The organism is Microbacterium terrisoli, assembly GCF_030866805.1.
Taxonomy (GTDB): Bacteria; Actinomycetota; Actinomycetes; order Actinomycetales; family Microbacteriaceae; genus Microbacterium; species Microbacterium terrisoli.
In genome coordinates this window covers 3194346-3251341 of record NZ_CP133019.1, presented here as the reverse complement: position 1 = coordinate 3251341, position 56996 = coordinate 3194346, and the positions used below count along the sequence as shown (strand labels likewise).

Genomic DNA, 56996 nt, shown 5'->3' with positions numbered 1-56996 from the left:
CAACGTTGCACGACGTGCGTTGGGGCGAGGAGTTCGACGGGCAGTTCGTCTGGACCTACGAGATCTCGGGGTCCGTGCCAGCGTCGCACCTGGGCGGCTGGGATCACGCGGTCGGCTGGCGACAGGGACACGTGTTCTTCCCCGCCGGCGGCGCCACGATCAACGGCGTCTCCACGCCCGGCGAGGTCGTTCTGTCGCGCGTGTACATCGCCGACGGTGCGCTGCACGCGGACGTGTTCCGCGGCACGGTCGTCGAGTTGCCCGCGGAGGAGTCGCAGCGTCGCAAGGACGCCACGAACCCGGAGTGGCCGGTCGCGCACGTCGTGCTGCACGGTCAGACCCGCGACCAGTTCATGGCACGGCACAAGGCCAACCACGCGCAGTTGGTCTACGCGCCCGATGCCGCCACCGCCGACAAGGCCCTCATCGCGAAGGCCGCCATGTTCGACCGCCTCGGCATCACCGTGCACCTGGTCGGCGACGTCGCGCTGTGATGACCCCTGCCGCCGTGGATGCGACCGGTTGGCTGCGGCCGGTCGTCGGCAGTGGTGCGCGTGAGCCGCGCTGGGGGCACCCTGCCGGCTTGCAGATCGGGCTGCATCCGCTCGGTGGACCGCGCGGCCTGATCCGCGTCTTCGCGCCGTATCTCGATCACCCACGCGACAGGCTCGTGAATTTCATCGCGATCGAGCCGATTCCGGCGGGGTCGCGCGAACGCGGGTACTCAGAGCTGGAGCGGTCGCGATTCGACGACGTTCCGGGGCTGCGGTTCTGGTCGGCGGACGATCCCACCGACATCGCACCGCGCCGCGGGGATGACCCCGCACGCGGTGTGGCCGACGGTGACAGTCTGAGCGTGAGCATCCTCTGCGAGCCCTTCGCCAACGGAGCGGACGTCTGGGTCACCGCTGCTTTCACACGTGATCGTCCGCACGAGGTGCGGTTGGCCGCCTTCGCGCGCGCAGGCTCAGTGGAGCCGGATGCCGTGGTCCTTACGGCCACGATGGGGAACTGGGCGCGGCTGCGCGATCTCGGGCTCCGCACCCGCACGGCGCGTGCGCGGGATCTGTGGCCGTCGTACCGCGGGAGCGGGTTCGCGCCGCACGCGGTCTTCGGGCTTGAGGAGCTGGCGCGCGAGGGCGATGAGGTCGTGGTGCGCGCGCGCCCCGATGAGGTGGACCCTGCACATGCCCGGTATGCCGATGGCACGGCGGACCACTGGCGTTATGTCGGGCGACGGGCGACCCAGGAATGGCGCGTGACGGAGCCGGACCCGGCGTTGCGCGCACAGGTCAACGGGCGCCACACGTACTGGATGAGCGAGAACCCGCTCCCCGGCGGCATCGCCTTCGAGAATTTCGAGCTCGTGGAGCCGTTCCGCCAGGGGCGGACGTTGACCTTCCGCGTCGAACCGCTCTGAACGTGCGGATGGTCAGCGCAGGCTGAGGCCGCCGTCGCTGGTGAGCACCTGGCCGACGATCCAGGTGCCGCCGGTGGCGAGCCAGCCGATCAGTGCGGCGGGATCGTCGGGCCGCCCGTAGCGCCCGAACGGCGTTTCGGCGCGCAGCTGGGCGAGCTCTTCGAGGGAGCGATCGGTGGTCTCAGGGTCGAGATAGCCGGTGTTGACCGGGCCGGGGTTGATCGTGTTCAGCACGATCCCGAGTTCGAGCAGCTCGGCGGCCACGGTCGTGGTGACGCCGGCGAGGGCCGCTTTGCTCGTCGCGTAGGCGACCTCGCCGCGCATCGGACCCTGCAGCTGCCCTGACGTCATCCAGAACACGTGGCCGGTCGGGCCCGGGAAGGGGCGTCCGCCGCCGATGCGCTCACCCGGGCGGGCAGCGGCCCCCACCTGCGGTGCGCGCGCACGCGCGAACAGCGACGTGAGCATGAGCGTCGAACGGGTGTCGGTCTGCCAGAACGCGTCGAGCATCTCAGGCGTCAGGTCGAGGATGCTGCCGTCGCCTCCGCTGCGTGCGTGATTGCAGACGAGGATGTCGACCTGGCCGGTCAGAGCCTGTGCCGTCTGCCACGTGCGGTCGACCCCCTCGCCTGTGGTCAGGTCGGCGCTCACATCGGCGAACCGTGCTCCGGCGGTCACGGCATCGCGAACGCCGGAACGCACCTCGTCGAGGTCGTCGCCGCCCCACGGGACGGTGAGGTCATGCGGGCGGAAGTGGTGGATGACGATGCTTGCGCCGAGTCCGGCGAGGGTGCGCGCCACGGCGTAGCCGATGCCGCGGCGACGGGAGACGCCGGTGACCAGCGCGGTCTTGCCGGCAAGGGGAAGGGATGCAGAAGACATGGTGAACCTCTCTCTAGGGTGCGGGGGGAGAAGGTCACCGGCATTGCATGGCTTCAGCCTAGCGGGGCGGGATGCCCGCCGCACGGCCGGGGGTCTCGGGCTGTGGGGCAGTAGACCGTCTGCGGTGGGCACGCCGTCGCGTGCGGTTCGCAGCAGAGGTATACCGCGCTTTTCGGCATTGAACTTCTCGTTCACACAGGTCCCCAGGGCTGTGTGAACGAGAGATTCAATGCGTGTGTGAGGCATATGAATGTTTCGCCAGGCCGGGCCCCCGCCGGCGGGCCGTGGGCGGCGCTCCGGCGGGCCGTGGGCGCAGTGCGTCAGGGGCGCGCGGCGGCGGCCGCCCGTGCCGCGGCCGGCAGCGCGTCCAGCACGCGCGACACGGCGGCGTCGTCGTGCGCAGCGCTGACGAACCACGCTTCGTACGCGCTCGGCGGCAGCGAGACTCCCGCGTCGAGCATCGCGTGGAAGAACGGGCCGTAGCGGAACGCCTCCTGGCGCTGCACGCCGGCGTAGTCACGGGCGAGCGCGGGCCGGAACTGGATGCTGAAGAGGTTTCCCGCGCGCGAGACGACGTGTTCGACCCCGGCGGCCGACAGCGCATCGTCGACGGCGGTCGAGATGGTCGCGGCCACCGCGTCCACGCGCGCATAGACCGCGGCATCCGCCGCCTGCAGCGTCGCAAGGCCCGCCGCGACCGCGACCGGGTTGCCCGACAGCGTGCCGGCCTGATAGACCGGCCCCAACGGTGCCAGGTGCTCCATGATCTCGCGCCGTGCGCCCAGAGCCGCCAGCGGCATCCCTCCGCCGATGACCTTGCCGAAGGTGACGATGTCGGCCGCAACCGGCTCGAGTCCCAACCACCCGGCGGGCGACACGCGGAATCCGGTGAGCACCTCGTCGACGATCAGCAGAGCGCCGTGCGCGTGCGTCGTCTGCGCGAGGAACGCATTGAAGCCCGGCTGCGGTGCCACCACTCCCATGTTCGCCGACGCGGCCTCGACGATGATCGCCGCGATCCGCGGGCCGAACTCGGCGAACGCCGCCTCCACGGCGGCACGGTCGTTGTAGGGCAGCACGAGAGTCTGCGCCGCGATCTCGGCGGGCACCCCCGCCGAAGAGGGCAGAGCCAGGGTGGCCAATCCGCTGCCGGCGTCGGCGAGCAGGCCGTCGGAGTGCCCGTGGTAATGACCGGCGAACTTGATGACCAGCGACCGGCCGGTCACCCCGCGCGCCAGTCGGATCGCCGTCATCGTCGCCTCGGTGCCGGTGGAGACCAAGCGCACCTGCTCGACGACGGCGGCATCCCGAGATGCTCGCTCAGGGGCCTGGGGGGCGGCCCCTGAGCGAGGGTCAGTGGAACGGGGCTGTGAAGAGGAACGGTCGGGCACCTCGATCCGCGCGAGGCGCGCGATCACGGCCTCGGCGAGTTCGGTCTCCGCCGGCGTCGACGCGCCGAACGAGAGGCCGCGCGAGACCGCCTGGTGCACGGCATCCAGCACCTGCGGGTGGGCGTGCCCGAGCAGCAGCGGTCCCCACGAGCACACCAGATCGACGTACTCGCGGCCCTCGACGTCGACGACGTACGAACCGTGCCCCGACACGAGGAAACGCGGCGCACCGCCTACCGAACGGAACGCGCGCACCGGCGAGTTGACCCCACCCGGGATGACGGTGGATGCCTCGTCGAAAGCCGTCTGGTTGCTCATGCGTTCTTCTCCCAGGCCGACAGCTCCAGCGCCCAATACGTCAGCACGGCACCGGCTCCGGCACGCAGGGTGCCGGTCACGCTCTCGCGGATCGCCCGTTCGCGGTCGATCCACCCGTTCGCGGCGGCAGCCTCGATCATCGCGTACTCCCCCGACACCTGGTACGCCCACACCGGAACCTGCGCGGTGGCGGCGACATCGGACAGCACGTCCAGATAGCTCATCGCGGGCTTGACCATCAGCACATCGGCGCCCTCGGCCTCGTCCAGTGCGGCTTCGCGGCCGCCCTCGATGCGGTTGGCGGGGTCCTGCTGGTAGGTGCGCCGGTCGCCCCGCAGCTGCGAATCGACGGCCTCGCGGAAGGGACCGTAGAAGGCTGAGGAGTACTTCGCCGCATAGGCGAGGATCGCGGTGTCGATGAGCCCGTGGCCGTCGAGGGCCTCGCGCACGGCGGCGACCTGGCCGTCCATCATCCCCGACAGGCCCAGCAGCTGCGACCCGGCGTCGGCCTGGGCCAGGGCCATGTCACGGTAGCGGAGCAGCGTGGCGTCGTTGTCGACGCGGCCGCGCGCGTCCAGCACACCGCAGTGGCCGTGGTCGGTGAACTCGTCCAGGCACAGGTCGGTCTGCACCACCAGCGCGTCGCCGGCCTCGGCAGCAGCGACCCGTGTCGCACGGTTCAGGATGCCGTCGGCATCGGTCGCGCCCGATCCGATCGCGTCGCGGGTGGCCGGGATGCCGAACAGCATGACACCGCCGATGCCGGAGGCTGCGGCATCCTGCACCGCGCCCTTCAGCGAATCGAGGGTGTGCTGCACCACTCCGGGCATGGCGCCGATCGGCGCCGGCTCGGAGATGTCTTCGCGCACGAACAGCGGCAGGATCAGCTGCGCTGGGTGGATGCGGGTCTCGGCGACCAGCCGCCGCATCGCGGGGGACGTGCGCAGGCGGCGGGGGCGGATGACGGGGGTGCTCATGCGGTGCCTTCCGGCGTTGATGCCGCCGTGCCGGGAACGAGCTCGGCCGCGCCGTCTGCGAGCATGCGCGTGACGACCTCGTGGGCGGCCGATGCGGCGGCGGCTGCGGCGGCGCTCGGGTCCGCCGCCGCAGCGTCGATGGTGACGGATGCCGCAACCCGGCGCGTTCCGTCAAGACTGTAGGCGGCGGCTGCCAGCGTGAGAGTGCCGTCGCCGTCGAAACCGGCGGTGGCTCCCAGCGGTGCGGAGCAGCCGGCCTCGAGCCCGGCCAGCACTCCGCGTTCGGCGGCGGCTGCGGCTGCGGTGGCGGGGTCGTTCACATGCGCCAGCGCTGCGGCCAGCGCGGTGCCGGCGGCATCCTCCTCGCGCACCTCGATCGCCAGGGCGCCCTGCGCGGGCGCCGACGGCCACGCCGTCAGCGGCATCGGCTGTGCAGCCACGTCGGCGCGGCCGAGCCGGGCAAGTCCTGCGGCGGCCAGCACGAGCGCGTCGAGGCGGTCGGCTCCCTCTGCCGTCAGGCGGGCAAGGCGCGAGTCGACGTTGCCGCGGATGTCGACGACCTCGAGGTCGGGGCGCAGTGCGTGCACCTGTGCGATGCGCCGCGGCGATCCGGTGCCGACGCGCGAGCCGGCCGGCAGGTCTTCGAGCCGGGTGCCGTCGTGGGTGACGACCATGTCGCGTGCGTCTTCACGGACGGGCACCGCGCCGATGACCAGCCCCGGCGAGGGGGCGGTGGGAAGGTCCTTGAACGAGTGCACGATGACGTCGCACTCGCCCGCGCGCAGCGCATCGCGCAGGGCCGTTGCGAACACACCCGTGCCGCCCAGGCTCGACAGCGAGGCGCGCGACGTGTCGCCGTGGGTGGTCACCCGCACGATCTCGATCTCGACGTCGTCGCCGGCGCCGGCCAGCGCATCGCGCAGTGCGTGCGCGACCTGGGTCGTCTGGGCGACGGCAAGCGCGCTGCCGCGGGTGCCGACCCGCAGGGTGACGCTCATCGGGTGGAAGCCATCACGGTCGCGCCGACCGTGGCATGGTCGGGCCACGGCCCGAGCGCGGTCAGGTGCGCGCGCTTGTCGGCGGGGGCGGCATCCACCCGCTCCTGGATCAGGTCGACGAGGCCCGCCACGAACGCGGGGTGGATGCCGGGGGTCGCGACCCGGGCGAAGTCCACGCCGACCTCGGCCGCGGTCTGAGCGGCTTCGGTGTCGAGGTCCCAGAGAACCTCCATGTGGTCGCTGACGAACCCGATCGGCACGACGATCACGCGCTGCACACCGACAGCGGCAAGCCTGCGGATCTCATCGTTCACGTCGGGCTCGAGCCAGGGGGTGCGCGGGTCGCCGCTGCGGGACTGATAGCACAGCGAATACGGCACGCCGGGCGCCGCCTGCGCGGCGATGACGTCGGCGATCGCGCAGTGCTGCGCGACATATGCGCCGCCGGGCCCGTACTGCGGGCCGGAGGCGGCGGCTGCGGCATCCGGAATCGAATGCGTCGTGAACAGCACGTGGGTGTTGGCGGTACCTGCGCCCACGGCCGCGCGCAGTCCCTCGATGAAGGGCGTGACGAACCCGGGGTGGTCGAAGAACTCCCGCAGCCGGTCGATCGTGACGGTGCCGTTCGAGCCCGTGCCGTCCGAGCCCGTGCCGTCCAGGCCCGTGTCGGCCAGCGCCTTCTCGAAGTTCTCGCGATACTGTCCCACGCCGGAGTACGACGTGTAGGCGCTGGTGACCACGGCCAGCAGCCGGTCGTGTCCCTGAGCGTGGGCGTCGCGCACGGCGTCGGCGAAGAACGGGGCCCAATTGCGGTTGCCCCAGTGCACGGGCAGGTCGATGCCGCGAGCGGCGAGCTCTGTCTCCAGCGCTGCCTTCAGCGCGCGATTCTGAGCGTTGATCGGGCTCACGCCGCCGAAGTGGCGGTAGTGGACGGCGACCTCTTCGAGCCGTTCGTCCGGGATGCCGCGCCCCCGCGTCACGTTGCGCAGGAACGGGATGACGTCATCCTGCCCCTCGGGGCCGCCGAAGCTCGCCAGCAGCACCGCGTCGAAGGCGCCCGCACTCACGCAAGCACCTCGCCGACCTCGGCGGTCTCGATGCGGCGGCCGGTGAAGAACGGGGTCTCCTCGATCACGTGGCGGCGGGCGTCCACGTAGCGCAGCGCCCGCATCATGTCGACCAGCTCACCCAGATCGTCGCTCTCGACGGGGACGACCCACTCGTAGTCGCCCAGGGCGAACGCGGCGACCGTGTTGGTCAGCACGCCCGAGTAGTCGTGACCGGCACGGCCGTGCTCGGCCAGCATCCGGCTGCGCTCGCCGTCGCGCATCAGGTACCAGTCCTTGCTGCGCACGAACGGGTAGACCGCGAGCCAGCCTTTGGCGTCGACGCCGCGCACGAACGCGGGGACGTGCGAGCGGTTGAACTCGGCTTCGCGGTGCGTGCCGAACAGGTTCGTATGCGGGACAAGCGCGGCGATCGCCGGGATGCGGCGCAGGGTGCGCAGGGCCGCCTGCAGCACCTCGGGGCTGTCGCCGTGCAGCCAGAACAGCAGGTCGGTGTCGGCCTTGAAGCCCGACACGTCGTAGATGCCGCGGGTGTGCACGCCGGACTGTGCGATCTCGGCGAGGGCCCGGTCCAAGTCCGCCGCGACGGTCGCGGTCAGATCGGCGGAGACGCCGGCGGCGGGGCGGGTGAACACCGCCCACAGGGTGAAGACGGGTGCCGGAGGCTGCTCGTTCGATTGGGGGGAGGGGGAGACGGCAGGGGTCGCAACGGTTTCTGGCACGATTGCCATCTTCGACCCGCTTTGTGTGAGTTCCCAGTAAACCTTCAGTTTGCCTGACTGAAGGCGGCGGCGGGTCGCGGCTCGGACGGGTCAGCGCAGTGCGCGGGTCGCGGCATCCTGCGCATCGGGGATCACCGACGCAAGACCCGTGCCGGCCACCCACGCGCCGGTGACCTCCAGGCCCGGCGTGGCGGTGACGGCCTGCCGCACGGCGCGCACGCGCGCGGCCTGGCCGGCGGCAGCGAGCGAACGCGGGTACAGCCAGGTGCGCCGCGCGAATCCCGCCACCTGGTCGGCGCTCAGGGGGACTCCCAGCAGCGCCGATGCGTCGCGCAGTGCCCGTTCGCGAAGCTGCGCGTCGTCGAGGGCGGCTGCCGGGTTCGGCGCACCCGGACGTCCGTACGACAGCCGCACGACGTGCCGACCGTCGCCGGCGGTCTCGGCAAGCCACGACCATTTCGCGGTGCTGTGCGTGAGTGCCTTGGCCGCAACGGCGTCGTCGGCGCTGTCGGCGTCGTCGGCGACCAGCAGGCCGGTGCCGCGCGGAGCCGCGTCGAGGGCGGAGGCGTCGAGCACCAGAGTCGCCAAGTCGACGCGCACGGGTTCGGGCCATGCGATGCCCCGCAGCACGGCGAGGGATGCCGCATCCCCGCCGCTCGCGAGCAGGCGCATCGCCGTCGGCCCATCCGTGGCGACGATGACGGCATCGGCGCGCAGTGTGCCTTCCCGGGCATCGGATCGCTGAGACAGGGGATTCTCGGTGAGACCGGTGGTGTCGTCCTGGGTTTCGCCGAGAATCCCCTGTCTGGGTGCGGGGCGGGCGGCGACGGCGACGTCCCATGAGCCGTCCGCACGTACGGTGAGCGCTGTGGCGGCGGTGGATGCCTCGAGGAGCACGCCGCGTGCTCGCAGGTCTGCGAGCAGAGCGTCGACGAGGGTCCACATGCCGCCGCGCAGGCCGCCCGCGGCCGACCCCGGCCTGACAGCGGCGGCAGCGGGCACCGATGCGCGGTCGGTCGTCGCGGTCTTGGGGGTGGGGGAGCCCGGACCGCCCGACTGTCGCAACCGCCGCACGGCGCGGGCGAGCGACCCGGTGCCGGCGAAGGCCTCGCGCAGGCCCGGCGCTATCGCGTCGAGGTCGAGCTCGTCGGGATCGGTCGCGTAGATGCCCGTGACCACCGGGGCGACCAGTCGGTCGAGCACGGCATCGCCCATCCGCTCGCGCACCAGCGCGCCGAGTGTTCGCGAATCATCGACGGTCACGCCGACGGCCGGTTCGTCGAGGTCGCGCTGCGCGCGCCGGGCCGCATCGGGCCCGATGGCGGCGACGACGTCGTCGGCGAGCGGATCGATCGGGATCCCGAGCAGTCCGCCCTTCGGCATCGGAACGGTCCGGTCGGCCAGGCGCAGCCAGGCACCGGCGGCGTTCGGCCATTCGATCCGCGACGTCAGGTCGAGCTCCGCGAGCAGCCGCTCAACCGTGCCGCCGCGCGTCGCGAAGCTCTCGGCGGCCGCGTCGAGCGCGAGTCCCGCCACGTCGGCGCGGGCCACCGAGCCGCCGCAGTCGCTTCCGGACTCGAGGATGACGACGTCGGCGCCGCCGATCGCGCACGCACGTGCCGCGACGAGCCCCGCCACCCCGCCGCCGATGACGATCACGCGCATCGGCTCATCCGATCGCATCGGCAGGTCCAGTCGCACGCTGGTCGTGGCATCCCTCGCCCCGCGGGCGGAGGACGATCCGCCCAGACGAGTATCGATCGCGGCCACAAGCCCTCCTGTCGGCGGGAAGCCCTCGCGCCGCCACGCGCCGAGCCGTGGAGCTCACTCCGCACCGGCTTCGTGCACGAGCGCGACCAGGCGCGTGAGCACGTCGGGGTCGGTGTCGGGCGGCACGCCGTGCCCGAGGTTCACGACGTGGGCCGGAGCCGAGCGTCCGCGGCGCAGCACGTCGCGGGTATGCGCCTCGAGCACGGGCCAGGGGGCGGCCAGCAGTGCGGGGTCGATGTTGCCCTGCAACGGGACGGTGCCACCCAGAATCCGGGATGCCTCGTCCAGCGGCAACCGGTAGTCCACGCCGATGACGTCGGCTGCGGCATCCTTCATCGCGTCCAGGAACGAGGCCGTGCCCAGCCCGAAGTGCACCAGCGGGACGGTGGTGCCGTCGCCGGCGGCCAGCCCCCGCGCCCACGACAGCGCCCGCGCCGAGGCCGGCGCCACGTGCTGCACATAGTCGGCGCGTGAGAGCGATCCCGCCCACGAGTCGAACAGCTGTCCGGCGCTGGCCCCGGCCAGCAGCTGCGCGCGCAGGAAAGCCCCCGTCACGTCGGCGCACCACGCCATCAGCCGCGCCCACGCGTCGGGGTCGGTGTGCATGAGACGCCGAGCGGCGAGGTGGTCGCGCGAAGGGCGTCCCTCCACGAGGTAGGCGGCCAGCGTGAACGGCGCGCCCGCGAAGCCGATGAGCGGCGTCGCGCCGAGCTGGGCGACGGTGCGGCGCACGGCTTCTCGCACCGGCTCGAGCGCGTCGTCGTCGTCCCGCAGCGAGCCGCCGCCCACCAGCGCGTCCACGTCGGCCGCCGTGCGCACGGCGCGGTCGAACACCGGACCGGTGCCGGCCGCGATCTCGACGTCCACGCCGGCCAACCGCAGCGGGATCACGATGTCGCTGAAGAAGATTCCCGCGTCCACGCTGTGCCGGCGCACGGGCTGCAGGGTGATCTCGCTGGCAAGGGCGGGGTCCAGGCACGTGTCGAGCATGCTCTTGTGGTCGGCGCGCAGGGCGCGGTACTCGGGCAGCGAACGACCGGCCTGCCGCATGAACCACACCGGCGTCGTCGCGGATCGTACGCCTCGGTATGCCTGCACGAGCGACGAGGATGCCGTTGCGCCCGTGGTCAGCGGATGCTCGGCGGGCAGGGGGCGGGGGTGGGAGGGCTCAGCGATCACGCGGAGATTCTCGCAGACCCAGGTGGGAGCGCCGTTCGCGTCGACTCTGGGCCGAGCACCGATCTGGGCGGCGTATCCTCAGTGATCGTGCTGTTCTGCTTCACCTCGAGTCACCGGACCGCGGCCTTCGACACGCTCGGTCGTTTCGAGCGCGGTGTCGACCGGGTGATCGAGCGGTTGGCCGCCGGCGACACGCTCGCCGGGCACGTCGTGCTCTCGACCTGCAACCGCTTCGAAGCCTATGTCGACGTGCCCGTCGATGAATATTCCGCAGATGGAATGGATGCCGCAGCCCGCACGCCTGACGTCGTCGTCGAGGCGATCGCGCAGGCCGCCGACATGACCGCCGACGAGGTGCGCACGGCCGGCGACATCCTGCGCGGCGAAGCCGTCGCCGCCCACGCGTTCGCGGTGGCCAGTGGTCTGGAATCGGTCGTCGTCGGTGAGGGCGAGATCGCCGGCCAGGTGCGCCGCGCGCTGGAATCGGCGCGTGCCCGCGGCACCGCGACCCGCGATCTCGAGCGCGTCTTCCAACTCGCCGCGCGCACCTCGCGCGGGGTGAAGAACCGCACGGCGCTCTCGCGTGCCGGCCGCTCGGTCGTGCGCCTGGCGCTCGACATGGCCGAGTCCCGCATCACCGATTGGGCACAGACGCATGTGCTGCTGGTGGGCACGGGCAGATACGCCGGCGCGAGTCTTGCCGCTCTGCGCGAACGCGGAGTGCGCGACGTGCAGGTGTATTCGCGCAGCGGCCGCGCCGCCGGGTTCGCGGCGAGCCACGGCATCGTCGCCGCAGACGATCTTGTCTCAGCCCTCGCCGAAAGCGACCTGGTCGTCGCCTGCAGCACCGTGCAGTCAGTGCTTGTCGAGGCATCCACCGTCACCGCCGCCCGAGCGCTTCACGGAGCCCTCGCCCGGCGCCTGGTGGTCGACCTCGGCCTGCCCCGCAACGTCGACCCCGACGTGGCGGCAGTTCCCGAGACCGAGCTGATCGACCTCGAACTGCTGCGCACTCATGCGCCGCTGCCCGAGTTCCAGGCGGCCGCCGATGCGCGGGCGCTCGTCGACGAGGCGCTGGCCGACTACCGTCGGGCCGCGGCGGAGGATGCCGTCACCCCGGCGCTGGTCGCGCTGCGCTCGCACGTGTTCGAGGTGCTCGACGCCGAGATCGCCCGGGCGCGTCCCCGAGACGCGTCGGGTCAGACCGAGGCCGCTCTGCGGCACCTGGCGGGCGTCCTGCTGCACATGCCGTCCGTGCGTGCGCGGGAACTGGCCGCCGACGGCCGCGCCGACGAGTTCACCGCCGCAGTGGAGGCCATGTTCGGTGTGGACGCGGCACGGCCATGCCCGGCGGTGGGTCTCTCATCGGACGACGCCGACGAGCCACGCGAAGACACGGCATCCTGACCCGGCCCGCGCCGCCGCGCGCTCACTCTGTCGCTCGCCCCGCGTGCGCGTCGACGAACGCCTGATGGTCGGCTCGCGACACGTCGGCATAGGCATATGCCCATTCGAGCATGGGCTCGACCGCGGCGCGGCCGTTCCCCAGATAGCCCGACACGATCGCCGTCGCCGGCGACTGCGAATGCGCGCGGGCCAGCACGATCGCGCACGCTTGCGCGTACCGCTGGAACGGCACGTCCTCGAGCGTCTCGATGTCGATGCCGCCCTTCATGTCGTGGAACTGACGCACGTAGAGGTCGACGCCGCCGCCGAGCGAGTCGGCAGACGATCGAAGATGGCCGAGAAAGGGGTCGGATGCGCCCTGCAGGATTCTCTGCATGGCCACGACACGGCCCCCCTCTCCGTGCTGCGCGGTGTGCTCGGCGACCTCATCGGGCTGGTCGACACCGCCGTGTTCGACAAGCACGCTGCGCCCGGCCTCCTTGGCCTGCAGCAGCAGCGTCCTGCCGTCGCCGTCTGCCAGCAGCACCAAGAAGCATCGGGTGCCGACGCTGCCCACGCCGACGACGCGTCGCGCGACGTCGCTGACCGTGTAACTGCGCAGCAGCACGCGGATGTCGACGTTGGCCGACTGCGCGTACTGCTCGACGAGCGAGTGGACGCCGTCCACCAGCGCCGGTTCGACGTGGGTCATCGTCGGCGGGTTCTCGACGAACGTGTGCCGTCCCTGTGCGTCGGCTTCGGTCGCGCGGCGAGCCGCGCGCTCTCCGGTGCGCTTGCGCGCGTCGCGAATGGCCGAGCGCAGCGCCCTGCGCGACACCGTGTCGAGCCCTGCGGCTGCGGCGTCGGCGGCGAAGTGCGTGAAGTATCGCTGAGCGGGTGACAGCTGCAGCCCGGCCCGCAGCGCACGAGCGTACCGGCGGACGGCCTGCCGCGCGGCCCGCTGCACCACCGCATCGTCGCGGGACGTGGCCTGCCCGGCGATCACGACGCTGGTGACCAGACGCTTCAGGTCCCATTCCCACGGGGCCCACGCCGCCTCGTCGAAGTCGTTGAGGTCGAACACGAGCTCGCGCGCCGGCGACGCGTAGAAGCCGAAATTGGCCACATGCGCGTCACCGCATGAGGCGACTCGGATGCCGCTGGACGGGCCCCGGGCCAGGTCCGCGGCCATGAGCGCGGCGGTACCGCGATAGAACGTGAACGCGCTCGAACTCATCCGCTCGGTGCGCACCGGCACGAGATCGGCGACGCGCGTCTGGTTCTGCCGGGCGATGATGCCGATCGGGTCGCGCGGACCGTCACCCAGCCGCGCCAGCTCGCGACGGCGCATCTGCGCGCGTCGGGCTCGTCCGGCGGCGATGCCCTCTGCCGTGGACGGCGCCCGGGGCACGTCGATGTGCGTCATGGGCTCATCATCGCACCGCGCCGGCCGCGGGACGCGCGGTTCACCGCGAACCCGTCAAGCGCCTCACGCGTCGCGCGCGCAGCGGAATCCGATGTGCGACATCCCGGTGTCCTCCGCCTGCGGCGAGCGGGCGGCGGGGCGGAACCGCAGGCAGTAGTCCGGCGAGCACAGGTGCGACCCGCCCTTGAGAACGCGCCGGGGAATGTCCGGAAAAGCCTCCTGCGCGCTGGCCCGCGCAAGCAGATTGGTGCGCTTTCCGGCGTCGACGGGCTTCTCGGTCAGTCGCACGTGACGCGGTGTGTAGAAGTCGGTGGTCCACTCCCAGACGTTGCCGATCATGTCGTACAGGCCGTAGCCGTTGGGCGGGTATGCGCCGACGGGAGCCGTGCCGCCCACACCCTGGTTGTCGTAGGGGAATCGCCCCAGCCATGAGTTGGCCAGCGCGACGCCGTCGGGGTAGGTCTCATCGCCCCAGGCGAACCGCGCCCCGACCAGTCCGCCGCGTGCCGCGTACTCGTGCTCGGCCTCGGTCGGCAGCCGGAGGCCCGCCCACGTCGCGTACGCGGTGGCGTCCTCGTAGGCGATGTGGACGACGGGATGCCGCATCCTGTCGTCGATGCCCGAGTCGGGACCGAACGGACAGCGCCAGCATGCCCCGGGCTGCCAGCGCCACCAATTGCGCCAGTCGCTCAGATCAGTGGGCCCGCTCGTCGGCGTGAAGACCATGGAGCCGGGCACCAGGTCGGCCTGGTCGGCGCCGGGGAACGTCGCAGGATCGAGTTCACGCTCTGCGACCGTGACGTAAGCGGTCTCGTCGACGAACGCCGCGTAGTCCTCGTTGGTGACCTCGAACCGATCGATCCAGAACCCGGCGACCTCACGATCGTGGACCGGTCGCTCGTCGGGATAGAACTCGTCGGAGCCCATGCGGAACTCGCCGCCCGGCAGCTGGACCATGTCGCGTTCGCTCACACAGCCACCGTAACCACTACCGCCGATACGCTGGCCGGGTGACACCACGCGACCAGCCTGCAGTGCCCTCCCCGCCTGCGCTCGGTCCGGCCTTGCGGGTCCTTCTCATTCTTGCGACAGCCGTCATCGCGCTCGCCGGTCTGTGGTTCGCACGCGACATCGTCGGGCCGGTCGCGCTCGGTGCGGTCATCGTCATCATCTGCCACCCGTTGCGCCATCCGCTCGAGCGCGCCGGATGGCCGCGGTGGCTGGCCACGACGGCTGTGATCGCCGTGGCATACATCGTGCTCATCTTCCTCGTGCTCCTCCTCGTGTTCGCCGGCATCCAGTTCGCACGACTGGTCTCCGACTACGCGCACGACCTCGCCACGACTGCGGAGAACCTCGTCGCGTGGCTCAGCTCTCTGGGACTGGACACGCAGGTGTCGAATGCCACGGCGACCTTCCTCGACGCGTCGACGATCCTCTCCTCCGTGACCTCACTGGGCGGCACGGTGATCGGGGTGATCACGGCGCTGTTCTTCGTGCTCGCCTACGTGATCTTCATGGCTGTCGACGGAGCACGGTACGCGCGCGCCGAGCAGGAGTTCGGCCGCGGCATCCACTCCACCGTCCAGCGCTTCCAGCGCTTCAACACCGGAGTGCGCCGGTATTACATCGTCAACGCGAGCTTCGGGGCGGTGGTGGCGATCCTGGACGGACTCGCCCTGTGGTGGCTGGGCATTCCCGCACCGGTCGTCTGGGCGATCCTCGCGTTCGTGACGAACTTCATCCCGAACATCGGCTTCGTGATCGGTCTGATCCCACCGGCGCTGTTGGCGCTGGTGGTGGGAGGCTGGCCGATGCTGCTCGCGGTGATCGCGATCTACTGCGTCGTCAACGTCGTCCTGCAGGTGCTCGTGCAGCCGAAGTTCGTTGCGGATGCCGTGAACCTGAGCCTCACGCTGAGCTTCTTCTCCGTCATCTTCTGGGCGTTCATCATCGGCCCGCTGGGTGCGATCCTGTCGATCCCGCTGACGCTGCTGGTGCGCGCGCTCGTGCTCGAGGGCGACCCCGGAGCGCGGTGGCTGCGCTGGCTGTCGGGTGACGCGTCCATCGACGACTGATCAGCTGGGGTCCAAGCGCAGCACGTTGGATTCGCCGACGCTGAAGTCATCGACCACCCGCAGGGTGCGGGCCAGGTCATCGACCGCCCCGGTGATCGTGCCGAACCTGGTGCGATCAGGGCACACGGCCGTGAGTGAGACGAAGTGCGTGCCGGTGTCCCACGTGTAGGTGGCGAACGGGGGTGTGGCCGGGTTCTCGGGCAGCGGCATGAGCAGGCGCTCGCCGACGCCCAGGTGCGGGTTGCGGAACTGCTCGGTGTCGTCGTACTCCATCGGCATCATCGCCCGTGCGGTGCGCAGTTGGGGCGTCGCCTCCTGCAGCTGCGCCATCGCCACCAGCAGCTGCGGATCGTCTTTCCACACCCAGATCAGTATCCGCCCGTCGGCCTTCCGCATCAGAAAAGGAGCGGCTTGGCTCAGCATCCATGCGATCGCGCCGCCGCCCGAACGCTGCTGTGCACCCAGCGTGCCGCCTGCCTGGGTCAACAGCATCCGGATCGCCGCCTTGCGATGGCGTCGGCCTCTGAACCCGAGCGAGCCGGTCACCGGTACCCAGCGATCGACGGGGGCGTCGGCCTGCAGTCGCGACATGGCTCCAGGCTAGGGGCGGCTCCTGAAAACAACCCCCGGTTCTTCCCAGCCCCGACAGGGGCCTCAGGTACAGTGGATGCCGCGCCGCCCCGGCGCCGCACCACAGAGAGGCTCTCGCCGACAGTGACTCCCGCCCCCGCGGACCCGCAGCATCCCGCCGCCTCGGACGCCGCGCCGGACTCGCAACCGCTGACAGTGCTGCTCGGCTGCGACACGTTCGCACCACACGTGAACGGAGCCGCACGCTTCGCCGAGCGGCTGGCTGCCGGCCTGGTCGCCCGCGGGCACACCGTGCACGTCTCGGCGCCCAGTGTCGGGCACCGCAATCACGGCACGTTCGTCGAAGACGTCGAGGGACAGCAGGTCACGGTGCACCGCCTCGCGTCATGGCGATGGACCCCGCACGACTGGCTGACCTTCGTGCTGCCGTGGATGAGCAAGCACTACGCGCGCAAGGTGCTCGACCAGGTCAAGCCCGACGTCGTGCACATCCAGTCGCACATCGTGATCGGCCGCGGGCTGGCGCGCGAGGCGCGCAAGCGCGGCATCCCCATCGTGGCGACCAACCACGTCATGGCCGAGAACATCATCGACTTCACGACCCTGCCGCCGGTGCTGGACCGGGTGCTCGTCAAGCTCGCATGGGGCGACGCCGCGCGCACCCTCAAGATGGCGCGCGCGGTGACCACGCCCACGCGCAAGGCCGCAGACTTCCTCGAGTCGACGATCGACATCCACGGAGTCGTGCCGATCAGCTGCGGCATCGACAAGGCGAACTACACGCCGGATCTCACGCCGCGACCGCACCGGCGGGTGCTGTTCGTCGGGCGGCTGACCACCGAGAAGCATGTGGATGTCACGCTGCAGGCGATCGCGAAGCTCGTTCCCGAGATCGACATCGCGTTCGAGGTCGTCGGCGGCGGCGACCAGCGCAAGAACCTCGAGCAGCTGGCCGACCGGCTCGGCATCGCGGATCGGGTCACCTTCCGCGGGCGCGTCCCCGAGAACGAGCTGCGCGCCGCCTACACGCAGGCCGACGTCTTCGTCATCTCCTCGATCGCCGAGCTGCAGTCCATCGCGACGATGGAGGCCATGGCATCGGGTCTGCCGGTGATCGGGGCGGATGCCGTGGCCCTGCCGCATCTGATCCACGACGGCGAGAACGGGTACCTGTTCCCCCCGGGTGATGTCGACGCACTCGCCGATCGGCTGCGCCGGGTGCTCACCGCCGACGACGCCGAATACCTGCGGATGCAGACGGCGTCGCTGGACGGCGTGGAGATCCACGACATCCAGAAGACGCTGGACACGTTCGAGAAGCTGTACCGAGGCGAGCCGACCTGAGATGCGCCTCTTCTTCGACGCACGCTACATCCGCACCGACTTCCATGACGGCATCAGCCGCTATTCGGCGGACCTGGCGGCGGCGCTGCTGCCGCTGGCGGCACAGCGGGGCGTCGATGTGGTGTTCCTGATCTGGGCGGATGCGCAGCGGGCGCTGCTGCCGGCCGGTGCGCGTGTGCTGAAGATCCATGCCCCGACCTCGGTGCGTGAACCGTTCACCGCGCTGCGGCTGAACCGGTACCGGCCCGATGTCGTCTTCTCGCCGATGCAGACGATCGGGACGATCGGCCGCCGCTTCACGCTCATCCTCACCCTGCACGACATGATCTACTACCGGCATCGGCGGCCGCCGCGCGATCTGCCCTGGCCGGTGCGGATCGGCTGGCGCATCTTCCACCTGTCGTACATCCCGCAGAGGATGGTGCTCGACGGTGCCGACGTGGTGGCCACCGTCAGCCGCACGAGCAAGATCCAGTTCGCGCAGGTGCGCCTGACCCGCCGCCCGGTCGTGGTGGTCCCCGACGCGCCGCAGAACCTGCGTGCGCTGCTGCCGGCCGGCTCCCCCGTCGTGGGGGGAGCGACCAACCTCGTCTACATGGGCTCGTTCATGCCCTACAAGAACGTCGAGGCCCTGGTGCGTGCGATGGGGCGTCTGCCCGGTCGCACGCTGCATCTGCTCAGCCGCATCTCGCCGCGGCGCCGGGCCGACCTCGAAGCGCTGATCCCCGACGGCGCCGACGTCGTCTTCCACGACGGGGTCACCGACGCAGAGTATGCACAGCTGCTGGCCGACCGGGCGGTGCTGGTGACCACGAGCTACGACGAGGGCTACGGACTGCCGATCGCCGAGGCGCTGGCCCTCGGCGTGCCCGCCGTGGTCAGCGACCTCGAGATCTTCCACGAGGTCGCCGGCCCCGGCGCCCGCTATATCGACCCCGACGATCCGGATGACTTCGCCGATGCGGTCGCAGCGCTCGATGACGACGCCGTGCGCGAGGCCATGGTCGAGGCCGGCGGCGAGCACATCGCCCGGTTCACGTGGCCGCGGTCGGCGGCGGTGCTGCTGGAGGTCGTCGAGAAGCTCGGGCGTTCGGGTCGCTGACGCGACCCGAACGCCCGCAGACGATCAGCTCAGGGCCTTGGCCTTCAGCATCTCGTACTCTTCGGTCGTGATGGTGCCCGCCTCGAGCAGCTTCGCGGCATCCGCGATCTCATCCGAGGGGCTCTTGCCGGCGACGTCGCGGATGTACGAGTCGGTCGCCTGCTTGGCCGCATGCGCCTGTGTCGCGCTGCGCTCGGCCATGCCCCTGCCGCGCGCGATCAGGTAGACCAGCGAGGTCAGGAACGGCACGAAGATCAAGAAGATGATCCACAGAGCCTTCCACCAGCCGTTCAGCTCGCGGTCGCGGAACAGGTCCCCGATGATCGAGAACAGCACCATCAGGTAGGCGACGAAGAAGAACGACCAGATGATGAACCAGAAGATGTCCCAGAATCCCATGTGACTCTCTTTCCTGTGATGGTGTTCAGCTGAACGTACTGCCTGGACGGCACGCGTGTCGCCCGGTGATGCAGATCCATCCGAGCGGGATGACGGCTGGCGTGCGTGATCTCCGGGCGGAGGTAGTCTGGTCCGTTAGACAAAAACAGACTTCCATGAAACGGATGTGACGATGAATGCCCTTCTCACCGCGTCAGGCAAGCGCGCGGTCCCCGCAGAGCTCGCGCGTTCGTGGCTGCTGGTCGCCGCGACCCGGCCCGAGACCTTCGACGAGGCCGCCGCGTCGCACGCCGACGTCGTCGTGCTCGACATCGAAGACGCGGTGGATGCCTCGCACAAGCCGGATGCCCGTGACGATGTGGTGAGGTGGCTGAGCAACGGCGGCGAGGCATGGGTGCGCATCAACGACGTCACCAGCGAATTCTGGGCCGATGACCTCGAGAGCCTGCGGCGCGTGCGAGGGCTGAAGGGCGTCATGCTCGCCAAGACCGAGTTCGGCGCTCAAGTGACCGACACCGCACAGCGCCTGGGCGGCGACGTGCCCGTGGTCGCGCTGGTGGAGTCGGCAGTGGGCATCGAGAACGCCACCGAGATCGCGCGTGCGCGCGGCGCCTTCCGGCTCGCATTCGGCAGCGGCGACTTCCGTCGCGACACCGGCATGGCCGCCGATCGTGAGGCGATGGCCTACCCGCGGGCGCGCCTGGTGATCTCCAGCCGCTGTGGAAACCTGCCCGGCCCCATCGACGGTCCGACGGTGGGCACGAGCCACCCGATCCTGCGTGAGCAGTCGGCGACGACGGTGACCATGGGCATGACCGGAAAGCTGTGTCTGTCGGCCGATCAGACGCCCGTGGTCAATGAGGTCATCAGCCCGACGCGCACCGACGTCGAGTGGGCGCAGGAATTCCTGTCCGACTTCGACGCGCGCGGCCGCATCGTGCGCGACGGCAGCGACCTGCCGCGTCTGGGCCGGGCCCGCAAGATCATGCAGCTGGCCGAGGCGTTCGACGTCACGGTTCCCGCCCGCTGATCCTCCCCGCGCCCGATCAGGACGGCGTGCCCACGACCCGAACCCGCACGACCTGCGTCATCCACGAGAGAGAGGACCATTCGTGTCCACACTGCACAGCGCCCCGGGCGTCGATGGTCACCCGGTCGATTCCGATCCCGAAGAGACGGCGGAATGGATCGAATCGCTCGACGCCGTGGTCCGCGAACGCGGCACCGAACGCGGCGAATACCTGTTGCGGACCCTGACCGGGCGAAGCAGAACCGCCGCTGCCGCGGTATCCCCCGAACAGCCGGTGACCACCGACTACGTCAACACGATTCCGGCCGCCGACGAACCCGCCTACCCGGGCGATGAGGCGATCGAGCGCCGGTACCGGGCATGGATGCGGTGGAACGCGGCGGTCATGGTGCACCGGGCGCAGCGGCCGGGCATCGGCGTGGGCGGTCACATCTCGACATACGCCGGCGCGGCCACCCTCTACGAGGTCGGGTTCAACCACTTCTTCCGCGGCAAGGACCACCCCGGCGGTGGCGACCAGGTCTTCTTCCAGGGCCATGCCTCGCCCGGCATGTACGCGCGCGCCTTCTTGGAGGGTCGCCTGTCCGAGGCCGACCTCGACGGCTTCCGGCAGGAGAAGTCGCACGAGGGGCATGCGCTGTCGTCGTACCCGCATCCGCGACTCATGCCCGAGTTCTGGGAGTTTCCGACGGTGTCGATGGGCATCGGCCCGATGAACGCGATCTACCAGGCGCAGTCCAACCGCTACCTGCACAACCAGGGCCTGAAGGACACGAGCGACCAGCACGTGTGGGCCTTCCTCGGCGATGGCGAGATGGACGAACCCGAGAGCCGCGGCCTGCTGCAGCTGGCGGCCAACGAAGGTCTGGACAACCTGACGTTCGTGATCAACTGCAACCTGCAGCGGCTGGACGGTCCGGTGCGCGGCAACGGCAAGATCATCCAGGAGCTCGAGGGCTTCTTCCGCGGCGCGGGCTGGAACGTCATCAAGGTCATCTGGGGCCGCGAATGGGACGACCTGCTCGCCCGCGATGAGTCCGGCGCGCTGCGCGACATCATGAACACGACCCTCGACGGCGACTACCAGACGTTCAAGGGCGAGTCGGGTGCGTTCATCCGAGACAACTTCTTCGGCCGCGACCCGCGTGCCCGGGCACTGGTCGACGAGTACACCGACGAGCAGATCTGGCAGCTCAAACGCGGCGGCCACGACTATCACAAGGTGTTCGCCGCGTACGCGCAGTCGATGCAGCGAAACGGCAAGCCGACCGTGATCCTGGCCAAGACCGTCAAGGGCTATTCGCTGGGCGCACGCTTCGAGGCGCGCAACGCGACGCATCAGATGAAGAAGTTGACGCTGGAGGACCTCAAGGCGTTCCGCGACGCGCTGCGCATCCCCATCACCGATGAGCAGCTCGACGCCGACCCGTATCAGCCCCCGTATTACCACCCGGGACAGGACGCTCCCGAGCTCCAGTACCTGCAGCAGCGCCGCCGTGAGCTCGGGGGCTATCTGCCCGAGCGCAGGCCCGACCGCACCGAGATCGCGCTGCCCGATCCGAAGGCCTATGCCGTCGCGGCGCGCGGCACCGGAGTGCAGCAGGCGGCCACCACGATGGCGTTCGTGCGCGTGCTCAAAGACCTCATGCGCGACCCGGAGTTCGGCAAGCGCATAGTGCCGATCATCCCCGACGAGGCGCGCACGTTCGGCATCGACGCGTTCTTCCCGACCGCCAAGATCTACAACCCGAAGGGGCAGAACTACCTGTCGGTCGACCGCGACATCGTGCTCGCCTACAAGGAGTCGGTCGAAGGCCGCATCCTGCACGTCGGCATCAACGAAGCCGGTTCGGTCGCCGCGTTCACCGCCGCCGGCACCGCGTACGCGACCCATGGCGTGCCGCTGATCCCGGTGTATGTGTTCTATTCGATGTTCGGGTTCCAGCGCACCGGCGACTCGCTGTGGGCGGCCGCCGACCAGATGACGCGCGGGTTCCTCATCTCGGCCACCGCAGGCCGTACGACGCTGACCGGTGAGGGGCTGCAGCATGCCGACGGGCACTCGCCGCTGCTGGCTGCCACCAATGCGGCCGTCGTGACCTACGACCCGGCGTTCGGATACGAGATCGGGCACATCGTGCGCGCAGGCCTGGAGCGCATGTACGGCGCGGAGTCGACCGACCGCAACCACATCTACAACCTCATGGTCTACAACGAGCCGATCGTGCAGCCGGCCGAGCCCGACGGCCTCGACGTCGCCGGCGTGCTGGGCGGCATCCATCGCATCTCACAGGTGGAGACGCCTCGTGCCCACCTGCTCGCCTCGGGCATCGGCGTGACCTGGGCGCAGGAGGCACAGCAGCTGCTGCGGGATGACTGGGGCATCGCGGCCGATGTCTGGTCGGTCACGTCGTGGACGGAGCTGCGCCGCGACGCCGTCGCCGCCGAAGAAGAGGCATTCCTGCACCCGGAGCGCGAGGTGCGTGTGCCGTTCATCGCGCGCCAGCTGGCGGATGCGCACGGCCCGATCGTGGCGGTCAGCGACTACGCCAAGGACTGGCCGGACTCGGTGCGCCAGTTCGTGCCGAACGACTGGGCGACCCTGGGCGCCGACGGCTTCGGCTTCTCGGATACGCGGGCCGCCGCCCGCCGGTACTTCCACATCGACGGCCCGTCCATCGTGGTGCGCACGCTGCAGCTGCTGGCTGCGCGCGGAGAGGTGGATGCCGCGACCCCGGCCGCCGCAGCGCAGAAGTACCGCCTGCTCGACGTGAACGCCGGCTCGACCGGCTCGGGCGGCGGCGACGCCTGAGCCGACGTTCCTCGACACCGCGAAAGCCCTCGACACCGCGAAAGCCCTCGACACCCCGAATGCACAGCGCAATGGCCTACACCGTGAACTGCTCGATCCTTCTGACCGAGCTTCCGCTGCTCGAGCGTCCGCCGGCCGCCAAGGCCGCCGGGTTCGACGCCGTCGAGTTCTGGTGGCCGTTCGCCGATTCCGTGCCCGCCGATCGTGAGGTCGACGCATTCATCGGTGCGATACGCGACGCGGGAGTGCAGCTGACCGGACTGAACTTCGCCGCCGGCGACCTGCCTGCCGGCGACCGCGGTCTCGTGTCGTGGATGGGCCGCGAGAGCGAGTTCCACGACAACATCGACGTCGTGGTCGGCATCGGTCGGGCGCTGGGCACGACCGGATTCAATGCGCTGTACGGCAACCGCTCTGCTGACGTCGACCGTGAAGCGCAGGACGCGACGGGGGCGGCGAACCTCGCCGCCGCCGCCGCGGGCGTCGCCGCGATCGGCGGCACCGTGCTGCTCGAGCCGGTCAGCGGCGTGCCGCGCTACCCGCTGCGCAAGGCCGCCGATGTGCTGACCGTGATCGACAGGGTCGGTGCTGCCAACGTGAAGCTGCTCGCCGACTTCTATCACCTGGCCGTCAACGGCGACGACGTCGCGGCGGTGATCGAGGACCACGCGGCCGATTTCGGTCACATCCAGATCGCCGACGCCCCGGGTCGCGGTGCGCCGGGCACTGGCATCCTGCCTCTTCGCGCCTGGATCGACCGCAGCCGCGAACTCGGGTACGCCGGGCCGGTCAGCCTGGAATACGCCGCCGCCATCGACGACGCCTTCGCGTGGATGGCCGCACCGACCGCCGATCCGGCGACCGCGCCCGAGACCGCGGACTGAGGCACTGACAGGCCAGAATCAGAGCCATGCGCATTCTCATCGCCTCGGACAAGTTCAAGGGATCCTTGACCGGACCCGAGGTCGCGGCGGCGCTCGCGGAAGGGATCCGATCTGTCGACGGCGACATCCACGTCAGTGCGGTCCCCGTCGCCGACGGCGGTGAGGGCACGGTCGACGCCGCCGTCGACGCCGGCTTCGCCGCCGAGTTCCAGACCGTCACGGGACCCACCGGAGACCCCGTCACGGCTCGGTACGCCGTGCGCGGCACCCAGGCGATCATCGAGATGGCCGCCGCCAGCGGCCTGAACCTGCTGCCCGGCGGCAGGCTCGCACCGTTGACGGCCACCAGCCGCGGGACCGGCGAGCTGATCCGGGCGGCCCTCGAGCGCGGGTGCACCTCCATCGTGCTGGGGGTCGGCGGGTCTGCGTGCACCGACGGCGGTGCCGGGATGCTGCAGGCTCTCGGTCTGCGGCTGATGGATGCATCGGGGGCCGAGGTGGGGCCGGGCGGTGCCGCCCTCGCGCAAGTAGCGCAGGTGGATGTGTCCGGACTCGACGGGCGGGTGGGCGCGACCGAGTTCGTGCTGGCAGGCGACGTCGACAACCCACTGCTGGGTCCGGAAGGGGCCGCCGCGGTGTTCGCGCCGCAGAAGGGCGCACGCACCGCCGATGTGGCACTGCTCGAGGCGGCACTGACCCGATGGGCGGCGATGCTCGAGTCCCAGCCGGGAGTGCGCCCGGCTTCGACCGAGCCGGGTGCCGGAGCTGCCGGCGGGGTCGGGTTCGCCGCGCTCGCGGCACTCGGTGCGCGGCGTGAGCCGGGTGCGGAGGTCGTGCAGCGCCTGACCGGCCTGGCGGCGGCGATCGACGACGCCGACCTGGTCGTGACCGGCGAGGGGAGTCTGGACGAACAGAGTCTGGCCGGCAAAGCTCCGATCGGGGTTGCGCGTGCTGCGAGCGCGGCCGGCGTTCCGGCCGTCGCGGTGTGCGGCCGGACCACCCTGACGCCCGCACAGCTGCAGCAGGTCGGGTTCTTGCGGGTCTATGCCGTGACCGACCTCGCACCCGACATTGCCACCGCCATCGCGAACGCGCGCGGGTATGTCGTGCAGCTCGGTCGCCGCCTGGCGCAGGACGCACACGCGATCGTCGACCGCGCCGCGCACTGACCGCGCCGCGCACTGACCGCGCCGCGCACTGACCGCGCCGATCGGGCCCTCGCCGGTCGTCCGTGCCGGCCCCAAGCCCCGTGGCCTTGCCGCGGCATCCCACCTGTTGTAAACTTGAGCCAGATGGACTCAAGTTTGACGCAGACCCGAGTCCCACGGTTTTCAAGGAGACAGATGAACGCACAACCGCAGCCCGGGCAGGAGGAGCAGCAGAGCGCCCTCGAACAGTTCGGCATCAACCTCACCGATCGCGCGCGACAGGGCAAGCTCGACCCCGTCATCGGGCGTGACAACGAGATCCGTCGCGTCAGTCAGGTGCTGACCCGGCGCACGAAGAACAACCCCGTGCTCATCGGCGAGCCCGGCGTCGGCAAGACCGCCGTCGTCGAGGGGCTCGCCCAGCGCATCGTCGCGGGCGATGTCGCAGAGTCGCTGAAAGACAAAGAGCTGGTGGCTCTGGACATCTCCGCGCTGGTGGCCGGCGCGATGTACCGCGGTCAGTTCGAAGAGCGGCTGAAGAGCGTGCTCAAGGAGATCACCGAGTCCGACGGCAAGGTCATCACGTTCATCGACGAGCTGCACGTGCTGATGGGTGCCGGCGGCGGCGAGGGATCGGTTGCAGCATCCAACATGCTCAAGCCCATGCTCGCGCGCGGCGAGCTGCGACTGATCGGCGCCACGACACTCGACGAGTACCGGGAGTTCATCGAGAAGGATGCCGCGCTGGAGCGCCGCTTTCAGCAGGTCTATGTCGGCGAGCCCAGCGTGGAAGACACGATCGCGATCCTGCGCGGTCTGAAGGGCCGCTACGAGGCCCACCACGGCGTGACCATCAGCGACAGCGCACTGGTCGCGGCGGCGGCGCTGTCGAACCGGTACATCTCCAGCAGGCAGCTGCCCGACAAGGCGATCGACCTGATCGACGAGGCGATGAGCCGGCTGAAGATGGAGATCGACTCGAGCCCCGTCGAGATCGACCAGCTCAAGCGCCAGGTCGACCGCATGCGCCTCGAAGAGCTCGCTCTGAAGAAGGAGAAGGATGCCGCGTCGAAGGAGCGGCTGGCGAAGCTGCGCGAGCAGATGGCCGAGGCCGAGAAGAAGCTCGGCGGGCTCGAAGAGCGCTGGGCGCGCGAGCGCGCGGGGCTGACCCGCGTCGGCGACCTGAAGAAGCAGCTCGACGAGGCCGTCACCGCCCGCGACCGGGCTCTGCGCGAAGCCGACTACGCGAAGGCCTCGCGGCTCGAGTACGAGACGATCAAGAAGCTGCAGGAGCAGCTGGCCGACGCCGAGCGCGCCGAGGCCGACCCTGCGCAGGAGCGCATGGTCAACGAGCAGGTCACCGATGAGGACATCGCCGCGGTCATCGCGTCGTGGACCGGCATTCCGGTGGGGCGGTTGCTGCAGGGCGAGAGCGAGAAGCTGCTGCACCTCGAGTCCGAACTGGGCAAACGGCTGATCGGGCAGAAGGACGCCGTGAAGGCGGTGTCGGATGCCGTGCGCCGCTCGCGTGCGGGCATCAGCGACCCGAACCGGCCGACCGGCTCGTTCCTGTTCCTCGGGCCGACCGGCGTCGGCAAGACCGAGCTGGCCAAGGCGCTGGCGGAGTTCCTGTTCGACGACGAGCACGCCATGGTGCGCATCGACATGTCCGAGTACGGCGAGAAGCACTCCGTCTCGCGGCTGGTCGGGGCACCTCCGGGCTACGTCGGCTATGAGCAGGGCGGCCAGCTCACCGAAGCCGTGCGCCGGCGCCCGTACTCGGTCGTGCTGCTGGACGAGGTGGAGAAGGCCCACCCCGAGGTGTTCGACGTGCTGCTGCAGGTGCTCGACGACGGGCGCCTCACCGACGGGCAGGGTCGCACGGTCGACTTCACGAATGTGATCCTGGTCCTCACGAGCAACATCGGCTCGCCGATCCTCATCGATCCGGTGCTGTCGACCGAGCAGAAGCACGCACAGGTCATGGACCTGGTGAGGGCCTCGTTCCGGCCCGAGTTCCTGAACCGGCTCGATGATATCGTGATGTTCTCGTCGCTGAGCGAGGACGATCTCGCGCAGATCGTCGAGCTGTCGGTCGACCAGCTGCAGCGCCGCCTGCACGAGCGTCGCCTGACGCTGGCGGTCACCCCTGACGCCCGCGCCTGGCTCGCGACGCGCGGCTACGACCCCGTGTTCGGGGCGCGCCCGCTGCGCCGGCTCATCCAGAGCGAGATCCAGAACCGGCTCGCCACGTCGATTCTGGCGGGCACCGTGCACGACGGCGACGTCGTGCGGGTGGATGTCGCGGCCGACGGATCGCAGCTGGTGCTCACCAGCAGCGGCCCCGAGACGGCAGCCGGCGCCGGAGGCGAGGATGACGACGAGGTGATCGAGGCCGAGCTGCTGGACTGATGCGGCGGGCTACGGCATCCCGAGCCTCGGGCACCCGAACCGGCGTAGCGTGAGCAGCATGGACCGCCTCGAAACGGCGGGGTCGGCATACCCCGCTCCCGAACTGGATGTGACGCAGTGGTTCGGCGGTGAGACGTCGCTGCAGCAGCTGCGCGGCCGGGTCGTGATGATCGAGGCGTTCCAGATGCTGTGTCCGGGATGCCTCAGCTATGGCCTGCCGCAGGCGCAGCGCGTGCGCAAGCAGTTTCCCGAGGTCGCCGTCATCGGCGTGCACACGGTGTTCGAGCACCACGAGGTGACCGGCCCGGAGGCCCTGAAAGTCTTCCTGGGCGAGTTCGGCATCCTCTTCCCCGTCGGCGTCGATCGCCATGACGGGCAGCGCATCCCGGTCACGATGCGCGCGTACGAGCTCGAGGGCACGCCGTCCACGATCCTGATCGATCGTGCCGGCAACCTGCGGTTCACCCACCTGGGCGCGCTGCCCGAGCTGCAGCTGGGGGCGATGCTCGGCGAGCTGCAGGCAGAGCCCGCCTAGCGGATCACGGGATGCCGCGGCCGGCGCCGGCAACCGTGCTCAGTGCGAGGTGGCCCACTCCGCGGGGCCCAGCGACCCGGCCGGGTAGTCCTCGAGATGGACCTCGCCGCGCGCCCACGCGTCGCGCACCGGCTGGATGATGCGCCAGCATTCCTCGGCCGCGTCGCCGCGCACCGACAGCGCGACATCGCCGTCGAGCAGCTGCGAGAGCACTTCGGTGTAGGCCTGCAGCGTGCTCCTGCCGATGCGGGTCGACAGCTTCTCACGGCGCAGGGCGAAGGGGTCGTCGCCGCCGTTGACGTTCAGCTCGAGCTCGATGCGGTCCGGGCTGAGGCTCAGACGCAGCAGGCCGCCATCGGCCGGCGCCCCGGTGAGCCCATCGGGGATGTGTCGCACCGGCTTGAACGCCACGACGATCTCGGCGGTCTTGTCGCGCAGGGCCTTGCCGCTGCGCAGGGTGAAGGGCACCCCAGCCCATCGAGACGTGCGCACCTCGCACACGATCTCAGCCAGGGTCTCGGTCTGGCGGGACGGATCGACACCCTCTTCGTCGACGTATGACGGCAGTTCACGCCCGTCGATCGTGCCTGCCGTGTAGCGGGCCCGACGCGACGAGCGCACCGCGTTGTCGTCCCAGATGTGCGTTGCGCGCAGGGCGGCGCTCTTCGCGTCGCGCAGGTCGATCTCGTCGAGGTCGACGGGTTCTTCCATGGCGAGTATGGCCAGCACCTGCAGCAGGTGGCTCTGGATCATGTCGATCATCGCGCCGGCCTTGTCGTAGTACCGAGCTCGGCCCTCCAGCGCCAGGGACTCGTCGTACCGCACGAGCACCGACTGCACGTGGTCGGCCGACCAGACCGGCTCGATCAGCCTGTTCGCGAAGCGCACGCCCAGGATGTTCAGCAGCGTCGAGCGGCCGAGGAAGTGATCCACGCGGAAGATCCGGTGCTCGGGCACGATCTTCAGAAGTGTCGCGTTCAATTCCCGTGCGCCCTCCTCGTCGCCGCCGAACGGCTTCTCGAGGGCCAGCACGGTGTCTTCGGGCAGCGTCAGGTCCTTGAGCACCCCGCATGCGGCGGCCGTCACCGCCGGCGGCAGGGCGAAGTAGATGACCAGCGAACCGGTGATCCCGTCCAGCAGCCCGGTCAGCGCCGCGGCGTCGGTGACATCGGCCTTCGTGTAGGTCGTGTCCGAGACCCGCTCCACCTGGTCTTCGGCCTCGGCCGATGCGAAGGCCGTGCGCACCGCCTCCTTCCAGCGGCGCTCGGACCAGGCATCCGACCCCGCACCCTTCAGCATGAGGTGCCGGTCCGGCTCGCGCTCGAGCAATTGACCGATGGCGGGCAGCAGCAGGCGCGAGGTCAAATCGCCTGAAGCCCCGAGGATGAGCAGCGTGGTCGGCTTCGACATGTCCCCACCATAAACCGCGTCGCTCTCGACGCAACGGCCGTGCAGTGCGAGACTCGCAAGCGATGACGGTTCCGATTGAAGATTATGCGATTCTCAGCAACAGCCGTACCGCGGCCATGGTGTCGCGCGACGGCAGCATCGACTGGCTGTGCCTTCCACGCCTGGATTCCCCGTCGGTGTTCGGGGCGATGCTGGGCACGGCGGAGCAGGGATGCTGGAGCCTGCGCCCGACAGATGCGGCGGCCACCTCCACCCGTCGCTACGACGGCGACACGTTCATCCTCGTGACGCGATGGGAGACGCCGACCGGCACCGCCGAGGTGCACGAGCTCATTCCGCTGTCGCAGCACCGGCACAAGGACATGGAGCGGGTCGATGTGATCCGCCGGGTCGTCGGGGTGCGCGGCAGCGTCGAATTCGAGCAGCTGTTGCGGCTGCGGTTCGACTACGCGCGTGCGCTGCCGTGGGTGCGCCAGATCGGCACGGCCGAGGCGCCGGAGGTGCTGGCGATCGCGGGACCCACCGGCGTGGTGGTGCGCGGCGCGGCGCTCAAAGCCGCCGACCACGTGCACCGCGGCACCGTGACGGTGGGTGCCGGCGAGCACGTCGACCTGACGCTCACATCGTTCCCCTCGCATCTGCACCCGCCGACGGTGCTCGATGTGGAAGAGGCCATCATCCACACCCGCGGGTGGTGGCAGTCCTGGGCGTCGCGCATCGAGCACGCCGGCCCGCACCACGGTCTGGTCGTGCGCTCGCTGCTCACGCTGCGCGCCCTGACCAACCGCGAGACGGGGGGCATCGCCGCCGCAGCCACCACGTCGCTGCCCGAGGATTTCGGCGGGGAGCGCAATTGGGACTACCGCTACGTCTGGCTGCGCGATGCGGCCCTCACGCTCGAGGCGCTGCTGGGCCACGGGTTCGTGGGCCTTGCCGAGCACTGGCGGGAGTGGCTGCTGCGGGCCGTGGCCGGCGACCCCGCCGACCTGCAGATCATGTACGGCCTGGGCGGTGAGCGCGACCTGCTCGAGCGCGAGCTGACGAGCCTGCCCGGGTACGCGGCATCCTCCCCCGTCCGCATCGGCAACGGCGCCGCGTTGCAGTACCAGGCCGACGTGGTCGGTGAAGTGCTGGTCACCCTGTCGGCTGCGCGCGATGCGGGCCTGCCCGATTCTGCGTATTCGTGGCCGCTGGCCAAGTCGCTCATCACCTATTCGGCGCGCCAGCTCGAACGCCCCGACAACGGACTGTGGGAGATCCGCGGCGAGCCGCACATGTTCACGCACTCGCGGGTCATGCTGTGGGCCGGCTTCGACCGCGCCGTGCGCGCCGTCGAAGTGCACGGGCTGCACGGCCCGGTCGGCGAGTGGCGTGCCCTGCGTGACCGCATGAAGGACGAGATCGACCAGCACGGCGTCGTTGACGGCCACTTCACGCAGTACTACGGCACCGACGAGGTGGATGCCTCGCTGCTGCTTCTGCCGCAGGTCGGGTTCTGCGCTCCCGATGACCCGCGCATGCTCGCCACCGTCGCCGAGATCGAGCGCGACCTGATGGAGGACGGCCTGCTGCGCCGGTATCGCACCACGAGCGGCGTGGACGGACTGAGCGGCACCGAGCATCCCTTTCTCGCCTGCTCGTTCTGGCTCGTCGAGCAGTATGCGGCCACCGGCAGGCTCGACGAGGCGCGCGCCCTCATGGATCGGCTGTGCGGCCTGGCCAACGACGTCGGCATGCTCTCGGAGGAATACGATCTCGCGAACAAGCGCCAGGTGGGAAACACCCCGCAGGCGTTCAGCCACCTGGCGCTTGTTCGCGCCGCCGACGCGCTGGTACGCGCCCGGCACAAGCCGCGGTAGCGGCGAGCGGCGGTCAGGACTTCAGGGCCTCGGCGAGCTTGACCCGTCCGCCCATGCGCAGCAGCGCGTTGCTGTAGATCTTCGAGCCGACCACGATCGCAGCGGCACACGTCGCGATCAGCAGCACGAGCGAGACCAGCGGCTCCCACCACATCGCATCGCCCACGTACAGCCGCAGCGGCATGGCCACCGGTGCCGAGAACGGCACGTACGACATGACCGTGAGCACGACAGGGTTGTCGTTGAAGATGATCACCATGATGTACGGCGCGAGGATCAGCGTCGTGATCGGCATCGTGGTCGAGCCGATGTCCTCCTGACGCGAGACCATGGCCCCGGCCCCGGCGAACAATGACGCGAGCAGCACGAACCCGAAGAGGAAGAAGATCGCGAACCACACCATCGGCCCGCCCAGCCCGGCCAGCACGTCGCCTTGGCCGGTGATGCCCAGGCCGACGATGGCGATCGCGACAAGGACGACGATCTGGCCTATCGCGAGGATCGTGTTGCCGAGCACCTTGCCGGCCAGCAGCGCCCGCACAGGGATGGCCGAGATGAGGATCTCGACGATGCGTGTCTGCTTCTCTTCGACGACGCTCTGCGCGATCGTGGATCCGAACAAGGATGCCGCGAACAGGAACACGACGCCGAATCCGATCGCCACCAGGTAGCGCAGCAGCGCGTCCTGCGGGCTCGCGTTCAGCAGCTGCACCGTCGGCGACACGCTCAGCTGTGCGATCAGCTCGCTGGGCGCGTTGTCTTTCGCGACGATCTTGGTGTGCGTCGGCGAACTCGCGTCGGGGACGATGGCCGCATCCACTTTGCCGCTGCGCACCAGCTCGGTCGCAGCGTCCGCGGAGTCGGAGGTGGTCACGGCGAGATTGCTCATGCCCTGCACGACAGAACTGGTCTCGCTGGTGACGGCGACCGGGGTCTGCGACGGGTTGGCCGCGGAGATCCCGCCCCACACGACGCCGGCGAGGGCGATCAGCAGCATGATCGCCGTCGAGATGACGAACGCCTTGCTGCGCAGCTTCGAGCCGATCTCGCGCTCGGCGACAAGCCAGGCGCTCTGTGCGAACGTCGGGCCGCCGGGTAGGGATGCCGCGGCCGCCCGCGTCGGGGCGGAGGGGGTGATGGACGTGCTCACTGGATGACCTCCTTGAAGATCTGCGCCAGACTCGGTCGGCGCGGCGAGAAGCTGAGGACGGACCCGTCGGCCACGGCCCGGCGCAGCACACGCTGCGCGTCGGCGTCGCTGTCGGCGTCGAACACGGCCGACCCGCCCGCGAAATCGATGACCGTGATGCCCGCCTCGGTACGCAGCCAGCCGACGTCGCCGGCGGTGCGCAGTTCGAACCTGCGTCCGGCGTGCTGTTCGCGCAGTGCATCGGCCGAACCGGCCGCGCGGATGGTGCCGGCCGCGATGATGACGAGGTCATCGCACAGACGCTCGACGACGTCCAGCTGGTGCGAGCTGAACAGCACCGCGACGCCGTGCGCGGCGCGCTCCTGCAAGACGCCTGCCACCACGTCCACCGCGAGCGGATCCAGGCCGCTGAACGGTTCGTCCAAGATGAGCACCTCGGGCTCGTGCACGAGGGCCGCAGCGATCTGCGCCCGCTGCTGGTTGCCCAGCGACAGCGTCTCGACCTTGTCGTTCAGGCGCTCGCCGAGGCCGAGCTGGGTCAGCAGCCGGGTCGCGCTGGCCTCGGCATCCGGCTTCGAATAGCCGTGCAGTCGCGCAAGATAGGCGATGTGCTCGCCGACCTTCATCTTGGGGTACAGCCCGCGCTCTTCGGGCATGTACCCGAAGCGGCGGCGGTCGGCCGCCGTGATCGGCGTGCCGTCGAGTGAGACCTCGCCGGCGTCGGCGTCAAGCACGCCCAGCGCGATGCGCATGGTCGTGGTCTTGCCGGCGCCGTTGCCGCCGACGAATCCGGTGAGCCGGTTCGGGGCGACGTCGAAGCCGACGTCGTCGAGCGCCGTGCGCCCGGCGTACATCTTGGTGATGCCGCGAAGCTCGAGCATCCGTCCTCCTTGTTCTGGTGGGTTCCACGCTATTGACGACGGGATGCCGCTGCCTCCCCCGAGCGGAGGGTTTGTGCGATGTCCCCCCTGAGGGGGAGCACGTGCCGCGTGCGCCGCCTTGCCCCGGTGCCGGGGGCGGGGCGGGGGTTCAGCAGTCGGTTTTGACGGTCGTGTCCGGTGACCGGCGGTAGAAGGTGACTGTTGAAATGCGGGGGGTGATTTCTGCAGTCGGTTTTGACGGTCGTGCCTGGTGACCGGCGGTAGAAGGTGACTGTTGAAATGCGGGGGGTGATTTCTGCAGTCGGTTTTGACGGTCGTGCCTGGTGACCGGCGGTAGAACGTGACTGTTGAAATGCGGGGGGTGATTTCTGCAGTCGGTTTTGACGGTCGTGCCCGGTGCCCGGCGGTAGAAGGTGACTGTTGAACGACGGGAACGGGATGCCGATGCCGGACGCCCGGTCACGGTCGGGCTTCGTGCGGTGCGGCGCGAGGCGCGTCAGGCCAAGCCGTGGCGATAGGCGAGCACGACTGCCTGCACGCGGTCGCGGGCGCCGAGCTTGGCCAGCACGTTGGAGACGTGTGTCTTCACGGTGGCCTCGCCGATGAACAGGCGCTGGGCGATCTCGGCGTTGCTCAGGGCCTCGGCGACCAGGCGCAGCACCTCGGCTTCGCGGTCGGTGAGGGTGGTCAGCAGAGCGGCATGGGCTGCGGCATCGCGCGCCGCAGGTGCCGCTCCGCCATCTTCGGTCGCCGCAGCTGGCGGGCCTTCGAGAGCCGAGGCCGCCACATGCGACGACGCAGTCGGCGAGACCGACGCCGAGGCCGCCACATGCGACGACGCAGGCGGCGAGACCGGCGCCGTGGCCGCCACATGCGACGACGCAGGCGGCGAGACCGACGCCGAGGCCGGCGCCGAGACCGGCGCCGTGGCCGGCGCCGTGCCCGAGTCGCCGCCGGCGAAGCGGGCGATCACCCGGCGCGTCACCTCGGGCGACAGCAGCGCGTCGCCGGCGGCCGCCACCCGCACGGCGCGCACGAGCACCTCGGGCCCGGCGTTCTTCAGCAGAAAGCCCGCCGCCCCCGCCGACAGTGCTGCGAACAGGTAGTCGTCGCGGTCGAAAGTGGTCACGATCAGCACGGCGGCCGAGACATCGGCGTCGGAGACGATGCTCCGCGTGGCCTCCAGGCCGTCCATGTCGGGCATCTGGACGTCCATGCAGATGACGTCGGGGCGCAGATCCCGGGCCGTCACCACGGCTTCGACGCCGGTGGATGCCTCGCCCACGACGACGATGTCGTCTTCGGACTCGAGGATCAGGCGGAACCCCGCCCGCATCATGGCATGGTCGTCGACGAGCAGGACGCGAATGCGGTCAGGCATCGGCATCCTGACTCTCGGCTCGCGCCGAGGCGGCGACAACCGGCCGCACTGCCTGCTCAAGGGGGATCGTCACCCGAACGAGAAAACCTCCGGACTCGCGCGGGCGCGCTTCGATCCACCCGCCGACGGCGACGGTGCGCTCGCGCATTCCGACCAGGCCCAGGCCTCGCCCGACCCGGGTCACCACGCGGCCGGTGTTGGCGACCTCGAGCTCGACGCTGCGTGCCCCGTAGCGCAGACGCACGTCGGCGATGACCTCGGGCCCGCCGTGACGGCGCGCATTGGTCAGCGCCTCCTGCGCGATGCGGTGCAGCGACACTCGGACGGTGTCGGGCACGGTCCGCGGGTCGCCCACGACGGTGAGGGTGGCCGGCACGCCGGCGGCGGTCGAGTCATCCACCAACGCCGACAGGGCGGCCAGGCCCAGGGTGTTCGCGGTCAGGTCGGAGTCGCCCTCGCGCAACGTCACCAGCAGCTGGTGCAGTTCGTCGATAGCCGTGCGGGCGGATGTCTCGACCTGCGTGAGAGTGCGGGCCGCGGCATCCGGGTCCTTGGCCATGATCGCGCGCGCGGCGCCCGCCTGCACGCCCATCAGCGACACGTGGTGGGCCACGACATCGTGCAGTTCGCGGGCGATCCGCACACGCTCCAGTGCCACGGCCTGCGTGGCGGAGCGCTCTCGCTCGCGTTCGAGATCGGCGGTGCGCTCCTGGAGCGCGCGGCGCTGGCGGGCGCCCGCATAGGCGCGCTCGCCGAAGTAGTACGCGGCGGCGAAATACATGACGTTGATCAAGATGTTCAGCAGCGCATAGGCCACGAACGGCGAGAACGCGCCCGCGCGCGACAGTGTGGAGTCGATCGTCGCCGGCTGCGTCGCCTCGACGAACGTCGCTGTCAGCAGCCACACGAACATGCCGATCACGATCGCGATGCGCACCCACGCCGCGCGGCGCCGATCGGTCGAGACCGCCCCGACGGTGTAGAAGCCGAGGAACATCGCGACGGTGCCCACGAACATCTCGGGCACATGCAGCGTGCCGACCGCGAAGAACGCGGCAGCGGTGACGATGGCGACCGTGGTCGGGTACCGGCGGCGGAACGCGAGGGCGACGCCCAGCACCAGCGCATAGACCACCGCGTACCCCAGCGGCGCCTGCTTGTCGCCGTAGAGCCCCGCCACCGTGCCCAGGCCCGCGCTGATGAGCGCTCCCACACCGATCGCGGCGGCCAGCACCGTATCGGTGCGTTGCTGCGCTGGTTCGCTTCGAGGCGGCGTCGGGTCGACGGACATCCTTCCACCGTAGAGGGGAGACGACGAGTGCGCCTCCGCCGCGTGACGGATTCCGACTCCGGGTGGATGCGGCATCCACCCGCTTCTCGAGCGCCGGGGCACGGTCGACGAAGGTCTTGACCTGTGCGTCGTCAGAGCACACCCTTGTCAAGAGATCGGTGAGTGGGGCCAGACCCAAGGAGAACCGAATGACCGGACGCATCGTCATCGACCTGTTCACGACGCTCGACGGCGTGGCGCAGGCACCGGGTGGACCCGAAGAGGACCCGACCGCGGGTTTCGCATTCGGCGGCTGGCAGGCGCCGCTGATGGACGAAGGTGTCGGGCGGCAGGTCGACACCGGCATGCAGCAGCTCGGCGCCCTGCTGCTCGGGCGGCGCACGTACGACATCTTCGCGGCGTACTGGCCGCACCACACCGACGGTCCAGAGGGCCCGATCGGTCGACTGTTCGACGCTGTTCCGAAGTATGTCGCCTCACGAGGCGCGCCGGCGCTGGACTGGCAGGGCAGCGAGCTGCTGGGCAGCGACCTCGACGCCGAGATCGCGGCGTTGCGCGAGAGGCACGACAACGTGCACGTGATCGGCAGCATCGACTTCGCACACACGCTGCTGGACCGCGGACTGTACGACGAGCTCGTGCTGTGGGTCTACCCGATCGTGCTCGGGCAAGGCAAGAAGGTGTTCCCCGACGGCGCGGTGCCTGCCCGGCTGCGACTGGTGGCGGCATCCGCGCCGACCGAGGTCGGGGTCGTGCAGCTGCGCTACGCGCCCGACGGCACGCCCGAGACCGGCGACATGACCTGAGCGATCGCGTCAACCGAAGATCATGGGCACGTCGTCGTCGGCATCGTCGCCGTGCAGGTCGAGGTCGACGACCACCGGCACGTGGTCGCTGGGGATCTCGCCCTTGCGCTCGTTGCGGTGGATCGATGCCCCGGCAACCGCGTCGGCGAACGCGCGCGAGCCCAGGATGAAGTCGATGCGCATCCCCTCGTTGCGGGGGAAGCGCAGCTGCTTGTAATCCCAGTAGGTGAACCCGGTCGGCACGCGCGGACGCACGACGTCGGACAGCCCCGCCGCCTCGAGGGCACGGAACGCCTCGCGCTCAGGAGGTGAGACGTGCGTGGAGACGCCCTCGATCACGGTCGGGTCGCCGTTGTCGGCATCGGTGGGGGCGATGTTGAAATCTCCGACCAGCGCCATCGGCAGGTTCGGGTCGCGCGCGAGCTCGCCCTTCGTGTGCTCGGCCAGCGCCGCGAGCCAGTCCAGCTTGTACGCGTAGTGCGGGTTGTCGAGCCCGCGGCCGTTGGGCACGTACAGGCTCCACACCCGCACGCCGTCGATCAGGGCGCCCAGCGCACGCGCTTCCAGCGGCTGGTCGGGGCCCTCCATGCCCTTCGCGAACCCGGGCATGCCGTCGAACGCGGTCTGCACGTCGTCCACCGGCAGACGGCTGGCGATCGCCACACCGTTCCACTGGTTCAGGCCGTGCGCGTGCACCTCGTAGCCGGCCCGCTCGAACGGCTCATAGGGAAACTGATCGGGTCGGCACTTGATCTCCTGCATCGCCAGCACGTCGATGTGCTCGCGCTCGGCGAACTCGACGGTGCGGACGACGCGGGCACGGATCGAGTTGACGTTCCACGTGGCCAGGCGCATGGCATTCAGCCTACGGCGACCCGGCGACACCCCGCATCGCGGTCAGTCGCTCGAAGCGGTGCCGATCAGGATGCCACGGCCCAGCGAGTGGAAGTGCCGGTTGAACCCCAGCACGGCCGGGGTCGAACCGGGTGCGATCTCGAGGTGCGAGACATCCAGCGCGTCGATGACGTAGAAGTAGCGGTGCGTGCCGGTGGTCGCCGGCGGCGCGGAGCCGATGTAGCGCTCGCTGCGCGCCTCGTTCGGCAGCGTGACGGCGCCGCCGGGCAGCGAGTCGGGCGCTCCGTTGCCGGCGTCGGGGTCGAGCGAGGTCACCGACGGGTCGATGTCGTAGACGGCCCAGTGCCAGTAGCCCGATCCGGTCGGAGCGTCGGGGTCGAAGACCGAGAGCGCGAAGCTGCGGGTGCCTTCGGGGGCGCCCGACCAGCTCAGCTGCGGCGACCGGTCGGCGCCGCCCATCCCCGAGCCCCAGCACTCCTTGGGCAAGGGCTGCCCATGCTCGAACTCGGCGCTCGTGAGCGTCATCGCGGGAAAGTCCTTCAGCCGGGCCAGTTCCGCATAGGGGTCGTACTCGAACATCCCGTCCTCCTTCGTCGCAGTCTGAGCCCCACGCTACCCGGAGCGAGCGGCGCGTCGCACTAGAGCGCGGCCAGGATGTCCTGCACCCGATCCTTCGCATCGCCGAACAGCATGCGCGTGTTCTCTCGATAGAACAGCGGGTTGGCCACGCCCGCGTATCCCGACGCCATCGAGCGCTTGAACACGATGACGTTGTGCGCCTCCCACACGCGCAGCACCGGCATCCCGGCGATCGGCGAACCCGGGTCCTCGGCGGCGGCCGGGTTGACCGTGTCGTTCGCGCCGATCACCAGCACGACGTCGGTCGCGGCCAGGTCGTCGTTGATCTCGTCCATCTCCAGGACGATGTCGTAAGGCACCTTCGCCTCGGCCAGCAGGACGTTCATGTGTCCCGGCAGGCGTCCGGCGACCGGGTGGATGCCGAAGCGCACATCGATGCCGCGCTCGCGCAGCCGGCGGGCGAGGTCGGCGACCGGGTACTGCGCCTGGGCGACGGCCATGCCGTAGCCGGGGGTGATCACGACGCTGGATGCCGAGGTCAGAAGATCTGCGACGGCTGCGGCATCCGTCTCCCGGTGCTCTCCCTGCTCTTCGTCGCTCGTCGAGGTGGGCGCCTCGATGCCGAACCCGCCGGCGATGACCGAGATGAACGACCGGTTCATCGCCTTGCACATGATGTACGACAGGTACGCACCGGAGGAGCCCACGAGGGCACCGGTGACGATCAGCAGGTCGTTGTTCAGCAAGAAGCCGGCAGCGGCCGCCGCCCACCCCGAGTAGCTGTTGAGCATCGAGATCACGACCGGCATGTCTCCGCCGCCGATCGAGGCGACCAGGTGCCAGCCCAGAGCAAGCGCGAGCACCGTGACGACCACCAGCAGCCAGAGCTCCGGAGTGATCACATACCAGACGGTCAGCGCGATGAACAGCACCAGCGCGCCGACGTTGATGATGTTCTTGCCCGGCAGCATGAGCGGGCGCGACGACATCCGCGCCGAGAGCTTGAGGAACGCCACGATCGATCCGGTCAGGGTCACCGCGCCGATGAACACGCCGATGAACACCTCGGCGTGGTGGATGCCCTCGAGGTTCGCCGGGATCCCCTCGGTGTACAGTGCTCCGTTCCAGCCGACCAGCACGGCTGCCGCGCCCACGAACGAGTGGAACAGGGCGATCAGCTCCGGCATCCCGGTCATCGGGATCGTGCGGGCCCGCCACAGCCCGATCGCCGCCCCGATGACCACGGCCACGACCAGGAAGATCAGCCCCAGCATTGCGGTGTGGTCGCCCCAGGCGTCGGCCACCATCAGCCACAGCGTCGCCACCAGCGCGATCGCCATGCCGACCATGCCGTAGACCACGCCACCGCGGGCGCGCTCGTGTCGGCTGAGCCCCGCCAGCGACAGGATGAACAGCAGGGCGGCGACGATGTACGCACCGCCGGCGACCGCGCCGGCCACAGCCTGAGCGCTCACCGGTCAGCTCCCTTCACGAACATCGAGAGCATTCGGCGGGTCACCGAGAACCCGCCGAACACGTTGATGCTCGCCAGCAGCACGGCCCCGGCCGCGAGGAGCTGCACCGCCAGGTGCGGCACCGTCAGCTGCACCATGGCGCCGACGATGATGATGCCGCTGATCGCGTTGGTCACGCTCATCAGCGGCGTGTGCAGCGCGTGCGTGACGTTGCCGATCACGTAGAAGCCGACCACGACCGCCAGGGTCAGCACGAGGAAGTGCTGCGGCAGCGGCGGCGGAGAGAACGTGCACACGAGGAACAGTGCGGCCATGCCGAGGGCGACCAGGCCGGTCTTCTTCGCCTTCGACATCGGCTGCTTCTCGGGCTTGGCCGGGGTGGATGCCGCGGCGGCGGCAGCCGGTTTCGCCGGTGCCGCCGAGACCTGCACGGGCGGCGGCGGCCACGTCACCGCGCCGTCGCGCGCGACGGTCACCGCCCGCTGCACGATGTCGTCGTCGTCGATCGCCAGCACGCCGTCCTTCTCGGGCGTGAGGAGGGTGAGGAGGTTCACCAGATTCGTGCCGTACAGCTGCGAAGCCTGCGTGGGCAGGCGCCCGGCCAGGTCGGCGTAGCCGAGGATGACTACGCCGTTGTCGGTGACGACGCGCTGCCCGGCCACCGACCCCTCGACGTTGCCGCCGCTGGCCGCAGCCATGTCGACGATGACGCTGCCCGGCTTCATGCTCGCCACGTCGGCCGCCGTGATCAGGCGCGGGGCTGCGCGGCCGGGGATCTGCGCGGTCGTGATGATGATGTCGACCTCGCGCGCCTGCTCGGAGTAGATCTCGGCGGCGCGGCGGTCGTACGCCTCGCTGGTCGCCTTGGCGTAGCCGTCGGTGGACTGCTCGACGGCGACGTCGACCGGCAGGTACGAGCCGCCGATCGAGTGAACCTGATCGGCGACCTCGGGGCGGGGGTCGGTGGCGCGCACGATCGCACCCAGGCTCGAGGCCGCGCCGATGGCCGCGAGGCCCGCCACGCCGGCGCCGGCGACGAGCACCTTGGCAGGCGGCACCTTGCCGGCGGCGGTGACCTGTCCGGTGAAGAAACGACCGAATTCGTGGGCGGCCTCGACGACCGCGCGGTAGCCGGCGATGTTGGCCATGGAGCTGAGCACGTCCATCGACTGCGCGCGCGAGATGCGGGGGACCGCGTCCAGCGCCAGTGCCGTCACCCCGCGTGCGGCGAGGGCGGCGAGCAGATCGGGGCTGAGCGAGGGGGCGAGGAGCGCTGCCAGCACTGCGCCCGGGTGCAGCAGCGCGATCTCATCGTCGGTGGGAGCTGCGACCTTCAGCACGATGTCGCAGGCCCAGGCATCCTGTCTGGGCACGATGGCAGCGCCCGCGTCGGCGAATGCGGAGTCGGGGAACGAGGATGCCGCCCCCGCTCCGGATTGCACGGCCACGTCGTAGCCGAGCTTTCGGATCTTTGCGACGGTGACGGGGGTCGCGGCGACGCGGTTCTCCCCAGGGGTCTCAGCGACGATGCCGATGCGCATACGTATGCTCCGTGATCGGTCGGGTGATCGGGTGATCGGGTGTGCGACCCCGAGGGATCGAGGCCGCAGGGACATCTCAGACCGACTATATGCGCCCGGCTGAGAGGACCTCCGAATCCTGGCGGCGATCGCGGCCGAAAGAACACGCGGAATTTCGCGGGAAGGAAGCGCATGGGGCGTGTGAGCCTCGGCCCGTAGACTCGGTCGCATGACCGTCGCCTCCACGCCCGCGCTCGAAGCCGACCGCCAGGCCCTCATCGGCCTGATCACCGACGAGGCGGTGTTCCACGGGGACTTCACGCTGTCCAGCGGCAAGAAGGCGACCTATTACGTCGACATGCGCAAGCTCACGCTCGACCACCGTGCCGCCCCCGCGATCGGACGCATCATGTACGACCTGGTGCGTGATCTCGACGTCGTCGCCGTCGGCGGGCTGACCCTCGGCGCCGACCCGATCGCCAACGCCGTCATGCACGAGTCGGTGGCAACCGACCACCCGCTCGACGCGTTCGTCGTGCGCAAAGAGCCCAAGGACCACGGCCGCGGCCGCCAGATCGAGGGGGCGGATGTCGCGGGTCGCCGCGTCGTGGTCGTCGAAGACACCTCGACCACCGGCCAGTCGGCGCTGAAGGCGGTCGCGGCGCTGCGCCGCGAGGGCGCCGAGGTCGTCGCCGTCGCCGTGATCGTGGACCGCAAGACCGGTGCCCAGGCCGCCGTCGAGGCAGAGGGCCTGACCTGGCTGGCCGCGATCGACCTCGACGACCTGGCACTGGACCCGCAGTAGGCCGTCGATCGCTCACAGGCTTCGGAGGGTCGCGCGGACTTCGGACGATTTCGCCCACATCGTCCGAGATCGGTCAGATCCTCCGAAGTCTGTGAACGCCGCGCCGGGGCGGCACGCGCGCCGTCAACCGAGTCAGGCGAAGCGATCGGCGACGGCGGCGAAGCCGTTCTCGCGCAGCCAGCCGGCGTTGTACTCGCGCGTGAGGTAGTCGCGGCCGCTGTCGGCGGCGAACGAGACGATCACGTCGTCGGGTGCGGCATCCCGTGCGATGTCCAGGGCCGCGAGCAGGCTGAGGATCGACGACGTGCCCAGTAGCAGACCCTCGGTGCGCGCCACCTCCCAGCCGAACGCGATCACGTCGGCCTTGGTGCGGGTCTCGAGCCGGTCGATCACGTCCAGGTCGTAGTTCGCGGGGAAGTCGCGTTCGAGCTGCTCGTATCCGGGCCGACGTTCGATGTATGCGCGCGCGTTGGTCTTGTCGGCCTTCTCGGCGAAGTCGGTCGCGATCACCTGCACGTCCGGGTTCTGCGACTTCAGGTATGCGCCGGTGCCGCTGACGGTGCCGCCGGTGGCCACGGCCGCCAAGAAGTGCGTCACGCGCCCGCCGGTCTGCGCCCAGATCTCCGGCCCCGTCGACAGCGCGTGCGAGTGCGGGTTCGAGGTCGCCGACTCCTGCCGCGCCCACCAGTTCGAGGGGTCCTCCTGCTCATAGCGCTCCGAGATCGCCGCCCAGTGATCGGGGTGGCCTGCGGGTACGTCGCTGCGGCCGGGGACGATGTCCACACCCAGCAGCAGCAGCAGGTTCGCCTTCTCGGGTGACAGCGTCGGGTTGGCCACGATCGTCACCGGGTGGCCGGTCGCCTGCCCGGCCAGGGCGTAGCCGATCGCGGTGTTGCCGGCGCCGAAGTCGACGATCCGCTGACCCGGGCGCAGCTGGCCCGAGGCGATCGCCTCGCGGACGATGTTGATGCCGATGCGGTCCTTGCTCGATCCGCCCAGGTTGAACTGGTCGAGCTTGACGTACACCGCGGCTGCGGCATCCGGCGCCACCCGGTTGATGCGCACCAGCGGGGTGTTGCCGACCAGGGCGAACGCGTCGTCGTACACGCGCGCGTCGGCGGGGTCGGGAAAGGCCGGCAGTGCGGCGGTGAGGTCGGGGGCCAGGGCGGTCATGAGTGCTCCTTCGGGGTGTTCGAGGTGTTCGAGGTGGGGGTGGGGGTGGGGGCTTCGCTGCGGGCGGCATCGAGCACTCCGCGGATGAATCCGGTCACCGCTCCCTGGGCCGGGTCGCTCAGGTAGCGGGGGCTCTCGTGGTCGGCCTGCTCGATCGTGAGCAGCTCGACGTCGGCGCCGACCCAGCTCAGCGCGTCGAACAGCTGTCGCTGCGAGGACTGGATCTCGATCGAATCGCGCGTGCCCGACAGCAGCAGGAACGGCGGCAGGGCGGATGCCTCGACCCGGTCGAGATGGAACCGGGGGTCGGCATCCCACGCGTCGCGCAGCGACACCTCGGCGAACTCGTCGGTGCCGATGAACGCGCGGAACGGGTCGTCACCGCGCGCGCCCGAGGCGAGGCCGCGGTCCCAGAACCCGCCCGGATACTGCTGCGGCGGGTAGCGGTGCGTGAGGTAGCGCGAGGAGGGGCTCAACGGTGCGAACCACGACACGACACCGCCCAGCGGCGTGGCCAGCCGGTCTTCGGCCGTGCCCTTGGTGGCGGCCAGGGCGGCCAGATGACCGCCCGACGACGCGCCGCCGAGGACGATGCGCTGCGCGTGGAGACCGAGTTCGGCCTGTCGTTCGTGCACGAAGGCGACCAGGTCGAAGACATCGTCGATGTTGCGCGGATACGGCCGGTCGGGGGTGAGCGTGTAGTTCGCGCTGATCGTGGTCACGCCCAGCGCGGCGAGGCGGCCGGCCACGCTCAGGCGCGCCTTGTCGCCCACGCGCCAGCCGCCGCCGTGCAGGTGCACGAACACCGCTCCGTCGTACAGCGGCGCCCACCGACCCGTCGCGGGGTGCACGTCGAAGGTCTGGGCGATGCCGGCGCGGTCGGTGTAGACGACGTCGCTGAGTGCCGGACTCGGCGCGTGCGTCGCCACCGGCTGTGCGAGCTCGGCCTCAGCCGCGGGTGCGGTCTGCGTCGGCATGGTGCTCCTGTTCGGATGCCGCGGTCGCGGCGGTGTGTGGATGCCGCGGGTGCGGCCGGTGCCGCGGGTTGCGGCGGTGCCGTCAGGATGCCGCAGCATCCCGCCCCGCGTCGCCGTCGAGGACGCGAGAAGACGCGAAATGTCGTTGTCCGACGAAGTGTGACGAGACGTGTCGTCATGTGTCGTCACCGTGTGCGGCCGGTCGGAGGCTCTCATAGCGTGCCTGGCACCACCCCTCCACAGACAGGAACGCACCATGTCCAGGTCACTGTCCCGGCCGGCGACGCAGTTCGCATGGACCGTCCCCACCCGGCACCCCGGGATCACCGGTACGGCCGCCGTGTCGCGTTACGAGCAGATCGCCCGCGGCGCCGACCAGGCCGGATTCGACGCCCTCTATCTCCCGTGGGACGATGCCGGCGACAGCACGCTGGTCGTCGCCGGCATCCTCGCCCGCGCCACTCGCCAGACGCGCATCATCGTCGAGACCCATGCAGGCGCCGGCAGCCCCGTGTACCTGGCGAAGCTGTTCGCCACGGCGCAGCGCGCGGCGTCGGGGCGCCTCGACCTTGCTCTGCGGGCACGTGCGCCGCACGAGAAGGCCCTGGACGAACGGGATGCCGCGGCCCGACTGGTCGAGTTCGCCCGGGTGTTCCGCGGGGTGTGGAACGAACAGCCCGTCGCGCAGGACGACGACACCGTGCGCTTCGACGTGGACGGCCGGTTCTTCCAGGTCGAAGCCGGCGGGCTGCGCGGCATCCTGTCCGGACAGCGGCTTCCCCGCCTGTACCGCCCCGCCGACCAGACGGGGGATGCCACGGTCTACGGCACCGTGATCACACAGCGGCCGACGGCAGGGCACGCGCTGGCCGTCGGCATCCTGACCCGCGTGAGCGAGGCCGAAGCGCGCGCCGACGCCGCCCAGACGGGTGTAAATGACGGCATCGTCGGCAGCCACGCGCAGACCATCGACGCGCTCGCCGAAGCGATCGGCGACGGCGTGACCGAGATCGTGTTCCGTGCCGCCGATCCGATCGCCGACCTGTACCGCGTCGCCGAGAATGTGCTGCCGGCGCTGGATGCCGGCCGCCGCGTCGGCGACGCCGAGGCGACCGAGCCCGCCGACACCCGAACTGACACCGAGAAAGACACCGACACCGAGAAAGAAGAGGCAGCGGCATGACCGAGTTCTTCTGGCGCATCGCGATGGAAGGCGACCACGCCAGCCTTTCGACGCCGCACAAGTACGGCCGCGGCAACGCCCGCGGTGTGACGACCGGCAACGTCGCGCCGTTCCGCCGCGAGGGCGAGGTCGATGACACGTTCAGCTACATCGACCACGCCCTGCTGGTGGCCAAGGCCAGTGAATCGGCCGGGTTCACCGGCGGACTGCTGCCGTCGTTCCCCTCCACCGATGACCCGTGGGCGTACGCGAGTGCGCTGCTGGCCGGCACTGGCACCTACCGGTTCATGGTCGCCTATCAGCCCGGATTCCTGCACCCGCTCGAGGTCGCCCGGGCCTCGGCGACCTACCAGCAGCTGTCGGACGGACGGCTCGTGTTCAACGTCATCACCGGTGGCGGGGGGCCCGCCCAGCTGTGGTGGGGCGATCGCGTCGGTCACGACGACCGGTACGCGCGCACCCGTGAATTCCTCGACATCATCAAGGGCGTGTGGTCGGGCGCCCCGTTCACATACGACGGGCGCTTCTTCCAGACCGATCGGTGGGCCCTGCCGCCGCAGCTGGCCGGGGCGGACTTTCCCGAACTGTACTTCTCCGGGTCATCGGATGCCGCGATCGAGGCCGCCGGCGCCCACGCCGACTTCTACCTGTCGTGGCTTGAACCGCGTGCGCAGCTGGCCGAGAAGTTCGACCGCGTGCGCGAGAAGTCGGCCGAGGCGGGCCGCACGCCCAAGTTCGCGCTGCGCATCGAGATCCTCGCCCGGTCCACACCCGAGCTCGCGTGGGCCGAGATCGACCGCGCCTGGCGGCAGCCGCTGGGCGGGCAGTCACCGGCGGGCGGCGACTCGGTGGGCGTCTCGCGGCAGGCGGGCATCGTGCCCACCAGCGGCGACTGGCGCGACCTCGAGATCGAGCCGAACGTGTGGGCCGGTTTCAACACTCTGCGCGCCGGCCCCGCACTGGGCCTCGTCGGCTCGTACGAGCAGGTCGCCGCGCAGCTGCAGAGCCTCGTCGATCTGGGCGTCGACTCGTTCATCCTCGCATCCACCCCGCACCTCGAGGAGGCCTACCGTGTCGGCGAACACGTCCTTCCCCTCGTCGGCTGAGCGCGACTCGCGCGTCGGTGACGACGAATTCGCGACATCCTGGCGCAGCTGGCATGACGAGTCGGACCGCCGCCGCCGCGATCCGCACGGGGTGCTGGCCTTCACCGGCCTGGTGTGGCTGACCGCGCAGCCGCAGCGCATCGCCGAGGTGCCAGGGCTGTTCTCCGTGCCCGCCGGCACGCACGACGTCGTCATCGAGGCGACCGCCGCCGACGGTCTGCGGCTGGGTAGACGAGAGGGTGCAGAAGGGGACGCCGAAGAACTCGACGGCATCACGGTGCTGGGCACTCTGACGCCGCACGTGCTGACCTTCGCGGACGGCGAGGTCGAGATCGCCCGTCGCGGCGCCCACGTGATCGCCCGCCCTCGGTCGGCCTACTCGCCCCTGCTGGCGGCCTTCGACGGCACTCCGGCATACGCCCCCGATGCGGCGTGGGTCGTGCCCGCGCGCTATGAGCCGTGGGATCAGGCCCGCCGGGTGGCGGTGGATGCCGCGACCGGGCGCTTCACGCATGAGCTCGACGCCGTCGGCACCGTGCGCCTGACCCTTGATGGCCAGGCGTACGAACTGACCGCCTTCGCCGGGTTCGTGCCCGGCACGGTGCGACTGCCGTTCCGCGATGCCACCAACGCGCTGACGACCTACGGCGCCGGCCGCAACGTGATCGTCGACCTGCCGGAATCGGGCGGCGAAGCGGGCGCGGAATCGGACGGCGCGTCCGGCGTCGCGATCGTCGTCGACTTCACCCGCGCCGTGAACATGCCCTGCGCCTACAGCGACTTCGGCACCTGCCCGCTGCCGCCGGCCGAGAACCGGCTGGACGTGCCTGTCACCGCCGGTGAGAAGACCCCCACCCTGCGCCTGAGCGCAGACGTCGACGGCCACGCGGTCGTCGCACGAAGCTCCGCATCGACCCCGAAGGACCCGTCATGACCCGCCGCCTGCCCCTGTCGTTGACTCTGTCACGCACGATCGCGGCTCTCGCTCTGGCCGCGCTGGCCGCCGCATCCCTCGCCGGCTGCGCCGCGGCATCCGCCGCCGACTCCGGCGACGCCGGCACCGTCACGATCCGCATTCCCGACCCCGGCAACGCCGGCAGCCTCGCCCTGGGCAAGAAGGACGGCAGCCTCACGCGGGCGCTGGCCGCCGTGGGCGCCAAGGTCGAGTGGACCGGCACGGCCGGCGCGTTCGCACCCGCCGCGCTCGCGTTGAATGCGAACGAGCTGGATGTCGCGACCGGCTCGATCACGTCGGCCATCATGGCGCTCGGCCAGAGTCCGAGCTTCGAGCTGTTCGCCGCGGCCGCGCCCGACGACAACGGCGAAGGCATCCTCGTCAAGGACGGTTCGGGCATCGACACCGTCAAGGACCTCGTCGGCAAGAAGGTCGCCGTGTGGCACGGGTCGACCAGCGAATACCTGCTGCTGAAGGCGCTGGATCAGGCGGGCATCTCCGAAGACGCGGTGCAGCGCGTGTACCTGCAGCCGGCGCAGAGCGCGGCCGTGTTCCACTCCGGTCAGGTCGACGCGTGGGCCACCTGGTCGACGTTCTCGACCACCGAGCGCGCGGTGCAGCACGAGCACTTCCTGGTCAACGGCAAGCAGGTCGGGTCGCAGAACTACAGCGTGCTGGCGGTGCGCAGCGCGTTCGCCCAGCAGCACCCGGCCGTCGTGCGGGCCCTGTACGACTATGTCAACGCGAAGGATCTCGACCGCGAGAAGAACCCCGACCCCTACATCAACGTGTTCCGCACCAGCGGGCCCGACGCCGTCACCGGCGCCGCCGTGAAGCTGACCGCGCAGGAGTACCGGGCGTCGCACCCGCTGCAGCCGATCGGCGCACAGCAGGTGGCCGACTTCGCCGAGGTCGCGAAGTTCTATGCCGATCGCGGCATCACCAAGGGTGCGGTCGACGTGTCGAAGTACGTCATCGACGTCACGAAGCTGAAGGGCTGAACCCATGACCGACGTGCTCGAAGGGGCCGCAGGGCCCGCCCGCGTGGACCCGGCGGCAGTGCAGGATGCCGCGGCCGGGACCCCCGGCGCGGGCCCGGGCGGCGCCAGCCCCGCCGCTGCACTGACCGCACTGGTCACTCCGCGTGTGCGCCGGCACCGCGACCGGTCGACCGTCGGCGCGGTCGCGGCGCGGCTGGGCGGACCGTTGGCCATCGTCGCGATCTGGTGGCTGGCGACGGCGACCGGACTGCTGACCCCCGACGTGCTGGCCTCGCCCGCACAGGTCGGGCAGGCAGCCGTCGAACTGTGGAACAACGGACAGCTCCCCGAGGCTCTGGCCGTCTCGCTCGCCCGTGCGGGCGCGGGCCTGGTGATCGGTGTGTCGATCGGCCTGTTCCTCGGCCTGATCGCAGGCTCGACCCGCTCCGGCGAGGCAGTGTTCGACTCCGGCATGCAGACGCTGCGCGCCCTGCCCTTCCTCGCTCTCGTGCCGCTGTTCATGGTCTGGTTCGGCATCGGCGAGACGGCGCGCATCGCCCTGATCGCCGTGGCCACGACGTTCCCGATGTATGTCTCGGCGTCGGGATCGGTACGTGCGACCGACCCGAAGCTGCTGGAAGCGGCATCCGTCTTCGGCTTGTCGCGCTGGGCGACCGCACGCCAGGTGATCCTGCCCGGCGCCCTGCCGGGACTGTTCTCGGGCCTGCGACTGTCGGCCACACTGAGCATCATCGCGCTGATCGCCGCCGAAGAGATCAACGCCCTGGCCGGCCTCGGTTATCTCATGGCGCAGGCGCTGAACTATTCGCGCACCGACATCCTCACCGTGTGCATCCTGATCTACGGGCTGCTCGGCCTCGTCGCCGACACCCTCATCCGCGGGCTGGAGCGGGTGGGCACACCGTGGCTGCGTTCCCGGGCGGTGCGGGCGTGAGGGGGACGGCGGTGGATGCCGCGGAGCGCGGGGCGGTGGATGCCGCGGAGCACGGGCCGAGCGTCGCGCCCCGGGAGGCGAGCGTCGCGGGTGGCGGCGCCTCTGAGGGTGCCATCGGGGCCGAGGCCGTGCGGCTGCGGGGCGTGCAGAAGCGCTTCGGCGACCGGGTGATCCTCGATGGGATCGACCTCGACATCCGCCGCGGCGAGTTCGTGGCGCTGCTGGGTGCCAGCGGATCGGGCAAGACCACCCTGCTGCGCATGCTCGCCGGCCTGGAGAGCGTCGACGGCGGCGAGCTGCTGGTGCCCCCGGCACGGACGGTGGTCTTCCAGGAGCCGCGACTGTTCCCCTCGCAGCGCGTGCTGGCGAACGTGACGATCGGTCTGGGCGGCGCGGCCGTCGCGGACGCCGCCCGTCGGACGCTGGCCGAGGTGGGTCTTGCCGCGCACGAACGCGCCTGGCCGCTGACACTGTCGGGCGGTGAGGCGCAGCGCGTCGCGCTGGCTCGGGCGCTCGTGCGCAGCCCCGAACTGCTGTTGCTGGACGAGCCGTTCGCGGCCCTCGACGCACTGACCCGCCTGAAGATGCAGGACCTCGTGGGCGACCTCTGCCGCAGGCACGGCCCGGCCGTGCTGCTGGTCACGCACGACGTCGATGAGGCGCTGCGCCTGGCCGACCGGATCATCGTGCTGCGCGAAGGTCGGTTCCTGCCCGAGCCGGGGACGAATCGCAGCGAACTGCTCGCCTCGCTCGGCGTCACCGCCGCCTGAGCCGCAGCGCCTCCTCCACAGGGCGGGTCGCCGACGGATTATCCACAGAAAACAAGTTCGCGACGATCCTGGGGGTCGCGGCGCGATCCGCCGAAAGCCCGACTCTGGGCGGTCTGCCGCCAACGTTGCCGGTCACGATCTCGGCCGACGAGTTGAACCGAGACAACGGTGTCGGATCCCCGAACCGCACCTTCTCCGGCCACCAGCGGCGGGCGATCACCGCCCGTGACGGTGCCTGCATCATCCCTGGATGCCACCTCCCCGCGTCCTGGTGTGAGATCCACCACGTGCAGGGACATGCGAAAGGCGGTCCCACCCATACCGACAACGGAGTGCCGCTGTGCTGGTGGCATCACCGCACCATCGACTTCAGCGGGTGGGAGATTCGGATGGTGGAGGGGATGCCAGAAGTCCGCGCACCGGCCAACAGAAGCGGCTGATACAGAAGCGGCTGACACAGACGGGCCGGCATCACGCAGACTGAAGACATCCGGAGGAGGATCACATGCGCAAGACGCTCGCGGCGATCGCCGGTCTCATCGTGGCGGGTCTCGCCCTCACCGGGTGCACCGGCAGCACCGACACGGGCGAGAACGGCGGCGACACGAGCCAGGTCGACGTGTTCACCTGGTGGGCATCCGGCTCAGCGAAGACGGGTCTGGACGCCCTGGTCGCCGTCTTCGACGAGCAGTTCCCGGGCATCGAGTTCGTCAATGCGGCCGCAGCCGGCAACGCAGGCTCGGACGCGAAGAATGTTCTGGCTTCGCGGTTGAAGGCGAACGATCCGCCGGACTCGTTCCAGGCGCACGCCGGTGCCGAGCTGACCGACGACGTCGATGCCGGCAAGCTCGAGGACCTCACCTCGTTCTACACGCAGAACGGTCTGACCGACGTCTTCCCGGCGGCGCTGCTGGATCGCCTCACGCTCAACGGCAAGATCTACTCGGTGCCCAGCAGCATCCACCGTGCGAACGTCGTGTGGCTGAACACCGCTCTGCTCACCAAGGTCGGCATCGACCCGACCAAAGCCCCGGCCGACCTGGACGCCTGGCTCGGCGACATGAAGAAACTGAAGGACTCGGGTGTCGGCACTCCGCTGTCGGTGGCCGCTGACGCGGCCCAGGTGCAGCTGTTCGAGAACGTGCTGCTCTCGGTGCTGGGCGCCCACGACTACCAGGGACTGTGGGACGGTTCGACGCCGTTCGGCTCCGCCGGCGTCACGAAGGCGATCGATTACTACGACAGGCTGCTGGCCTACGCGAACACCGACGGCGCCGGGCAGAGCTGGCCGGCCGCGACCGACAGGGTCATCGACGGCGACGCCGCCTACAACGTGATGGCCGACTGGGCCCTGGCCGAATTCGACGCCAAGGGCAAGACGTACGGCCAGGAGTACACCACCTGGCCGACTCCCGGAACCGACGGGGTGTTCGACTTCGTGGCCGAGTCGTTCACCCTGCCGGTGGGTGCGCCGCACCCCGGCGCCGCGACGTCGTGGCTGAAGACGGTCAGCTCGGCCGACGGGCAGAAGGCGTTCAACCTGGCCAACGGCTCCATCCCCGCACGCGCCGACGCGACCGCCACCGACTATCCGCTGTACCAGCAGGGCGCGATGGCCTCGTTCGCGAATGACACCCTGGTCAGCTCCCTGGCTGACGGTGCCGCCGTGAAGGTTTCGTGGCTGAACGACGTCACGTCAGCGATCGGTCAGTTCGTCTCCAGCAAGGACGTCGGGGCCCTTCAGGACGCGCTCGTCCAGGCCCAGAGCAAGGGGCTCGCCGGCTGACATCCGGCTGACATCGGGCCGCATCGGGCCGGCTGACATCGGGCCCGTGTGGTCGACCGGTGCCGCTATGCTCGGATCGTATCGGCGCGTCATCCCGTTGCCGCCGTTGCCCGGACGCGAAGCAGGAATCCGTGTCGGCGTGGGCAAGTACTTCATCGGAGGCCTCATGAGCGGAACGTTCACGTCGTGACACAACTCGCTCTCGCCGTCGATCTGGGCGGCACGAAGGTCGAGGCCGCCCTGGTGGACTCATCGGGTGCGGTGCTGCCGGGCTCGCGGTCGCGCCGGCCGACCGGACCGCGTGCGACGCCCGATCTGCTGCATGCGCAGCTGATCCAGATCGTGCGCACAGTGCTGTCGGGTGCGCCCGACGGGGTCGTCGGCATCGGGGTGGGCAGTGCCGGGCCCATCGACCATGCGGCCGGAACGATCGCCCCGGTCAACCTGCCGCAGCTGCACGGCATGCCACTCAAAGACATCGTCGCCGATGCGGCAGCGCGTGCGGGGGTGACCGAGGTTGAGGTGCACCTGGGGCACGACGGAGGATGCCTGGCCCTGGCCGAGGCATGGGTCGGTGCAACGCGTGAGACGCGGTCGTCGTTCTCGCTCGTCGTGTCGACGGGGATCGGCGGCGGATTCGTCCTCGACGGCCGACTGGCCGCGGGTGCCACCGGCAACGCCGGGCACATCGGCCAGATGCACTCCGACGACGACCTGTCGCTCGAAGAAGTGGCGGCCGGGCCGGCCAGCGTCGCATGGGCCCGTGCCCAGGGGTGGGTGGGTTCGACCGGAGAAGAGCTGGGCGCGGCCGCGGCATCCGGTGACGTCGTCGCCCGCGCCGCGATCGAGCGGTCGGCCCGCGCGTTGGGCCGGAGCCTCGCCGACGTGGCAGCGCTCGTCGACGTCGAGATGATCGCGATCGGCGGGGGGTTCTCGAGCGTCTCGGGCGACTACGTCGAGCTCGTCGGCGCCGCGCTTCGCGACGCGGCGTCGCTGCCGTACGCGGCCGCCGTCCCCGTGGTGCGCAGCGGCCTGCACGGCGACGGTCCGCTGGTCGGCGCCGCGGCCCTCGCCCTGCGCTGAGGCGGCCGGGCGGACCTCTCCCGGATCGAGACGGCACGAATTGCGCTCGATGGCGCCGACGACCCGCAGTCTCTGCAGTCTCGGCTCATCGCTCGGTGGCAGGCCATCCCCGTTCCGCCGGTCAGCGGCCCGAGGGATCGTCTCCGTGGTCGTCGCGGTCGTTCCCGTGGTCGCGGTCGTGGTCCTTCTTCTTGCCGTACCGGCGGACGTACTGCGCCACGAAGACGACCAGTGTGCCGGCCAGCGCGAGCGCCGTGGCGCCGAGCATCAGATTCTGTTCGAGCCCGTTCATCGCGGAGAGGTCACTGCACGAGGTCGGCCACCGAATCGACGATCTCGTCGGGGCGGAACGGGTAGCGTTCGACCTCGGAGCGGTCGCTGATGCCGGTGAGCACGAGCACCGTGTGCAGTCCTGCCTCGATGCCGGCGATGACGTCGGTGTCCATGCGGTCGCCGATCATGCCGGTGTTCTCGGAGTGCGCGCCGATCTGGTTCATGGCCGAGCGGAACATCATCGGGTTGGGCTTGCCGACCACGTACGGCTCGCGGCCCGTCGCCTTCGTGATGAGCGCGGCGAACGATCCGGTCGCCGGGACGATGCCCGACGGCGTCGGTCCGGTCGCGTCGGGGTTCGTGATGATGAATCTGGCGCCGGCGCCGATGAACCGGATCGCCTGGGTGATCGCCTCGAACGAATACTGGCGGGTCTCGCCGACCACGACGTAGTCGGGCTGGGTCTCGGTCATGATGAATCCGGCCTCGTGCAGGGCCGTGGTCAGCCCCGCCTCGCCGATCACGAACGCCGAGCCGCCCGGCATCTGAGTCTTCAGGAACTGCGCGGTCGCCAGCGCCGAGGTCCAGATGCGATCCTCGGGCACGTCCAGGCCCGACTGCGCGAGTCGGGCCGACAGATCGCGCCGCGTGAAGATCGGATTGTTCGTCAGCACGAGGAACGGGATGTCGGCATCCCGCCATTGCGCGAGCAGTTCGGCCGCTCCGGGGATCGGTCGGTTGTCATGGACGAGCACGCCGTCCATGTCGGTGAGCCAGCAGTCGATATCGGCACGGGTCCGCATGGGGCCAGCGTATCGGGCCGACCACGACTGTCGGAACGTTGCGCGCGTCGCCGTCGCTGTTCCGCATCGGCGAACGGCGGCACGCGTAGGCTCGGAGTGTGGCACGCGACGGTTGGGACACGCGGCGTCTGCCGGACCTCAGCGGCAGGCGCTACCTGATCACGGGGTCCACGCGTGGTCTGGGATATTTCGCCTCCGAGCAGCTCGTCGCGGCCGGAGCGCACGTGATCATGACGGGGCGTCATCCCAAACGCCTCGCCGCTGCGCACGCCGCAGTCGAACGGCGGGTGACGGATGCCGCGGCCGACGACTGGTCGCCCGAGCCCGGCACCGTCGAGACGCTGCTGCTGGACACGAGCAACTTCGGCTCGATCCGGGCGGCCGCAGCCACGGCACGCGCCCGCGGACCGCTGCACGGTGTGCTGCTCAATGCCGGGATCGTGCATCCGCCCAAGCAGCGTCAGACCGCGGGCGGCCACGAACTCGTGTTCGCGACGAACGTGCTCGGCCACTTCTCGCTGGCCGGCGAGCTGCTGCAGAATCTCGCGGTGGTCGGCGGGCGGATGGTGTGGCTGGGCAGCATGTCCACCGCCATGGGCGCCACCGACCCCACCGACCCTGAACTGGTGGAGGGATATACGCCGTGGCGCGCGTATGTGCAGTCGAAAGTGGCCACCACCGTACTCGGGCTCGAAGCCGACCGGCGACTGCGGGCCGCCGGGGTGCCGGCATCCAGCGTCGTTGCCCACCCCGGGTATTCGATCAGCGGGCGCTCGCCCGGCGTGCGCGGAGTCAACGAACCGGCGCGGTTCAAGCGTTTCGTCGACAACCTGCAGACGCCCATCTCGCAGTCCAAGCAGAGCGGCGCGCACAGCCTCGTGCGGGCGCTGGTCGATCCCGAGATCGAGGGCGGGCAGTTCGTCGGCCCACGGTTCATCGTGCACGGCACGCCGCGCCGTGCCACGCCCGTCAGGCTCACGCGCGACCCGGCGCTGGGCGCCCGCCTGTGGGAGTACTGCGAGAACGCGACCCGCGTGCGCTGGCCGTTCGAGAAGGCGGCGCGGGCGCGTCGACGGTTCCGCTGAAGTCGGCGGCGGTCAGAGGGTCAGCCACACCGCGTCGAGCGCACCATCGGGGATCGTGATGGCCGCAGCATCCTGGATGCGCACCTCGTGCGCCCCGAGCACCTCGATGCGGCAGCCCAGATGCAGCCCCGCGTTCTCCAGGGCGCGCAGCAGCTCGGGGTCGCGGTCGCTGACGCGCAGCACGCTGCCGCGGTGGCCCGGCTCGGCATCCCGCAGCAGCACGAACCGCTCGCGGCGCACGTGTCCGTCGGCGTCGGGGATCGCGTCGCCGTGCGGGTCGACCCGCGGGCGGCCGAGCCGGTCGTCGATGCGGTCCAGCAGTCGGTCGCTGAGCGCATGCTCGAGCACCTCGGCCTCGTCGTGCACTTCGTCCCACGTGTAGTCGTATTCGCGCACCAGCCAGGTCTCGATCAGACGGTGCCGCCGGATGATCGCGGCCGCTCGCCGCTCGCCGTCGGCCGTCAGCGCGATGGGGCCGTACGGCCGGTGCGCGACGAGCCCTTGCGCGACGAGCTTCTTGACCATCTCGGTCACGCTCGAAGGCGCCAATCCGAGCACGGCGGCCAGCTGCGACGGCGTGATCCGCCTGTCCTGCCACTCGGTGTGGTGGTAGATCGTCTTCAGGTAGTCGTCGGCCGCGGGGCTCGAGGTCTGAGCGGGGCTGGGCATCCCCCCAGGGTAGCCGCGTGGGCTCAGACTCCCGCGGTCAGCATCACCAGCAGCATCCCGTTCAACACGATGAGGAAGAGGGATGCCGCCACCCCCGCGGCGCTGGTCAGCACCCGGTTGCGGTATCGGCCGAGCACCTCCCGCCGCGCGGTGAGGGAGATCAGCGGGATCAGCGCGAACGGAATGCCGAACGACAGCACCACCTGGCTGAGCACGAGGGCCTGGGTCGGATCGGCGTCGACGACCAGCAGCAGCAGCGCCGGAACCAGCGAGATGGCGCGGCGCACGAGCAGGGGGATGCCCGTGCGCAGCAGCCCGTGCATGATCTCGGCCCCGGCGTACGCGCCGACCGAGGTGCTGGCAAGGCCGCTGGCCAGAAGCCCCACCGCGAACAGGGTGGCCACGACCGGTCCGATGCCGTCACGCAGCGCCGCGTACGCGCCCTCGAGCGTGTCGGTGCCGCCCGCACCCGACAGGGCGGTGGCGGCCAGCAGCAGGATGCACACGTTGACGGCGCCTGCCACGGCCATCGCGATCGACACGTCCCACCGGGTCGCGCGCAGCAGGCGCGGAATGGGCAGCTGCGTCAGCGCGAACCTGTCGCGGGCCAGCGCGGAGTGGGCGTAGACCGCGTGCGGCATGATCGTCGCCCCCAGGATCGAGGCTGCCAGCAGCACGGACCCCGACCCGTCGAACCGGGGGACGAGCCCGGCGACGACGTCGTGTGGGTGCGGCGGTGCGACGAAGACACCCGCGACGAATCCCACCGCGATCACGGCGACCAGGCCCATGATGACGAACTCGAACGTGCGCGGCTGTCGCTGCACGGCCAGCAGGCCGAGCGAGACGACGCCCGTGATGACCCCGCCGGCCACCAACGGCAGCCCGAACAGCAGTTGCAGGGCGACGGCGCCGCCGATCACTTCGGCCACGTCGGTGGCGATCGCGACGAGCTCGGCCTGCACCCAGTATGCGATCCTGGTTCCCTTGCGATGGAAGCGGGTTCCCAGCAGTTCGGGAAGGCTGCGACCGGTGACCACTCCGAGCTTGGCCGACAGGTATTGCACGAGCCAGGCGATGAGGTTGCCCAGCACCACCACCCACACCAGCAGGTAGCCGTACCGGGCGCCGGCGGTCATGTTGCTGGCGACATTGCCCGGGTCGAGGTAGGCGACACCGGCCACGAGGGCGGGCCCCAGCATCCATGCCCTGCGGCCCGGCCCGGAAGTCGCAGAGCGGGCACCAAACGTCGCTTCGCGGCTCACGGCCGCTGCTTTGGGCACGCCGACATTCTACTCCTGTTTTCGGTGCACCG

General features: G+C 70.3%; 52 protein-coding genes (1 of these 52 only partly in view). 24 read left to right on the top strand and 28 right to left on the bottom strand.

What is annotated here, in order from left to right; translation table 11 throughout:
- Both QU603_RS14730 and QU603_RS14725 read left to right on the top strand, forming a co-directional pair.
- Window positions 1–494, top strand: partial view of a fucose isomerase gene (locus QU603_RS14730; protein ID WP_308492125.1) — the final stretch only. Its footprint begins 1138 nt before the window's first position; only the last 494 of its 1632 coding nucleotides appear in the window; its start codon lies off the left edge, out of view; the stop codon is at window positions 492–494.
- A complete protein-coding gene (locus QU603_RS14725; protein WP_308492124.1) occupies window positions 494–1420 on the top strand; it encodes a hypothetical protein in 927 nt (308 codons plus the stop codon). Before QU603_RS14730 ends, QU603_RS14725 begins: the two co-directional genes overlap by 1 nt.
- A 12-nt stretch (window positions 1421–1432) precedes the next feature.
- Here QU603_RS14725 and QU603_RS14720 read toward each other — a convergent pair whose 3' ends face one another.
- The 8 genes from QU603_RS14720 to hemE all read right to left on the bottom strand — a co-directional run bounded on the left by QU603_RS14720 (window position 1433) and on the right by hemE (window position 10721).
- Complete coding sequence (locus tag QU603_RS14720; RefSeq protein ID WP_308492123.1) at window positions 1433–2302, bottom strand: SDR family oxidoreductase; 870 nt, start codon at window positions 2300–2302, stop codon at window positions 1433–1435.
- Between the two features lie 320 nt (window positions 2303–2622).
- Complete coding sequence (gene hemL / locus QU603_RS14715) at window positions 2623–4011, bottom strand: glutamate-1-semialdehyde 2,1-aminomutase (protein ID WP_308492122.1); 1389 nt, start codon at window positions 4009–4011, stop codon at window positions 2623–2625.
- On the bottom strand, window positions 4008–4988 hold the full coding sequence (gene hemB / locus QU603_RS14710) for a porphobilinogen synthase (protein WP_308492121.1): 981 nt from the start codon (window positions 4986–4988) through the stop codon (window positions 4008–4010). Before hemB ends, hemL begins: the two co-directional genes overlap by 4 nt.
- Window positions 4985–5986, bottom strand: a complete 1002-nt coding sequence (hemC, locus tag QU603_RS14705; RefSeq protein WP_308492120.1) for a hydroxymethylbilane synthase — start codon at window positions 5984–5986, stop codon at window positions 4985–4987. Before hemC ends, hemB begins: the two co-directional genes overlap by 4 nt.
- Window positions 5983–7053 carry a ferrochelatase gene (locus QU603_RS14700; RefSeq protein WP_308492119.1) on the bottom strand — a complete coding sequence of 357 codons (1071 nt, stop codon included), beginning with the start codon at window positions 7051–7053 and terminating at the stop codon, window positions 5983–5985. The genes hemC and QU603_RS14700 overlap by 4 nt, the downstream gene beginning before the upstream one ends.
- A complete protein-coding gene (gene hemQ / locus QU603_RS14695) occupies window positions 7050–7784 on the bottom strand; it encodes a hydrogen peroxide-dependent heme synthase (RefSeq protein WP_370655314.1) in 735 nt (244 codons plus the stop codon). Before hemQ ends, QU603_RS14700 begins: the two co-directional genes overlap by 4 nt.
- A gap of 81 nt (window positions 7785–7865) precedes the next feature.
- Window positions 7866–9545 carry a protoporphyrinogen/coproporphyrinogen oxidase gene (locus tag QU603_RS14690; RefSeq protein WP_308492117.1) on the bottom strand — a complete coding sequence of 560 codons (1680 nt, stop codon included), beginning with the start codon at window positions 9543–9545 and terminating at the stop codon, window positions 7866–7868.
- Window positions 9546–9599: 54 nt separating this feature from the next.
- Entirely contained in the window at window positions 9600–10721 is a 1122-nt protein-coding gene (hemE, locus tag QU603_RS14685; protein ID WP_308494042.1) for a uroporphyrinogen decarboxylase, read from the bottom strand.
- 90 nt (window positions 10722–10811) lie between these two features.
- On the opposite strand from hemE, the gene QU603_RS14680 reads away from it, so the two are divergent.
- Window positions 10812–12131, top strand: coding sequence for a glutamyl-tRNA reductase (locus QU603_RS14680; protein ID WP_308492116.1), 1320 nt, complete (start codon window positions 10812–10814; stop codon window positions 12129–12131).
- Between the two features lie 22 nt (window positions 12132–12153).
- Here QU603_RS14680 and QU603_RS14675 read toward each other — a convergent pair whose 3' ends face one another.
- A complete protein-coding gene (locus QU603_RS14675; RefSeq protein WP_308492115.1) occupies window positions 12154–13536 on the bottom strand; it encodes a DUF2252 domain-containing protein in 1383 nt (460 codons plus the stop codon).
- A 63-nt stretch (window positions 13537–13599) separates the two neighbouring features.
- Entirely contained in the window at window positions 13600–14493 is an 894-nt protein-coding gene (locus QU603_RS14670) for a formylglycine-generating enzyme family protein (protein WP_308494041.1), read from the bottom strand.
- Between the two features lie 53 nt (window positions 14494–14546).
- On the opposite strand from QU603_RS14670, the gene QU603_RS14665 reads away from it, so the two are divergent.
- Window positions 14547–15614 carry an AI-2E family transporter gene (locus QU603_RS14665; protein ID WP_308492114.1) on the top strand — a complete coding sequence of 356 codons (1068 nt, stop codon included), beginning with the start codon at window positions 14547–14549 and terminating at the stop codon, window positions 15612–15614.
- Here the strand turns inward: QU603_RS14665 and QU603_RS14660 are convergent, their stop codons facing one another.
- Window positions 15615–16205 carry a hypothetical protein gene (locus tag QU603_RS14660; protein WP_308492113.1) on the bottom strand — a complete coding sequence of 197 codons (591 nt, stop codon included), beginning with the start codon at window positions 16203–16205 and terminating at the stop codon, window positions 15615–15617. It abuts the gene before it with no gap.
- Between the two features lie 123 nt (window positions 16206–16328).
- Between QU603_RS14660 and QU603_RS14655 the strand changes: the two genes are divergently transcribed.
- A complete protein-coding gene (locus QU603_RS14655) occupies window positions 16329–17549 on the top strand; it encodes a glycosyltransferase (protein ID WP_308492112.1) in 1221 nt (406 codons plus the stop codon).
- A gap of 1 nt (window position 17550) precedes the next feature.
- Window positions 17551–18651: a glycosyltransferase gene (locus QU603_RS14650; protein ID WP_308492111.1), complete on the top strand. Its 1101-nt coding sequence runs from the start codon at window positions 17551–17553 to the stop codon at window positions 18649–18651.
- A gap of 24 nt (window positions 18652–18675) precedes the next feature.
- Here QU603_RS14650 and QU603_RS14645 read toward each other — a convergent pair whose 3' ends face one another.
- Entirely contained in the window at window positions 18676–19050 is a 375-nt protein-coding gene (locus QU603_RS14645; RefSeq protein ID WP_308492110.1) for an SHOCT domain-containing protein, read from the bottom strand.
- A 172-nt stretch (window positions 19051–19222) separates the two neighbouring features.
- Between QU603_RS14645 and QU603_RS14640 the strand changes: the two genes are divergently transcribed.
- The 6 genes from QU603_RS14640 to QU603_RS14615 all read left to right on the top strand — a co-directional run bounded on the left by QU603_RS14640 (window position 19223) and on the right by QU603_RS14615 (window position 27871).
- The gene (locus QU603_RS14640) at window positions 19223–20080 is read left to right on the top strand and encodes an HpcH/HpaI aldolase/citrate lyase family protein (RefSeq protein ID WP_308492109.1); all 858 of its coding nucleotides are present in this window, start codon (window positions 19223–19225) and stop codon (window positions 20078–20080) included.
- 82 nt (window positions 20081–20162) lie between these two features.
- A complete protein-coding gene (gene aceE / locus QU603_RS14635) occupies window positions 20163–22892 on the top strand; it encodes a pyruvate dehydrogenase (acetyl-transferring), homodimeric type (protein ID WP_308492108.1) in 2730 nt (909 codons plus the stop codon).
- Window positions 22893–22963: 71 nt separating this feature from the next.
- A complete protein-coding gene (locus tag QU603_RS14630; RefSeq protein WP_308494040.1) occupies window positions 22964–23776 on the top strand; it encodes a hydroxypyruvate isomerase family protein in 813 nt (270 codons plus the stop codon).
- A 26-nt stretch (window positions 23777–23802) separates the two neighbouring features.
- Complete coding sequence (locus tag QU603_RS14625; RefSeq protein WP_308492107.1) at window positions 23803–24945, top strand: glycerate kinase; 1143 nt, start codon at window positions 23803–23805, stop codon at window positions 24943–24945.
- A gap of 174 nt (window positions 24946–25119) precedes the next feature.
- A complete protein-coding gene (locus QU603_RS14620) occupies window positions 25120–27336 on the top strand; it encodes an ATP-dependent Clp protease ATP-binding subunit (protein WP_308492106.1) in 2217 nt (738 codons plus the stop codon).
- Window positions 27337–27394: 58 nt separating this feature from the next.
- A complete protein-coding gene (locus QU603_RS14615) occupies window positions 27395–27871 on the top strand; it encodes a TlpA family protein disulfide reductase (protein ID WP_308492105.1) in 477 nt (158 codons plus the stop codon).
- Window positions 27872–27910: 39 nt separating this feature from the next.
- Here the strand turns inward: QU603_RS14615 and QU603_RS14610 are convergent, their stop codons facing one another.
- Window positions 27911–29281 carry a glucose-6-phosphate dehydrogenase gene (locus QU603_RS14610; protein WP_308492104.1) on the bottom strand — a complete coding sequence of 457 codons (1371 nt, stop codon included), beginning with the start codon at window positions 29279–29281 and terminating at the stop codon, window positions 27911–27913.
- A gap of 62 nt (window positions 29282–29343) precedes the next feature.
- On the opposite strand from QU603_RS14610, the gene QU603_RS14605 reads away from it, so the two are divergent.
- Window positions 29344–31140, top strand: a complete 1797-nt coding sequence (locus QU603_RS14605) for a glycoside hydrolase family 15 protein (protein ID WP_308492103.1) — start codon at window positions 29344–29346, stop codon at window positions 31138–31140.
- Window positions 31141–31153: 13 nt separating this feature from the next.
- Here the strand turns inward: QU603_RS14605 and QU603_RS14600 are convergent, their stop codons facing one another.
- From QU603_RS14600 to QU603_RS14585, 4 genes are all read right to left on the bottom strand, one after another.
- Window positions 31154–32278 (bottom strand): ABC transporter permease, encoded by a 1125-nt coding sequence (locus QU603_RS14600; protein ID WP_308494039.1) that lies wholly within the window; start codon window positions 32276–32278, stop codon window positions 31154–31156.
- 8 nt (window positions 32279–32286) lie between these two features.
- Entirely contained in the window at window positions 32287–33171 is an 885-nt protein-coding gene (locus QU603_RS14595) for an ABC transporter ATP-binding protein (RefSeq protein WP_308492102.1), read from the bottom strand.
- A 496-nt stretch (window positions 33172–33667) separates the two neighbouring features.
- Window positions 33668–34552 (bottom strand): response regulator, encoded by an 885-nt coding sequence (locus tag QU603_RS14590; RefSeq protein WP_308492101.1) that lies wholly within the window; start codon window positions 34550–34552, stop codon window positions 33668–33670.
- Window positions 34545–35843 (bottom strand): sensor histidine kinase, encoded by a 1299-nt coding sequence (locus QU603_RS14585; protein WP_308492100.1) that lies wholly within the window; start codon window positions 35841–35843, stop codon window positions 34545–34547. Before QU603_RS14585 ends, QU603_RS14590 begins: the two co-directional genes overlap by 8 nt.
- Window positions 35844–36031: 188 nt before the next feature.
- Here QU603_RS14585 and QU603_RS14580 point away from each other — a divergent pair, with 188 nt between their 5' ends.
- The gene (locus QU603_RS14580) at window positions 36032–36649 is read left to right on the top strand and encodes a dihydrofolate reductase family protein (RefSeq protein ID WP_308492099.1); all 618 of its coding nucleotides are present in this window, start codon (window positions 36032–36034) and stop codon (window positions 36647–36649) included.
- Window positions 36650–36658: 9 nt separating this feature from the next.
- Here QU603_RS14580 and QU603_RS14575 read toward each other — a convergent pair whose 3' ends face one another.
- Genes QU603_RS14575 through QU603_RS14560 form a run of 4 tightly spaced genes read right to left on the bottom strand, consistent with a single transcriptional unit; the run spans window position 36659 to window position 41099 of the window.
- Window positions 36659–37504: an exodeoxyribonuclease III gene (locus tag QU603_RS14575; protein WP_308492098.1), complete on the bottom strand. Its 846-nt coding sequence runs from the start codon at window positions 37502–37504 to the stop codon at window positions 36659–36661.
- A gap of 42 nt (window positions 37505–37546) precedes the next feature.
- Complete coding sequence (locus QU603_RS14570; protein ID WP_308492097.1) at window positions 37547–38083, bottom strand: YbhB/YbcL family Raf kinase inhibitor-like protein; 537 nt, start codon at window positions 38081–38083, stop codon at window positions 37547–37549.
- 59 nt (window positions 38084–38142) lie between these two features.
- Window positions 38143–39558, bottom strand: coding sequence for a Re/Si-specific NAD(P)(+) transhydrogenase subunit beta (pntB, locus tag QU603_RS14565; RefSeq protein WP_308492096.1), 1416 nt, complete (start codon window positions 39556–39558; stop codon window positions 38143–38145).
- A complete protein-coding gene (locus tag QU603_RS14560; protein WP_308492095.1) occupies window positions 39555–41099 on the bottom strand; it encodes a Re/Si-specific NAD(P)(+) transhydrogenase subunit alpha in 1545 nt (514 codons plus the stop codon). Before QU603_RS14560 ends, pntB begins: the two co-directional genes overlap by 4 nt.
- Window positions 41100–41307: 208 nt before the next feature.
- Between QU603_RS14560 and pyrE the strand changes: the two genes are divergently transcribed.
- Window positions 41308–41883, top strand: coding sequence for an orotate phosphoribosyltransferase (gene pyrE, locus QU603_RS14555; RefSeq protein WP_308492094.1), 576 nt, complete (start codon window positions 41308–41310; stop codon window positions 41881–41883).
- Window positions 41884–42015: 132 nt separating this feature from the next.
- Here pyrE and QU603_RS14550 read toward each other — a convergent pair whose 3' ends face one another.
- Together QU603_RS14550 and QU603_RS14545 are read right to left on the bottom strand one after the other, a co-directional pair.
- On the bottom strand, window positions 42016–43056 hold the full coding sequence (locus QU603_RS14550; protein WP_308492093.1) for a PLP-dependent cysteine synthase family protein: 1041 nt from the start codon (window positions 43054–43056) through the stop codon (window positions 42016–42018).
- The gene (locus tag QU603_RS14545; protein WP_308492092.1) at window positions 43053–44033 is read right to left on the bottom strand and encodes an alpha/beta hydrolase; all 981 of its coding nucleotides are present in this window, start codon (window positions 44031–44033) and stop codon (window positions 43053–43055) included. The genes QU603_RS14550 and QU603_RS14545 overlap by 4 nt, the downstream gene beginning before the upstream one ends.
- 256 nt (window positions 44034–44289) lie before the next feature.
- On the opposite strand from QU603_RS14545, the gene QU603_RS14540 reads away from it, so the two are divergent.
- From QU603_RS14540 to QU603_RS14515, 6 genes are read left to right on the top strand one after another with little or no spacing between them, the layout of a single operon-like run.
- The gene (locus QU603_RS14540; RefSeq protein WP_308492091.1) at window positions 44290–45216 is read left to right on the top strand and encodes an LLM class flavin-dependent oxidoreductase; all 927 of its coding nucleotides are present in this window, start codon (window positions 44290–44292) and stop codon (window positions 45214–45216) included.
- On the top strand, window positions 45213–46322 hold the full coding sequence (locus QU603_RS14535; RefSeq protein WP_308492090.1) for an LLM class flavin-dependent oxidoreductase: 1110 nt from the start codon (window positions 45213–45215) through the stop codon (window positions 46320–46322). The genes QU603_RS14540 and QU603_RS14535 overlap by 4 nt, the downstream gene beginning before the upstream one ends.
- Window positions 46288–47256 (top strand): DUF1684 domain-containing protein, encoded by a 969-nt coding sequence (locus QU603_RS14530; protein WP_308492089.1) that lies wholly within the window; start codon window positions 46288–46290, stop codon window positions 47254–47256. Before QU603_RS14535 ends, QU603_RS14530 begins: the two co-directional genes overlap by 35 nt.
- Window positions 47253–48278, top strand: coding sequence for an NrtA/SsuA/CpmA family ABC transporter substrate-binding protein (locus QU603_RS14525; protein WP_308492088.1), 1026 nt, complete (start codon window positions 47253–47255; stop codon window positions 48276–48278). Before QU603_RS14530 ends, QU603_RS14525 begins: the two co-directional genes overlap by 4 nt.
- Window positions 48279–48282: 4 nt before the next feature.
- Entirely contained in the window at window positions 48283–49212 is a 930-nt protein-coding gene (locus QU603_RS14520) for an ABC transporter permease (RefSeq protein ID WP_308492087.1), read from the top strand.
- Window positions 49182–49982, top strand: coding sequence for an ABC transporter ATP-binding protein (locus QU603_RS14515; protein ID WP_370655313.1), 801 nt, complete (start codon window positions 49182–49184; stop codon window positions 49980–49982). Before QU603_RS14520 ends, QU603_RS14515 begins: the two co-directional genes overlap by 31 nt.
- Here QU603_RS14515 and QU603_RS14510 read toward each other — a convergent pair.
- Window positions 49969–50226, bottom strand: a complete 258-nt coding sequence (locus tag QU603_RS14510; RefSeq protein WP_308492086.1) for a hypothetical protein — start codon at window positions 50224–50226, stop codon at window positions 49969–49971. The genes QU603_RS14515 and QU603_RS14510 overlap by 14 nt on opposite strands.
- 261 nt (window positions 50227–50487) lie before the next feature.
- On the opposite strand from QU603_RS14510, the gene QU603_RS14505 reads away from it, so the two are divergent.
- Window positions 50488–51768, top strand: a complete 1281-nt coding sequence (locus QU603_RS14505) for an ABC transporter substrate-binding protein (protein WP_308492085.1) — start codon at window positions 50488–50490, stop codon at window positions 51766–51768.
- 186 nt (window positions 51769–51954) lie between these two features.
- On the top strand, window positions 51955–52851 hold the full coding sequence (locus QU603_RS14500) for an ROK family protein (RefSeq protein WP_308492084.1): 897 nt from the start codon (window positions 51955–51957) through the stop codon (window positions 52849–52851).
- A 121-nt stretch (window positions 52852–52972) separates the two neighbouring features.
- On the opposite strand, the gene QU603_RS14495 is transcribed toward QU603_RS14500, so the two are convergent.
- Both QU603_RS14495 and QU603_RS14490 read right to left on the bottom strand, forming a co-directional pair.
- Window positions 52973–53143 (bottom strand): hypothetical protein, encoded by a 171-nt coding sequence (locus tag QU603_RS14495; protein WP_308492083.1) that lies wholly within the window; start codon window positions 53141–53143, stop codon window positions 52973–52975.
- A gap of 10 nt (window positions 53144–53153) precedes the next feature.
- Window positions 53154–53927 (bottom strand): HAD-IIA family hydrolase, encoded by a 774-nt coding sequence (locus tag QU603_RS14490; RefSeq protein ID WP_308492082.1) that lies wholly within the window; start codon window positions 53925–53927, stop codon window positions 53154–53156.
- Between the two features lie 98 nt (window positions 53928–54025).
- Here QU603_RS14490 and QU603_RS14485 point away from each other — a divergent pair, with 98 nt between their 5' ends.
- On the top strand, window positions 54026–55012 hold the full coding sequence (locus QU603_RS14485) for an SDR family NAD(P)-dependent oxidoreductase (protein WP_308492081.1): 987 nt from the start codon (window positions 54026–54028) through the stop codon (window positions 55010–55012).
- Between the two features lie 12 nt (window positions 55013–55024).
- Here QU603_RS14485 and QU603_RS14480 read toward each other — a convergent pair whose 3' ends face one another.
- Together QU603_RS14480 and QU603_RS14475 are read right to left on the bottom strand one after the other, a co-directional pair.
- Complete coding sequence (locus QU603_RS14480) at window positions 55025–55681, bottom strand: metal-dependent transcriptional regulator (RefSeq protein ID WP_308492080.1); 657 nt, start codon at window positions 55679–55681, stop codon at window positions 55025–55027.
- 23 nt (window positions 55682–55704) lie between these two features.
- Window positions 55705–56964, bottom strand: coding sequence for an Nramp family divalent metal transporter (locus QU603_RS14475; RefSeq protein ID WP_370655312.1), 1260 nt, complete (start codon window positions 56962–56964; stop codon window positions 55705–55707).
- Between the last annotated feature and the right edge of the window lie 32 nt (window positions 56965–56996).

Excerpts from the sequence above, each read along its gene's own strand:
- QU603_RS14595 (WP_308492102.1), bottom strand. The coding sequence starts at position 33,171 with ATGCTCGAGCTTCGCGGCATCACCAAGATGTACGCCGGGCGCACGGCG.
- QU603_RS14660 (WP_308492113.1), bottom strand. The coding sequence starts at position 16,205 with ATGTCGCGACTGCAGGCCGACGCCCCCGTCGATCGCTGGGTACCGGTG.
- hemL (WP_308492122.1), bottom strand. The coding sequence starts at position 4,011 with ATGAGCAACCAGACGGCTTTCGACGAGGCATCCACCGTCATCCCGGGT.
- QU603_RS14520 (WP_308492087.1), top strand. The coding sequence starts at position 48,283 with ATGACCGACGTGCTCGAAGGGGCCGCAGGGCCCGCCCGCGTGGACCCG.
- QU603_RS14590 (WP_308492101.1), bottom strand. The coding sequence starts at position 34,552 with ATGCCTGACCGCATTCGCGTCCTGCTCGTCGACGACCATGCCATGATG.
- QU603_RS14480 (WP_308492080.1), bottom strand. The coding sequence starts at position 55,681 with ATGCCCAGCCCCGCTCAGACCTCGAGCCCCGCGGCCGACGACTACCTG.
- QU603_RS14495 (WP_308492083.1), bottom strand. The coding sequence starts at position 53,143 with ATGAACGGGCTCGAACAGAATCTGATGCTCGGCGCCACGGCGCTCGCG.
- QU603_RS14620 (WP_308492106.1), top strand. The coding sequence starts at position 25,120 with ATGAACGCACAACCGCAGCCCGGGCAGGAGGAGCAGCAGAGCGCCCTC.
- QU603_RS14670 (WP_308494041.1), bottom strand. The coding sequence starts at position 14,493 with ATGGTCCAGCTGCCGGGCGGCGAGTTCCGCATGGGCTCCGACGAGTTC.
- QU603_RS14550 (WP_308492093.1), bottom strand. The coding sequence starts at position 43,056 with ATGACCGCCCTGGCCCCCGACCTCACCGCCGCACTGCCGGCCTTTCCC.
- QU603_RS14545 (WP_308492092.1), bottom strand. The coding sequence starts at position 44,033 with ATGCCGACGCAGACCGCACCCGCGGCTGAGGCCGAGCTCGCACAGCCG.
- QU603_RS14605 (WP_308492103.1), top strand. The coding sequence starts at position 29,344 with ATGACGGTTCCGATTGAAGATTATGCGATTCTCAGCAACAGCCGTACC.
- QU603_RS14610 (WP_308492104.1), bottom strand. The coding sequence starts at position 29,281 with ATGTCGAAGCCGACCACGCTGCTCATCCTCGGGGCTTCAGGCGATTTG.
- QU603_RS14675 (WP_308492115.1), bottom strand. The coding sequence starts at position 13,536 with ATGACGCACATCGACGTGCCCCGGGCGCCGTCCACGGCAGAGGGCATC.
- QU603_RS14650 (WP_308492111.1), top strand. The coding sequence starts at position 17,551 with ATGCGCCTCTTCTTCGACGCACGCTACATCCGCACCGACTTCCATGAC.
- QU603_RS14505 (WP_308492085.1), top strand. The coding sequence starts at position 50,488 with ATGCGCAAGACGCTCGCGGCGATCGCCGGTCTCATCGTGGCGGGTCTC.
- hemB (WP_308492121.1), bottom strand. The coding sequence starts at position 4,988 with ATGAGCACCCCCGTCATCCGCCCCCGCCGCCTGCGCACGTCCCCCGCG.
- QU603_RS14645 (WP_308492110.1), bottom strand. The coding sequence starts at position 19,050 with ATGGGATTCTGGGACATCTTCTGGTTCATCATCTGGTCGTTCTTCTTC.
- QU603_RS14640 (WP_308492109.1), top strand. The coding sequence starts at position 19,223 with ATGAATGCCCTTCTCACCGCGTCAGGCAAGCGCGCGGTCCCCGCAGAG.
- hemQ (WP_370655314.1), bottom strand. The coding sequence starts at position 7,784 with ATGGCAATCGTGCCAGAAACCGTTGCGACCCCTGCCGTCTCCCCCTCC.
- QU603_RS14525 (WP_308492088.1), top strand. The coding sequence starts at position 47,253 with ATGACCCGCCGCCTGCCCCTGTCGTTGACTCTGTCACGCACGATCGCG.
- QU603_RS14570 (WP_308492097.1), bottom strand. The coding sequence starts at position 38,083 with ATGTTCGAGTACGACCCCTATGCGGAACTGGCCCGGCTGAAGGACTTT.
- QU603_RS14615 (WP_308492105.1), top strand. The coding sequence starts at position 27,395 with ATGGACCGCCTCGAAACGGCGGGGTCGGCATACCCCGCTCCCGAACTG.
- QU603_RS14720 (WP_308492123.1), bottom strand. The coding sequence starts at position 2,302 with ATGTCTTCTGCATCCCTTCCCCTTGCCGGCAAGACCGCGCTGGTCACC.
- pyrE (WP_308492094.1), top strand. The coding sequence starts at position 41,308 with ATGACCGTCGCCTCCACGCCCGCGCTCGAAGCCGACCGCCAGGCCCTC.
- QU603_RS14510 (WP_308492086.1), bottom strand. The coding sequence starts at position 50,226 with ATGATGCAGGCACCGTCACGGGCGGTGATCGCCCGCCGCTGGTGGCCG.
- hemC (WP_308492120.1), bottom strand. The coding sequence starts at position 5,986 with ATGAGCGTCACCCTGCGGGTCGGCACCCGCGGCAGCGCGCTTGCCGTC.
- QU603_RS14585 (WP_308492100.1), bottom strand. The coding sequence starts at position 35,843 with ATGTCCGTCGACCCGACGCCGCCTCGAAGCGAACCAGCGCAGCAACGC.
- QU603_RS14625 (WP_308492107.1), top strand. The coding sequence starts at position 23,803 with ATGCGCATTCTCATCGCCTCGGACAAGTTCAAGGGATCCTTGACCGGA.
- QU603_RS14725 (WP_308492124.1), top strand. The coding sequence starts at position 494 with ATGACCCCTGCCGCCGTGGATGCGACCGGTTGGCTGCGGCCGGTCGTC.
- QU603_RS14560 (WP_308492095.1), bottom strand. The coding sequence starts at position 41,099 with ATGCGCATCGGCATCGTCGCTGAGACCCCTGGGGAGAACCGCGTCGCC.
- QU603_RS14540 (WP_308492091.1), top strand. The coding sequence starts at position 44,290 with ATGTCCAGGTCACTGTCCCGGCCGGCGACGCAGTTCGCATGGACCGTC.
- QU603_RS14535 (WP_308492090.1), top strand. The coding sequence starts at position 45,213 with ATGACCGAGTTCTTCTGGCGCATCGCGATGGAAGGCGACCACGCCAGC.
- QU603_RS14580 (WP_308492099.1), top strand. The coding sequence starts at position 36,032 with ATGACCGGACGCATCGTCATCGACCTGTTCACGACGCTCGACGGCGTG.
- QU603_RS14575 (WP_308492098.1), bottom strand. The coding sequence starts at position 37,504 with ATGCGCCTGGCCACGTGGAACGTCAACTCGATCCGTGCCCGCGTCGTC.
- QU603_RS14490 (WP_308492082.1), bottom strand. The coding sequence starts at position 53,927 with ATGCGGACCCGTGCCGATATCGACTGCTGGCTCACCGACATGGACGGC.
- QU603_RS14630 (WP_308494040.1), top strand. The coding sequence starts at position 22,964 with ATGGCCTACACCGTGAACTGCTCGATCCTTCTGACCGAGCTTCCGCTG.